The organism is Gilvibacter sediminis (genome assembly GCF_028561565.1).
Classification (GTDB): domain Bacteria; phylum Bacteroidota; class Bacteroidia; order Flavobacteriales; family Flavobacteriaceae; genus Gilvibacter; species Gilvibacter sediminis.
In genome coordinates, this window is the sequence record NZ_JAQQTE010000001.1 from 1,192,244 (window position 1) to 1,249,914 (window position 57,671).

Sequence of the window (57,671 nt, forward strand, 5' to 3'; positions counted from 1 at the left end):
TAGAAATGGGGAGGTCAACGCAGTCAATGGCGCAGAGACCGAACGTTATAACGCCGCGCTTAATTTGAATTATACCCTCTTTGACGGTTTAGGCCGATGGTATGACTACAAGCGATTTAAAGAACAATACAATTTGAGCGAACTGCAGGTGAGACAAACCATTGAAACCACCTTATTGCAGTTGTTTACCGTTTATTTTGAGGTTGCTCGTTTGAGGGAGAATGTCACGGTGCTAGAGCAGACTTACAGCAACACTCAAGACCGACTCACTCGTGTACAGTATCAATTTGATTATGGCCAGGTCAATAAGTTAGAAGTGCTTAATGCTGAGGTAGATTTGGTGACCGACAGTATAAATTTGATCAATGGGCGTCAGCTTTTAAGAAATGCCAAACGCGATCTGACCGTGGTGCTCAACAGCGAGTTAGAACGCGAATTTACAGTGGATACCGCCGTGGCTTTTTTGAATCCAGTTCGGATGGAAGATTACTACGAACAAGCGCCTGAGAACAATGTAGATCTGCTCATTGCACAAAGCAATATCCAAGTAAGTGATTACAGTTATAAGGCAGCCAAAAGCGTGTACTTGCCAACCTTGAACCTCAACGGTTCTTACGGCTGGAATGAAGGCCAGTTCCCCGTCACGAGTTTTGCTACCAGCAGCACCAGTACCGGACTCTCCGTAGGTTTGAGTTTGAATTGGAACTTATTTGACGGCGGTACCGGAATTACCAATGTCAAGACCGCTCGTATTTTAAAGGAAAATCAAGAGATCTTTGAAAAACAGTTGATCGTCGAGCTTTCGAGAAATTTGGCCAATGCTCGCGGCAATTACCGAAACAGTTTGGAGATCTACAGACTGCAGCGCAAAAATGTGCTCACTGCTCAAGACAATTACGAGCGTTCAGCAGAACGGTACAAACTAGGTCAGATCTCTTCTGTAGAGCTTAGACTGGCTCAGATCAATCTACTCAACAGCCAAACCAACAGGAACTTGGCCAAATATCAGGCTAAGCTCGCTGAATTAGAGTTGTTGCAGCTTTCTGGTCAGTTATTAAATGTTGAATTCTAAAGGTCATGGAAGAACATCTTTTTCAATGTCCGTATTGCTGGGAAACCATCTCCATGTTGCTGGATCCGTCCGTTTCTCAGACCTATATTGAAGATTGTGAAGTTTGTTGTAATCCGATTGAGATCAGCGTTCGCTTTGACGATCAGCAGCTTACCAGCTTTGAGGCCAACAGCATAGAACAGTAATAAAAAAAGGCCATACGGCACTTTGCCAGTTTATAAAAGCGTTGTATATTTGCCGTCCACACCGCGGGATAGAGCAGTAGGTAGCTCGTCGGGCTCATAACCCGAAGGTCGCAGGTTCGAGTCCTGCTCCCGCTACGAAGAAAACCAGAAGCATCGCTTCTGGTTTTTTTATGCCCTGAAGCGAACGCTCGCGTTTAAGCTTCAAAGGGCATAAAAAACCAAACACCGCTTTGCGGTATGGTTTTCTTCGTAAAGCTTCTCCCACTAAGGACCATTTTGCGCAGCAAAATGAATCCTGCTTTTGAATTGATGGGCATAAAAAACCAAACACCGCTTTGCGGTGTGGTTTTCTTCGTAAAGCTCCCCCCAAGGCCCTTTAAAAATTTTGGAACAAAATTTTTAAAGAATCCTGCTCCCGCCAAAATAAGCGCTGACCTTCGCCGAAGGCGAAAAGATCAATGCCGAATTTACTAGCAAACTTGTTTGCGAAAGTAAACGAGGCATTGATCCACAGTTGCTTTAGCAACAAAGGTCAGCGCTTTCAGCATTGGAGAGAAGGGAACATTCACGTCGTGAATGAATCCTGCGCGTGTTTGCTTGAGTTAATGAGGCATTGATCCACAGTTGCTTTAGCAACAAAGGTCAGCGCTTTCAGCATTGGAGAGAAGGGAACATTCACGTCGTGAATGAATCCTGCGCGTGTTTGCTTGAGTTAGTGATGCATTGATCCACAGTTGCTTTAGCAACAAAGGTCAGCGCTTTCAGCATTGGAGAGAAGGGAACATTCACGTCGTGAATGAATCCTGCACGTGTTTGCTTGAGTTAATGAGGCATTGATCCACAGTTGCTTTAGCAACTAAGGTTAGCGCTTTCAGCATTGGAGAGAAGGGAACATTCACGTCGTGAATGAATCCTGCACGAGTTTGCGAAAGTAAACGAGGTGTTGAGTTAAAGTTGCTCTAGCAACTAGGGTTGCGCTTTCAGCGTTGACGGTAAAGGATCATTTACGAAGTAAATGAATCCTGCTTTCAGCATCGGCGTGAAGGGAAGATTTGTGAAACAAATCAATCCCGCTTTTGATATTCGGTAGCTTATTTGCCCACGCGGTATGCCATACACCTCGCTAAAAATGTCCACTGGACATTTTCTTGATGCTCGGCTTCCCCGCGCCAGCGATCGCAGCGGCATACTCTGAGCAAAGCGAAGAGATATAGCGGAGAGCGCGTCCGTGAAGTGAACTTGGTTCTACTTTACGGGGCGCCCAAGAAAGTAAGACCATATCGGATTGACCCCATACTTGTCAAAAAAGCACTATTTTTCCATTAATTGTGCAGATTACCCATGAATCGAATTTTAACTACGCTCTTAATAGCAATAAGCAGCTTATCCTTATTGGCCCAAAATACCTATCAACGCGGTGTGATCATAGATTCCTTACCAACGGCAGGGAACCTTAATGAGACTTTCGCACTTTATCTCCCTAGTTCTTACAGCGAGCAACAACTTTCCCCTATAGTATTTGTCTTTGATCCGTCGGGACGAGCGGCGAATGGTCTGAGGCCATTCAGACTCGCTGCAGAGCAGTACGGATATATTTTGGTGAGTTCCAATAGCAACAAAAATGGGCCTCAAAATGTAAATTTTGATGTAGCGAATCGTTTATTCAATCATGTTTTTTCCAATTTTAATATTGACAATAGCAGAATTTATACTGCTGGATTCTCTGGAGGTTCGCGTTTGGCGATGGCCATTGCTGTACTTACCAAACGCATGCAAGGAGTGATTGCTTGTGGTTCAGGTTTTCCCGGCAATGTTGCCCCTGTTGGAAATGAGACTTTCTCATATGCGGGTATCGTTGGAAATTTAGATATGAATTATTTGGAAATGCACAACAATAGCCGGCTTTTAGATGCGCTACAAGTTTCCAATGCGCTGTTTACTTATAATATGGGTCATCAATGGCCAACAGAGCAACAACTACTTTCTGTCTTTGACTGGTTGCAGATGGAGGCGCATAGAAAGGGTATTATCAAGGTAGAGCCAGCTGTTATTAATTCTATTTATACCAAACAACTCAGTGAATTAAACGACCCCGAACATAAAGACAATTTACTTGGGAAACATAGAGCTTACCGACGTTTGCTCAAAAGTTTTGGTCCGTATTTAAATCTAGATAGTCTTCAAGTTGCTGCCAATACTCTCAGAGCCAGTCCGGAGTTTTTGGATCAGCAGCGGGAATTTGCAAAGGTCAAGGAAACTGAACAGGAGTTGTTTGCTAACTACACCCAACAATTCTTTGTCGACCTTCAGCGTAAAAAGCCCAAAACGCAGGCTTGGAAAAAGCGTATCGATAAGGTTTTTCGAGACATGGAAAACTCCAAAAATCACTTTGAGCGACAAATGCTGCAACGCCTACTGGCTCAGATAGGGGTTACGGCTTATGAAGCGGCTTTTAGCCAGGCTGCAAGTTTAAATTTGGAGCAGCTCATGTTCTGTTATGATCTTTGGATCTTTGTAAATCCAAAGAATGTTTACGGCTATCTCATTCAGATGGGCAATGCCCTAAAAAAATCAGATCAAGACTTGGCTTTAGATTATTTGTCACAACTCTTGGCAACAGGTTTTGATAATTATGAGGCCTTGATGAATTATCAGCCCATAAAACCCTTGCATTCAAATGAGGAGTTTATAAAATTGGTCGAACCACTTAAGCAGTAAGCACTATTTACAACACATTATCCATAATATCCTGAACCACTTCTGGGTTGAGTAGTGTACTGGTGTCACCCAGGTTGGAAGTGTCGTTAGAGGCGATCTTTCTCAGAATGCGACGCATGATCTTTCCAGAACGTGTTTTAGGCAAGCCTGCCGTAAACTGAATCTTATCCAGTTTTGCAATGGGCCCGATCTGCTCGGTGATCATTTGGTTGATCTCTTTTCGCAAATTGTCGTGATTTCTGGATTCTCCGGTTTCTTTGAGGGTGACATAACCGTAAAGCGCATTCCCCTTAACCTCATGTGGGAAACCTACAATAGCTGATTCTGCAACAGCAGGATGTTCATTGATGGCATCCTCAATCGGGGCCGTACCCATATTATGTCCAGAAACAATGATCACATCATCTACGCGACCGGTGATGCGGTAGTAACCCACTTCATCACGCAAGGCGCCATCTCCCGTAAAATATTTGTTCTCAAAGGCCGAGAAATAGGTGTCTTTATAGCGTTGATGATTGCCCCAGATGGTGCGTGCCATGGAAGGCCAAGGGAATTTGATACACAGCCGTCCTTCGGCTTGATTGCCCTTAATCTCTTGCCCGTTCTCATCCATGAGTGCGGGTTGGATCCCCAAAAAGGGTAGGGTTGCGTAGGTGGGTTTTGTAGGAGTACAGAACGGTATTGGAGTAATCAGTATTCCGCCTGTTTCTGTCTGCCACCAAGTGTCCACAATGGGTGCCTTTTTCTTCCCCACATTGTCATCATACCAATGCCAAGCCTCTTCGTTAATCGGTTCTCCTACCGTTCCCAGAACCTTTATGGAAGATAAATCGTGTTGCTCTACATGTTGAACGCCTTCTTTCGCCAAGGCTCTAATAGCCGTTGGAGCCGTATAGAATTGGTTGATCTTGTGTTTTTCCACGATCTCCCAAAAACGGCCAAAATCTGGGTAGCTCGGCACGCCTTCAAACATTACAGTTGTAGCGCCGTTGGCCAGCGGGCCGTAGACAATATAACTGTGGCCGGTGATCCAGCCAATGTCTGCCGTACACCAGTACACATCACTGTCACGGTATTGGAATACATTTTTAAAGGTGTAGGCTGTATAGACCATATAACCCGCGGTGCTGTGTACCATGCCTTTTGGTTTTCCGGTAGATCCTGAGGTGTAAAGAATAAAGAGCGGATCTTCTGCATCCATAATCTCAGGTTCACAGTCCGTGGAGGCCCCAGCTAAGAGTGGTTCCAGCCAAAAGTCGCGACCGTCTTTCATGTTGATTTCAGATTGAATCCGCTTTACCACTAATACAGATTCTACGGTAGAACAGCTTTCCAGCGCCTCGTCTACGATGCCTTTAAGATCAATGGTCTTGACTCCGCGGTACGAACCGTCTGAGGTCAGTACCATTTTGCAATCGCTGTCGTTGATTCGCGTAGCCAAGGCGTTTGCGGAAAATCCTGCAAATACTACCGAATGTATGGCGCCAATTCTAGCGCAAGCCAATAATGAGACAGCCAGTTCTGGGATCATGGGTAAATAAATACACACCCGATCTCCTTTTTTAATGCCTTTGCTCTTAAGCACATTGGCCATCTGATTCACGCGAGCGTGTAATTCTTTATAGCTGATGTGAGTTGCAGGCTCCTTGGGATCATTAGGTTCAAAGAGGATGGCGGTTTTATCGCCTTTGGTGAAAAGATGCCGATCAATACAATTTTCTGTGATGTTAAGTTTTGAACCTTCGAACCACTTTACCTCAGGCTTAGCAAAATCCCAAGAGAGTACGTTGTCCCATTTTTTTCGCCACAAAAAGTGCTCTTCCGCAATTTCTTCCCAGAAGAGTTCTGGGTTTCGGACGGACTTTCGGTATTCGTGGAAGTATTCTGGGAAGTTCTTGATGTGATAATTACTCATGAATTGGAATTTATATAAAGCCGCTAAAGGCTTTACAATTTAGCAAAAAAGGCCTTTTGAAAATCGCACAAATCGATCAAAAGATGATCTTATTCTATCAGTGTTGAGCAGCTTCACCCGCTCCAGATGGGATGCGAATATTTTCTACCATATCGGTGACGTCTTTTGGCGGTTTAGGAGTCATTCTAGACACCACCAAAGAAACCACAACGTTTACGCACATGGCAATAGTGCCAAATCCTTCAGGAGAAGTGCCAAACCACCAATCACTTGGTGGCAGCGGATCCATGATCCCGATGAGCCCCGTCTTGTATACGATCATATATCCAAGCATCAGGGTGATGCCCACAACCATGCCAGCAACAGCGCCTTGTTTGTTCATGCGTTTGTCAAAGATGCCCAGAATAATCGCTGGAAAGAAAGAGGCGGCCGCGAGCCCAAAGGCTAAGGCGACCACAGCAGCAACAAAGCCTGGCGGATAGATGCCAAACAATCCTGCTATGACAATAGCTACCAAAATTGAAGCGCGTGCCCAACGCAGTTCTCCCTTATCTGAGATGTTGGGTTTTAGTTGTTTTTTGATCAGATCATGAGAGATGGAGGTAGAGATCACCAAGAGTAAACCTGCTGCTGTTGAAAGCGCTGCAGCCAAACCACCTGCGGCCACTAAGGCAATCACCCAATTGGGTAAGCCTGCGATCTCCGGGTTGGCTAAAACCATGATGTCTCGGTCTACATAAAGTTCGTTGGTTGCGTCACTGGCGTTGCTGATCAGGCGCTCGCCATATACCCCGCGACCTTCTAAGAATTCAGGCTTTTTGCCTACCAAAGCTGAGCCTTGAACGTATTGGATTTTACCGTCTCCGTTTTTATCGCTCCACGCAATAAGCCCAGTGTCTTCCCAATTTTTAAACCACTCTGGAATATCCGTATAAGATTGATCGCGAACCGTCTCTATCAAATTAGTCCGTGAGAATACCGCAACTGCAGGAGCGGTGATATAAAGTATGGCAATAAAAAGCAAGGCCAAGCCTGCAGACTTACGTGCATCCTTTACTTTGGGAACCGTAAAGAATCGTACAATAACGTGAGGCAATCCGGCCGTTCCAACCATTAAGGCAAAGGTGATGGCAAAAACGTCCCAGGTAGATTTAGAACCTTGGGTATATTCTTTAAAGCCGAGTTCGGTGTGTAGCGTATCGAGTTTATCGAGCAAATAAGTTCCGTCTTCTAGAGTGCCTCCCATCCCCACTTGAGGGATGATATTGCCAGTCATCTGAATAGAAATAAAGATGGCTGGAACCATAAAGGCAAAGATCAAAACGCAGTATTGTGCTACTTGCGTATAGGTGATCCCCTTCATTCCACCTAAAAAGGCAAAGACCAAAACAACAGCCATCCCAATGATGACGCCTAGCGTAATGTCTACTTGTAAAAACTGAGAGAACACAATGCCTACGCCCCGCATTTGCCCCGCCACATATGTAAAAGACACGATCAAAGCACAGATCACGGCTACGGTTCGGGCGCTATTGGAATAGTACCGATCCCCTATAAAATCAGGGACCGTGAATTTGCCGAACTTCCTCAGGTAAGGCGCGAGCAATAGGGCTAGCAGTACATAACCTCCTGTCCAACCCATCAAATAGACCGAGCCGTCGTATCCGGCAAAGGAGATGATCCCCGCCATGGAAATGAAGGAAGCGGCACTCATCCAATCGGCTGCCGTTGCCATACCGTTGGCTAAAGGAGAGACGCCTCCGCCTGCTACATAAAAATCTTTAGTAGAGCCCGCTCGTGCCCAAATAGCAATACCGAAATACAAGGCAAAGGTCACACCGACCAGGATCCAAGTCCAGGTTTGAACACTCATAAGGCGGGTATTGAGATTATGGAATTAGTCTTCGTGATAGCCGTATTTTTTATCGAGCTTGTTCATCAGTCTTACATACACAAAGATCAACACCACAAAGACGTAGATAGAACCTTGCTGGGCAAACCAGAAGCCCAATTTGAATCCGCCAAGATTGATGGTATTCAAGGCGTCTCTAAAGAGAATTCCGCAGCCATAAGAAACAACAAACCATATGCTTAGCAAAATTGCCAAGTATTTTATGTTCTCTTTCCAGTAAGCGCGTGCCTTGTTTGTTGAAGACATGATTGGTTAGTTGTAATGCTTTATCACTAGAGGCGATTCTGCATTTTTAGATTCCTAAAACTAATTGATTCGTCAACCACAACCAAAAAAAACCGCGCTTTCTAAAAGGAAGAAAGCGCGGTTGCTATATTAATTCTATGTGTTTAGAACAACAGATTCATAAGGATTAACAAGGTGCAAATTCCTAGGCTACCCAATAAAGTATTGAGCACAACCTTTGGCTTCTGAACCGTTAGGATCGATGCCAAAACACCGGTGCACATTACAACGGCTGCAAATACTTGGATCATGGACCAAAGTGAGCTGCCGTTTAAAAAGATGGTGTATACCGCAATTCCACCCAAACAGGTAGATACAATGATTGAAGTTGATGCGTATAGCATAAAATTCTCGGTCCAGTCTTTATTTAGTTTTGCATAAAGTGCGCTCATGATGTTGATTTTAATTGTTTACTCAACAAAACTACGTGGAGGCGCTCAGCTAAAATATGACAATGGTCATGCAAGCCTTGTTTGGTTCGATCGACTTATCTTTAAACTGCTGACCACAAAACCATGGAGGAACTTTTAAGCAAAATACGCGCGTGCAACTTGTGTAATGATCTGTTGCCTTTGGGCCCAAGACCCATAGTTGCGGCAAGTCCAAAGAGTCGCATTGCTATCATTGGGCAGGCTCCGGGTTCTGTGGTGCATGAGAGCGGTGTCCCTTGGGATGATAAAAGCGGGGAGAATTTACGCGCTTGGATGCAGATCAGCAGTGAAGATTTTTACAATCCAGATAAGCTGGCTTTAATTCCCATGGGCTTTTGCTACCCGGGGCGTGGAAAATCTGGAGACAATCCACCTACCGCGATTTGTGCTCCAACCTGGCACGATCAACTTTTAAATGAACTTCAAGAATTGCGTTTGATCCTTTTGGTGGGTAAATATGCACAGGACCATTATTTAGGTGCTAAGGCTCAAAGAACCTTGACCCAGACCGTGCAGCAGTTTGAAGACTATTTGCCTAAATTCTTCGCCTTGCCGCATCCGTCTCCTAGGAATAATATTTGGCAAGCCAAGAATCCTTGGTTCAAGTCTGCAGTTTTGCCCAGATTGGCTCAAGAAGTTGCGTTTGCATTAAGGCATTAAAAAGCCTCAGTAGGGTTTTTGGCACGAGAGTTGTTATATAATTGGTGACAGTCATTGTTTTGACTGTTAAGGAATTGAAACATAAAGTAAATGCATTAAGCATCCCTAAAAAGAAACAATTCTCCGCCTTGAAATCTGTCTTTACCTACGGTATGCTTACAGATTAGAAATATGATCAAAAAGCGCGAACTGTTATAACAGCCCGCGCTTTTTTTATGTTTGAATTTTACTGAATCAAAGGGATCTGATATCCCAGAACAAAGTTGAAGCTGGGTACATCAGAACTGTACTGGAAAGTTGTAGCCGCGAAAGGATCTTTGCCAATATCTACGTTGGCTCGACCAAAGAATTGCTTGTATTTGGCGCCAGCACCTATGGACAGGTAGCCATAACTCCCATTGGTAGTATTGAAGTCGTTTGCCGTTACCGCTCGCTCAATGCTGATCTCGCTCACAATATCTACATGGTATCCCGCTTCTAAAGATATTTTCACATCTGGATTTACTGGAATATAGTAACGAGCACCGATGGGCATATTCACGGTGTTCACCGTTAAAGTCACTTCTTGCTCAGGAGTATTTACAGAAGACAGCTCTTGAGTTATGGTGCTTTCAAAGTTTCCATTTTTAGCAAAACCGAGGTAAAGCGCGAATCCATTGTTATTAAAGGGAAGCACCACTTCAAGTTCAGCTCCGAATCTCAAATTGGTTTGTCCTCCAAAATCACCTCCAAGTCTAGCGCTGGCAGCGTTTTTAACGTTATAGGAGCTTGAATTGAATCCTGCGAACACATTCACGTTAAGAAGGGTAGTTGTTTTTGTCTTTCGTTCAACTACATAATTGGGGTCCATACAGACATTGTAGTTTTCAAAAAGCTTTCTCAAGGAGTTTCTCGAATAGCTCAAGTTTTCAAAATCTGAAAAGCTTAAGGTACTACATTCCTTCATGGCATTGGCCAATTGTTGCTTGTATTGATTGTTGCTGGCAACCTTTTTATCCTTCAAATAGCGCACGTAAACCAAGGCTTCCACAGACTCATCGTCTTGACTTAAGAAGTATTCGCGCAATCCTCCGTTTTCATAAAAATACAAGCTAGTTGGTCCTGCGACTATAACTTCTAAAAAGCCCGTGCGAGTTTCAAATTCTGGGTCTTTGGAAAAGTTGAGGTTGTTCAAATTGTCTGAGGTCACATCGAGCTCAAAGGTCTTTTTCACATAGTCTACCTGTCCGTCAATTCCAAAGCCTTGAATTTGATTCAGTCTCAAGGTTTCTGTGTCACCTTCTGGAGTGATTCTAAAGTCAATGCTGTTGGGACTATTCTTCCAGTCTACATTTTTTACGTAACCGTTTATTTGTTGCCCGGCATTGTCTAAATAGTAACCCGCTTTGAACTTGTTTTGAGCTGTTAAAGTGGCAGCGCTTAAACTGATGAGGATAGTAGCGAGCACTAATTGAAGTAATTTTTTGTTCATAGGTTAGTGTATATATTTCCCCCAAGTTACAAAGCAACATGCGTAATGGTGCTCGTCTTAAGAAGGTTTTAATACTTGACCGAGCTCAATGACACTCCATTTTTGCTTCTATTTTCTGCGGATTCAGTTTGGGTGACACATAGGGAATTCCCAAGCCGAGTCCTCTTAGAATAAACAAACACGCAATAAGCGCTACCATAACTGGGATCGCTTTGCGAATTTTGAGCTGCATAGTCTTATTAAGAAAATTCCCTGCATAAATGGCTCCGGTCATCAGCGGCAGCGTTCCTGCACCAAAGAGGACCATGTACAGACTTCCCTGCCAAGGATTGGCTAAAGCCAAGGAACCAAACACCGCCATATACACCAATCCACAGGGTAAAAAACCGTTGAGCAAGCCCAAGGTTAAAAAGGTGTCTGGACGTTTTGATTTCAATGCTTTACCCATTGCTGACTTCAACTTCCCGATGGCCAAAGCCAAGGGTTTGGACAGGCTGTATTTGAATAAGACGCGCTGCGGAATGGCTACCGTTAGCAGTAATAAGACTCCTGCCAGAATACTCAGGTATTGTTGAGCTCCGAAGAGCGATAAACTTCGGCCTAGAAATCCAAAGATCAAACCCAATAGACCATAAGCTGTGAATCTGCCCAAATGATAGCTGGCAATTTGTAAGAGTTGTAATTTCTTGTTGTCTCTACTAACTGGCAATAAAAAAGCAATCGGGCCGCACATGCCAACGCAGTGCAAACTACCCAAAAGACCCAATATGAAGCCAGAGACTAACATTTAATAATTGATTGAGGTTTCGTATAAGAAGGGTTTGCCTTCATGCTGCCAGGTGACGCTTATGTTCCAGCGACCGTCCAACAAACGGGTTTCAGGTATGAGCAAATTGGATTCCGATAGAACAAATGGAAAGTCGGAATCGAGGTGCTTGTCGGACGGTCTGTATAGGAACACATTGCCTTTAATTTTGTTTTGAAGCTCTTTTGGGAACTCCAATACCCAGCCTTCTGCAGTTTTTTTACCGCGGATGGGTTCGGAGAGGATGGCCAGATTCTGTCGAGCTTCCAATTGCTCGTTGAGAATCAACTCTTGTTTGTAATAGTCTTCCACGACCAGTTCGTGATCGAACTTAGAATCGGTCATCATGGTGATGACAAAATACAGAATGAATCCAATGAACAGCAACATGCCGATCACCAATCCTGTTCCCCAATTTAATTTTACAGTGCTCATACCGTTTGAATTTTATTGATAACTAATAGGGCCTAAAAAGGTTGTCTTAGCCGTTTCGATGAGCTCTTCACCGCTATAGACCCCGATTTTTAATTTGATATTGTCTGAATCGACCTCGCTTCTTGGGATGTCGATGTATAAGGTGCCTTCTTCCAATCCTTGCCGCGCCACATCAAAAGCATCCATACTTACTATGGTGACCGTTCCTTCATGTGAAAGCAGTTTAAAGGTGACATCAGCTACCTCCTCACTGGTCTTATTAACTAGTTTATAGGTATACACATTGCTGATGATGTTGTTCTCCTTCTTTTGATATAACTGCCCGGGCAGCCTCAAGATGGTTGCCTCTAGATCGTTTCTCAAAAACAGCATTCCTGCAAAGATCCCGGTTAAGATCAGCAAGACTGCTGAGTAGCCTTTAAGACGCGCATTAAAAGTGAATTTGGCTTTCTTTTCAATATTGTCTTCACTGGCATAACGGATCAATCCTTTGGGTAAGTTCACCGCTTCCATCATGGAATCACAAGCGTCAATACAAGCGGTGCAATTCACACATTCTAACTGCGTTCCGTTTCTAATATCGATTCCCGTTGGACAAACATGTACACATTGAAAACAATCAATACAGTCGCCTTTTCCGCTGGCAACGCGATCTTCATTCTTCTTGAATTTAGCGCGACCGGCTTCCTTTTCCCCACGTTTATGATCATAAGCCACAACAATGGATTTATTATCCAAAAGGACCCCTTGCAGACGGCCGTAGGGGCAAGCGATTACACAAACCTGTTCTCTAAACCAAGCGAACACAAAGTAGAATACCGCCGTAAAGATGAGCAGGGAAATAAAGGTGCTCATATTCTCTAAAGGCCCTTCTGTGACGTATTCCAAAAGTTTGTCGCTGCTGATCAGATAAGCCAGGAACACATTAGCGATCAAAAAGGAAATGATAAAGAACACCGTCCATTTGGTGGCGCGTTTTCTGATCTTTTCTGCATTCCACGGCTGTTTGTCCAAGCGGATCTGCTTCCCGCGGTCACCTTCTATCCAATACTCAATGCGTCTAAAGACCATTTCCATAAAGATGGTTTGCGGACAGATCCATCCGCAGAAAATTCGGCCAAAGGCAACGGTAAAGAAGATCACAAAGACCACCCCAATGATCATCATGATCACAAAGAGGTGAAAGTCCTGAGGCCAAAATGGAAAACCAAAAATATTAAAGCGGCGTTCCAGCACGTTGAGCAACAGAAACTGATTTCCGTTGACCTTGATAAATGGAGCAGAGAACAAAAAAGCCAGTAGCACATAGCTAACTATTTTGCGGTACTCGTAAAAGCGGCCGCTGGGCTTTTTAGGATAGATCCAAGCGCGCTTACCCTTCTCATCGATGGTGGCAATGCTGTCTCTAAATACTTCGTTCTCGGGGGTTTCCATTATTTGGTGCTTAGTTCATTGAAATTCCAGCAGTCGCTGTGGAATCGTTGATCACTTCTGAGGATTCCAGTTCTGACTCGGTTGTTTCGGGAGCCGGATTCGGATCGATCCACAATTCACCATCAGCAGGGAGCGCATCCAGAGGATTACTCCCTTGCATGCTGAGTACATAACTGGCCAATTGTGCGATCTCATTCGGGGTAAAGGTTCTGTTCCAGTTTACCATCCCTTTTCCAGGGCGACCTCCTTTGGAGATAGTGGTAAATACATTGGAGATCCCTCCGCCTAAGATCCAATACTCATCAGTAAGGTTAGGTCCTGTTGAACCACCACCATCGGCTTTATGGCAAACAGCACAGTTGCGCTCAAATCGATTTTTGCCAGCGCTGAGGTCTGCAGCATCAGTAAGCATAACCACGGTGGATGCATCCACCATATCCTTGGCCTGAGACTTATAGGCTTCAATAGCCAAGCGGGCTTCTTCCATCTCGATCTCAAACTCAGTCGCTTGATCTTCTCCTTCAAAAATGTGATACTTCGCCATATAGATCACTCCAAAAACTATGGTCACATAGAATCCATAGAGCCACCAGGGCGGGAGCTTGTTGTCCAGTTCTTTGATCCCGTCATAGTTGTGATCTAAAATGATCTCTCCCTCTTCTTCTAATGGACGACTGCCCAAGAGCTTTTGATAAATGCGCTTGAGTCCTGCAAACTGATTGGCTTTAGCTTCTGCGGTTGCGGCGTCGTAGCGGGCGCGTTTTTCTTCATCCATGGCGCGGTAAAGGATGCTGTTCAAGGCCTCCACGCTGTACTCAATAGCCATGGCAAAAATGAAGACAAACACAATTACTCCCCAAAGAATAGGGTATTTGGCAAAGGTGTATTCGGAGCCCGAGTCTACCACCCAATCTAACACAAAGTAAGACAGCACGGTGACCAGGGCTACTCGTAAATAAGCGTTCGTATTTTTCATGATGTTGTGTTTAGTGAGTTATCGTCTTCCTCTAAAGGAAGGTTGCTGACTTTTCTAATGTGCTCTTTCTTGGCGGTCAATACCCACCAAAAAAGTAGGGTGAAGAACACAAAAAAGATGAGCAGTGAGATGATGGGGTAGATCTGAACCCCGTCGATTTGTTCTAAGGAACCTTTTACAAATTTTAGCATGACTAGGGTGTGTTTTTAGCAGTTACTTCCTCATTGGTCTCAATCATAATGTCGGTGCCTAAGCGCTGCAGATAGGCAATAAGTGCAACTACTTCTCGGTCCTTCATTTCAATAAAATCTGGATTGCCATCATTTTTGGCTTCCGTATAACTCTCTTTAAAGTCTGGATCGTTCATCAAGTTGCTCTCAATTTGAGCGCCTTGTTCATCCATCCAACTTTGAGCGCGGGTAATGTCCTCATCCGTATAAGGGACACCCAGACTCACCATGGCGCGCATTTTTACTTCGGTCTTAGACTTGTCCAGCTCGTTTCTAATGAGCCAAGTGTATTTAGGCATGATGGAGCCTTCTGATACGGACTGCGGATTGTTGAAGTGACGCAGGTGCCAACTGTCGTTGTATTTACCACCTATACGCATCAAATCAGGTCCTGTGCGTTTGGATCCCCAAAGGAATGGGTGATCGTATACATATTCTCCAGAGCGCGAATACAGATTCTTGTCGGTCCAGTCATAGCGTTTCACCTCCGATCGGAACGGACGGATCAATTGCGAGTGACAGGCGTTACAACTCTCGCGGATATAAATGTCTCGACCTTCTAACTCCAAAGGTGTATAAGGCTTCACCGTGGTGATTCGCGGAACATAATCGTCCACCAAAAGGGAAGGAACAATTTGAACCATACCTCCAATAAGAATGGCAATGGTAGCATAAATGGTCAAACGAACCGGGCGGCGCTCCAACCAAGTGTGGTAGCCCTCTTTTCCGGTGCGTTTTGCTGTTACGCGTTGCAGCGGAGCAGCTTCTGCCAACTCGTCGGTTACTTTACTGCCTTGTTTTACGGTCTGTACAATGTTGTAGATCATTACTATTGCTCCAACGATATACAAACTACCTCCAATGGCGCGCATCCAATACATCGGCATGATCTGGTCTACAGTTTCTAAGAAGTTACCGTAGGTCAATGAACCGTCTGGGTTGAACTGCTTCCACATAGAAGCCTGAACAAATCCAGCGACGTACATCGGCAAAGCGTAAATGATGATCCCTAAGGTCCCGATCCAGAAGTGTGCATTAGCCAATCGAATTGAATACAAAGAGGTCTTAAACAGTTTTGGGAACAACCAATAGATCATACCAAAGGTTAAGAAACCGTTCCAAGCCAAGGCTCCAATATGCACGTGAGCAATGATCCAGTCACTAAAGTGAGCAACGGCGTTGATGTTCTTTAGCGAAAGCATTGGGCCTTCAAAGGTTGCCATCCCATAACCGGTGATCGCAACAACCATAAATTTCAAAACTGGGCTCGTGCGGACTTTATCCCAAGCACCGCGAAGCGTCAAGAGTCCGTTGATCATACCACCCCAAGAGGGAGCGATAAGCATCACTGAGAAAGCAACCCCTAAATTCTGAGCCCAATCCGGTAGAGCAGAATACAACAAGTGGTGCGGTCCTGCCCAGATATAAATAAAGATCAACGACCAAAAATGAACAATGGAAAGACGGTATGAATAGACTGGTCTGTTCGCAGCTTTTGGTACAAAATAGTACATTAGACCTAAGAAAGGCGTGGTCAAAAAGAAGGCCACCGCATTGTGCCCATACCACCATTGCACCAAGGCGTCTTGAACTCCAGCATAGGCAGAATAACTCTTTAAAGCACCCACAGGCATTTCAATACTATTCACAATGTGCAGTACCGCAACGGTAACGAATGTGGCTAAGTAGAACCAGATCGCTACATAAAGGTGACGCTGTCTTCTGCGCAGTATGGTCCCGATCAGGTTAATTCCAAAGACTACCCAGATCAAGGCAATGGCAATGTCAATGGGCCATTCCAATTCGGCGTATTCCTTAGAAGTAGTATACCCTAATGGGAGCGTGATCGCTGCAGATACGATGATCAGCTGCCATCCCCAGAAATTGATCTTACTCAAAAGATCACTGAACATTCTGGTCTTAAGCAGGCGTTGGGTAGAGTAGTAGACCCCCGCAAAGATCGCGTTGCCCACAAAGGCAAAGATCACCGCGTTGGTGTGTAGTGGTCTCAATCTACCAAAGCTCAGCCAAGAAATTCCATCAGTCAAGTTGGGGAACATAAACATAAAGGCCAGCAGGAGCCCTACGGACATCCCTATGATGCCCCAGAAAATACAGGCTATCAGGAAATTTTTGACAATTTTGTTGTCGTAATAAAACTGTTGTGTTTCCATAGATTTACGGTTACTCGTTGGTTGAATTTTTTATAGTTGTAGCTGATGTTTCTGATGCTTCTTGCACCAGTTCATCTTCAAATAGCATGCGTACGGCAGGAGTGTAAGTGTCATCGTATTGGCCTCGTTTTACCGAGACTATAAAGGCGACAAAAAAGACGATCGCCACGCAGATGCTCACACTTAACAAGAGAAAAATAATACTCATACCTGATTAGAATATTGGCGTAAAAGTAGGTGCGGGTCGTTACGGAAAATATGACAATGGTCAGTTTCGATTTTTTATCGCGGATTTAAGCAATCGACTTCCAAAAAAGCGGGTGCTGATGGTGGTAAAAATCACAATGCTGATGGAACTCAACGGCATGAGAATAGCCGCAACTACAGGTTCTAAATGTCCCGTAACGGCAAACCCCAAACCGATGAGGTTGTATAGCACCGAGATTCCAAAACACGCATAGATGATGCGTTTTCCCAGGCCAGCCAGTGCAAAGAACACCGGTAGCTTTTCAAAGGAGTTGGCTTGAAGAATCGCATCAGAAGCGGGGGTGAATACATTAGTATCCTCGGCTATGGCGATCCCAATATCGCTTTGAGCCATGGCTCCGGAATCGTTGAGGCCGTCCCCGATCATCATGACCTTTTCTCCTTGCTCTTGCAGCGTTTTCACATAGTCTAATTTGTCTTGAGGCTTTTGATTGTAGCGTACTTCTGTATGCTCTGGTAAAAAACTATTCAAACGTTCTGCTTGACTGTCATTATCTCCAGTGAGCACTGCTATCTTTTTATTTCGACCTAATACGGCCAATAAGTGTTTTAAGCCCGGTCTGTATTCACTCTGAAAAACATAATGCCCTTTGTAGTTGCTTCCGCTACTGATATGAACCACTGCTCCTTCATGATTGGAATTGGCTTGAGCGTGGACAAATTTGGGAGCGCCAATTTTAAGGTGCTGATTGTCTTTTGCTGCGGATATCCCTTGGCCCAAGGTTTCTGAAAAATCATCCAAAGTGACAATTTCCTGTTCTTCTAAGGTGTTGTATAAGCTTCTGCTCAAAGGGTGGTTGGAAGCTCTTAGCGAGCTGTAGAGCAAACGCTGTTCTTCAATGCTCAATGGGATTCCATGATAGGAAAAAGCACTCTGGGCAGGCGTACTCAAGGTTCCGGTTTTGTCAAAAACAACCGTATCGATCTCGCTCCAGTTTTCAATGACGGCGGCGTTTTTTACATAGCATTTATGCCGCCCAAAGAGTCGAACTAAATTCCCCAAAGTAAAAGGAGCACTCAAGGCAATAGCACAAGGACAAGCCACAATTAAAACTGCCGTGATCACATTGAACATCATACTCGGAGCTATGAACCACCACGCAATACCACTGATGATCGCAATGCTCACAATGGCAAGTGTAAAACGCTTGCTGATCTGGTCCGTCAAACTCTGGAAGCGCAATTCGGATTGTTTTTCAAAGGCTTTATTGCCCCACAATTGGGTGAGGTAACTTTGGCTTACGGTTTTGCTCACCTCCAATTCAATGGAAGCTCCACATTGTTTGCCGCCCGCAAAGATGGCAGATCCAGCCTCCTTGTGAATGGGTAAGGCTTCTCCCGTGACAAAGCTGTAATCAATAAGGGCCTCTCCGCGGATCAAAACACCATCAACGGGAATGATCTCGTTGGAGCGGATCAGTAGGGTATCTCCCTTTTGAATTTCTTTTAAAGCGATCTGCTCCTCAATAAGTTTACTGCCTTTACGGTCAATTCGCGTAACTCCTAAGGGGAAATAGGATTTGTAATCACGCTCAAAGGACAAATAGGAATAGGTCTTTTGTTGAAAGAATCGCCCTAAAAGCAAAAAGAAAACCAAGCCACTCAGGCTGTCAAAAAAGCCAGGGCCCCAATCCATCATTACATCGATCACGGAGCGAATAAATAGAACACTAACCCCCAAAGCTATTGGAAGATCAATATTGAGCATGCGGGATCGTAAGCCCTTGATTGCTGCTTTAAAATAATCCGAAGCTGCGTAGAAAACCACAGGTAGTGAGAAGAGCAACATAATGGTTCTGAACATCGGCTTGTAATGTTCCAACCAGATCTCATCCACATCAAAATACTCTGGGAAGGATAGAAACATAATGTTCCCAAAAGCAAAACCGGCAATTCCGAATTTGTAGATCAGGCTACGGTCCTTAGATTTCTTTTTTACTTCTGCAGAGGCCAAACTGATCTTTGGGGTATACCCTATGCGATCCAAAAGCAATACCAGTGCCTTTAGGGGTAGTTCTTCTTGATTGAATTGAATCTGTGCCTTTTTAGCGGGAAAGTTGACGGTACTGTTATACACGCCTGGATGCAGTTTGGAAAGGTTTTCCAGAACCCAAATACAAGAACTGCAGTGAATGGCGGGGATCTCAAAACTGATGATCTGTCTTTTGCCTTCACTGAATTGCAATAGTTCCTCGGTAATGGCCTCGTTGTCTAAGTAGTCAAAATGTTCACTGACCTTATTTTGCGAGGTTCCTGGGGTGCGTTCCAGTTCATAATAGTAATCCATCCCGTTTTGGTGCAAAATGTCAAAGACGGTTTTACAGCCGTTACAACAGAACGATTTTGCTTCGTGAATAATGGGCGATTTGCCACAAGGGTCGCCACAATGATAACAGGCTTCCATATAAATTTGCTCTAATACCTCAGGCAAAGGTGGGCCTCAACACTCGGAAGAACTATGACCGTTGTCATAACTTATGTGGATGGGTTGGGAGTATCTTTCATTAACAATAAAGCCGTATGATGAATAAGATCCTTCTTTTAACCGATTTTAGCGATAATGCTACTCAGGCGATTCAATATGCCTTTAAATTGTGGCAAGGAAAGCCTTGTGAATTCTATGTGTTGAACATTCAGAAATCGTCAGACTTCACCACAGACGACCTGCTAACAGCTAAACCACATGAGAGCATTTTTACCAGTATCATTGCCGATAATAAATCGGCCTTAGATGCTTATATAGAAACATTGCGTCCGCTTATTGAAAACGAAGATTTCACCTTGATCCCGAAGGTGGATTATGACGTATTTACGGATTCGGTCAATCAAGTGATCAGCAATTACGTTATTGATTACGTGGTTTTGGGCACCAACGGTGTTAGTGATGCTCGGGAATCGCTCTTTGGGAGTAACGCGCTCCAGGTAATGCGCAAAGTGCATTGTCCGACATTGATTGTTCCCGAAGGTTTTGAGTTTAGACCTTTAAAAGAAGTTTTATTCACGCAAACTCAGCAGATCAAACCAAGTCCACAGCAACTTGAACCCGTAGTACGCTTGTTGGCAGGTCGCTGCAGTAACGTACACCTGTTGGGAATTCAGCCCGAATCGGAACCGAATTTGGGACAATTGGAACAGGGCTTAACCCAGTTGGCTGAGGACCCTTTTGGCGTTTTAGAAACAAAAGCTGTAGTTGAGTCACTTCAAGGATTGTCCGTGCCTCAGGCTGTAAATGCTTATGAGCAACTCAATGAGGTTGACTTGCACGTTTTTATGGTACAGCAGGAGTCTTTGCTGAGTCGATTCTTAAAAGGATCAGATAATGGAAAGATCAGCCACAAAACTCCAGTACCTCTATTAGTAATACACGCCGAGTCTTAGGCGTGTAGCGTGAGTACTGGAACCTTTGAATGGTAATTCAGCGCTCGTGACAAGGGCCTGCGGAACCACAGTGAAAAGATTCCGTGTTTTGGATTAATGAAAGCCACCATATCACTGTCTCTGCTTTGAACAAAGCAATTCAGACCCGTGGCAACATCGACATTCTCTAAGACGTGAAAGGTGTAGTCTATGCCGTTCAAATAGCCTTCTAATTCTTCTTTTTTAGCTTCTTGCTGCTCGTTAAAGGAACCTTCACAGATGTGTAATACACGCAATTTAGCCTTGCAAAGTCTTGTCATAGTGCAAAGGTTGTGCAGCTGATTTGTCTTGTAATTCTCTTTGTAGCTGGTTGGAAAAACGATCTCATTCATCGCGGTGAAATTCGCGGAGTTTGGTATGGCCAGTACAGGACAACAACGCACTTTTTCCATAACGGCGAGGGTGTTTCCTCCCAACAGCACATCTATGGCGTCTGTAGTTCCTTTAGTCCCCATCACAATAAGATCAATATCGTATTCTTTACAGGCATCCTCAATGGCGTCTGTTAAAAAGTTGTGTCGAGATAAATAGTGAAATTTGTGGTCTAGAGATTCATCTCTAAAGGCGAGTTGCCTAGATAATTTTTTTAGTCCCTTTTCTGAGGCTTTCTTGAGTTCTTGTAATTGGGGGATTCCCAGTTGAGAAGCCATAAGATTCTCTGAGACGGGGGTGTTGGGTGTATAACAATGTAAAAGGTAAAATTCGCAGCTTTCGCGATCCATGAGTTCAATGGCGTAGGTTATGGCGTTCCAGGAGTTTTTGGAGAAGTCGGTGGGCAATAGGATTCTATGTGTCATCGGTTTGTCTTTGGGTCCAAACTAGCCGATGTAGTCCAGTATAAAAATGATAAATATCAGTTCTAGAGGGCTTTACTCATGAAGTAACAGTACAGGAAGTTGGTTTTCAAACACAGAGGCATGGCCATTACTTGTTGGTTTGAAAAGGAGTTGTTCGCAAAAACTGCGATTCTTGGCCAGTAGTCCTAAAATTCCAATAGGGTTTTGCTGTTGATACTCATCCAGTGCCGCGTATAAGGCACCTCCCTTGATTTCTGCGAATGCTTGCGGGTCTTCAATAAATTCATTCAAGAACTCCCGATTGGCATTTTGAATGGCGCTCAGGTCTGGCTTGCTTTTGCTAAAGTGAAGTATCTTTAGCTTTAGATCATTAGTTGTGGTGAAATCCGTCAGTGTATTCAACACACTACTTTGGTAGTTGTTCTTGAAATTGGTTGCGAAAGCCAGACTGCGGTTCGATCCCATTTGAGCATTGGGAGGCACGATCAAAAATGGACATTGCACGCGGATGATCACATCTTGTGCAAAACGACCCAATTGCGGTTTTTTATCCGGTCCGCAGCAACCAATGACTATGAGATCAATTTGATGTTCAATGACCTGTTTACGCAATGCTTCTACGGGAGGTAAATCCACAAAAAAGACATCACTGCGATGCAATTTTGGATTTAAGCTTTTTTGAAAGTTTTGATGAAACTGTAGGAGTTTTATGCGCGCCGCGCCGCATTTTTTGCCTTTGCAAGGCAATTTTGGTTGTTTTGTTTTGGGCTTTGAATGGCAGTCAGAGACGTATAGTAAGTGGTAGTGTACCGGCTCATTGGCAAAGCAATTCGCGGCAAATGCTGCAGCCTTTGCTACGCTTTCTGAAAAGTCTGTGGCGATTAAAATCTTTCGCATGCTACCCATAATAAGTTCAAATGTAAATGGGTAGCGCGAACTAAAGAATGACAAAAATCAGTTTTGCTATTCCATGAGTTCTAAAGCTTGCAGATCGAGGATTTTGATGTTGCGTCCTTCTATGGCGATCCAGCCGTTCTTTTTGAATTGAGAAAGGGTTCTGATGAGACTTTCTGTGGCGATACCGGCTACACTGGCCAGATCATGGCGTGAGATTCTGATCTGGTCTTGGGTGCTGTCATTGAGAATTTCAGCAAACTGTAAAATAGTTTGGGCGGTCTTTCTGCGGACAGAACCGTAAGCCATTTGCAAAAGTTGTTCTTTGATGTGATTAATGTCATCAGCTAAAAGATTGATCAGCTCTAAGGTTAACTGCTGATTGTCTTGCAAAATATCTACAAACTCTTGCTTAGACACTACTAAAAGTTCTGCTGCTTCTAAGGCGGCGGTGGATTCATGATGTGCTCCGTTCTCCAGGAGTTGTTCCAAACCTAAAAAACTCCGTTCCTTACGAAGCGAAGTGATGAGTTCCTTGCCGTTCTCATCCATAGTAAAACATTTGACCACTCCGCTATTGATCAAATAAATTTGGTGAATACGATCGCCTTGTTCGTAGATGAGTTCTCCTTTGTCAAAGGATTGGAGTTCTCCTTTGTCGTTCAAAAAAGCAATGAGTTCCGGTAGGTTTTTTAAGTTCCCGGTTGTTGCTTCTTGTTCCAATTGCTGGGGATGTTCTCCTGCAGCTTGTAAGAGTGTAGATTTAGCCAGTCTACTTCTAATTGCGCTGAGCAGATCCTCCTCTTCACAGGGTTTGGTCAAATAGTCATCAGCACCCATGTCCATTCCCAAACGAACTTCTTTGTGTTCCGTCTTTGCGGAGAGAAAGATGAACGGAATGTGTTTGGTCTTATGGTGATCTGACAAGGCTTCCAATACCCCATAACCATCGATCTCTGGCATCATAATATCACAGATGATCAAATCGGGGATTTCACGCAAGGCCTCACTGATCCCTCTTTTTCCGTTAGGAGCGGTGATCATGTTATAGCCTTCCAGTTCCAGAAGTTCTGCGGTGTTCTCTCGCAGGATCGTATCGTCTTCTATTAACAGTATTTTTTTATGCTCCATGATTCGCTCTTGTTGGAATTTTAATAGTGAAAACAGAACCTTCGCCAGGTTTACTGACAAAAGAAATAGAACCGCCTAGGTTTTCAAGGTGGGTTTTTACAATGTTCAGACCTATACCTGTTCCTTGGGTAAGCAGCGCATTTTCTGCTCTGAAATAACGATTGAATATGTGTTTCTGATCTTCTAGAGGAATACCAATTCCTTGATCTTTTATGTCTAAAGTCAAGAATTCATCTTCTACTTGGCCCTCGATGGTCACGTGGGTGCCTTCTCCGGAATATTTTACCGCATTGCCCACCAAGTTAGACAAGACCAGTTCTAAGATCTTTTCATCAAAGATCAGTTCTACTTCTTCTAAATTTTCTGGATAATTGATTCGCTGTCCTTCTTTCAACAAGGTGTTAGCATCATAAACAACCTCGTTTAGCACTTTGCTCAAGGGAAATTGGCTGTGGTTGTAGCTGACCTTTCCCGTTTCTAAACGCTCAATGGAAAGGAAATCATTCAAAATATTATTGAGGTATTTAACCTTGCTTTTTATGGTGTTAAGATGCTTGTCGCGTTTGTCCTGTTGTTCTGAGGTCTTGTATTTGGAAATGAGCGTGGCCGAACTCAAAATACCGCTCAAGGGCGTTTTGAACTCATGAGATACTAAAGAGAGGAATTTGGTCTTTAACTCACCCAATTCACGCTCCTTAAGCAGCGCTTCTTTGGTCTTTGCTTCTGCTTCAATTCTTTTTTGAACCTCCTTGCGCAAGACTTTTACCGCCTCATCCAGCTCTTGGGTGCGCTCTTTGATCTTGTCCTCGAGTTGTTCATTGAGCTCTAAGATCTGCTGTTGTTGTTCGACCCGTTCGGAGATATCGATCACAATCGCCATTACGTAACGTTTGCCGTTGAGTTCAAACGGATTCAATCCTGCTTCTAAGGGAAACTGACTGCCGTCCTTGCGTTGGCCGTAAAGCTCTCGGCCTTTACCCATGCTGCGCTTGGCACTCTGATTCATAAACCCATCCACATAACCCACATGGGCCTTATGGTATTTCATAGGGATGAGAATGTTCAAAGGTTCTCCCATCAAATGCCCAGGCGGATATCCAAACATTTGATGCGCCGCTGTATTGGCAGAAGAAATGCGCTGGTCTGGAGCTACGACAATGATCCCTTCTGCAACGGCGTTGAAGATGGTTTCCACAATATTGATGTCTCCACTATTGGCTGGGTTCATTGCATTAAAAGTAATGATTTTTTAAAGCCTTTCCGCCCTGATAATTATCATTATTTTAGATCACCAGTTCCACTAGATTTATCTAAATTTAATCGTTATGAGTACACAAGAACCTTTAGCTCCTTTTTATCAACACCTTGGACATTTGTTTTATGCCGTAGCGGCAAGCGATAAGGTGGTCAGAAACGCGGAAATCGAAACCATGCAGGCCTTGGTTTTATCTAAGTGGGTGCCTTTGGGGGAAGCCTCGGATGAGTTCGATACCGATCTCGGTTATCACATTGAGATCGTTTTTGAGTGGTTAAAGCACAATGCCACTGACGCGGACGATTCCTTTCAGCGATTCGCCAATTATGCAGAAGAGCATCCTGACGAATTTACTCCCAAGCGAAGACAGATGATCTGGCAAACCGCCAATGATATTGCCGATGCCTTTAGCGGTACCAATAAATCTGAACTAATCATGCTCTCTAAGCTGCGACTGGTACTGAATAAAATTGCCTAAAACAATGAGCTCCTTCAAAGAATTAATAGCGAGTCACCCTTTGGTTTTGGTAGATTTTTTTGCCACTTGGTGCGGACCGTGTAAGGTCTTGGCGCCCGTCTTGTCTGAGGTCAAGCAAGAGGCTGGCGATCGGCTTAAGATTGTTAAGATCGATGTGGATAAGCATCCCAAGCTCGCTGCTGCGAAGCAAGTCCGCGGAGTACCCACATTGATCCTCTTTAAAGAGGGTCAACAGGTATGGCGACAATCTGGAGTACAATCTAAACAGGCCCTATTGCAGCTTTTAAATGAGCATAATTAATATGGAGATCAACCGATTAATTGATCATACTTTACTGCGTCCTACCGCTGCCAGCCAAGAGATCAAAGCGCTCTGTGAAGTCGCACTACAGTACAACTTCAAAGCAGTATGTGTGCCAGAAACCTATGTTGTAATCGCAAAGTCTATAGTAAAAGACAGCGCTGTAGAAGTATGCACTGTGGTTGGTTTCCCATTAGGGTATAGCTCCACAGAGGCAAAGAGAGATCAAGCGACCTTGGCCGTTAGTCAAGGGGCCACAGAAATTGATATGGTCATCAATCAAGGCTGGATGCAAGAAGGACTGTATTCCAAAATAGTGGATGAGATCGCAACTGTTAAAGAAGCTGTTGGAACCCATTGTTTAAAGGTCATCATAGAAACGGCAAACTTGTCTGACGTTCAAATTAGAAAGGCGGCGCAGTGTGTATTAAGCGGAGGGGCCGATTTCGTCAAGACTTCCACAGGTTTTGCAGCTCGAGGTGCGTCCATCCAAGACATTGAAATGCTATACCAAGAGTTAGGAGGGAAGCTCGGCATTAAGGCCTCTGGAGGAATCAAAACCCATGAGCAGGCGCTTGCTTTGATAAAAGCAGGCGCAACCCGTTTGGGAACCTCCAACGGACCTGCTTTATTAGCTCCATAAAAAAAGAGCGGATCTGCAGTAAGATCCGCCCTTGCGTTTGAAAAACATACTAAAACAATATTTCACTACATTTTCTGAGTGAGTACGGGTAGTACCGAATGGTTCACAACATCTTCACCTATACTGCCTGCAAAGAAATGCGCCAGTCCGCTTCTACCGTGGGTTGGGATCGCGATAGCGTCTGCCTTGTTGGAGAAGCTATAATTAAAGATCCCGTCTTCTACCGTGTAATCATTGTAATAATTCACGTCTTTTGGTCTTAGGTCTTCTATGCCCGCTTGTGCAAAGAACTTGTAGATTCTGTCTTCAATCTCAATGCTGGATCTAAAGCGTTCTCCCGGTAAGTTGATATAAAGCAACTCCATTTGTGCACCGAGTACTTTGATCAGTTTTCGGATCTGTTTAAAAGCTTCTATGTTCTCGCTTTTAAAGTCACAAGCAAAAACAACTTTTTCTAAATTGAAATCAGGCATATGATCTTTGATCACCAATACGGGAGTAGTCGCGGTTCGAACCACTTTTTCCGTGTTGGAGCCTACAAAGACCTCTTTAAGGCCTGTGCTGCCGTGAGATCCCATCACGATTAGATCAGCATCACAAGAAATAGCCACATCGTTGATCTCTGTAAAGTTGGTATAGTTCTTCACATTTTGGTGAACAGTAACACCTTCTAAATAGGGAACGTTCAAGAGCTCATCAAAGCGCTTTTCTGTCAGCTTCATATGATACATCGCCTCAAAGACCTCTTGAGATTCGTCTCGAGTCAATACGGCGTCGGTTAAGCCCATCATGTGAACTACATGAATGGAAGCCTGGTGTTTTTTAGCGATGGAAGCAGCGACTTCCATTGCGTATTTCGAATAGTCCGAAAAGTCTACGGGTACTAAGATATTTTTCATGGTTTATCAGTTTTATTTTGCTCAATCTTAGTTCAAAGATATCGAGCAGCTCTACGATAAAATATGACAATGGTCATACGGGCTCCTTCTTTTGGAACCAGTAACGCAGTATTGATAAACCTAAATGTATACGGGTTTAGGAAACGATTTCTAGACCTTCCTTTTTGATGGCAGCAAAGCCTCCAGCTACATCAATGACGTTGTGATAACCTCTGCGTTTCAGGATAGAAGCAGCGATCACAGAACGATAACCTCCAGCGCAGTGCACATAGAAATCACCTTCTTTTGGAAAGGCCTGGTAATGATCAGAAATAAAATCTAATGGAGTTAAGGCAACCTCTGGCAAATGGGCGGTTTCATACTCGCTTTCTTTACGAACGTCATAGACTTTGGCTCCGTTTTCTATAGCTGTCTTAAGATCAGCTGCGGAGACAGATCGCATATCGTCTGTTGCACGTCCTGAGGCTTCCCAAGCGACTACACCTCCATTTAGATATCCCAAAGTATTATCAAAGCCAACTCTGGAAAGGCGCGTTACGGCTTCTTCCTCTTTTCCAGGATCTACCACCAAAAGGATCGGCAGGGAAATATCAGCGATCAAAGCGCCCACCCATGGTGCGAAGCTCCCGTTAAGTCCTATGAAAATTGAACGGGGGATGTGCTTTTCAATAAAGTCAGCTTGATGTCTAACATCCAAAACAATGGCCTGATGTTGTTCTGCCAACTGTTCAAACTCTTCTGGTGAAAGCGCTCGTGTACCTTGAGCAACAACCGTATCAATGGATTGATACCCTTCTTTGTTAAGCTTGACGTTAAGCGGGAAGTATTTAGGCGGAGGTAAGAGTCCGTCCGTAACTTCTGAAATAAATTCTTCTTTGCTCATATCGGCTCTCAAGGCATAATTCATGCGCTTTTGATTCCCAAGGGTATCTACAGTGTCTGTGGACATATTCTTCCCGCAGGCAGAACCTGCTCCGTGAGCGGGATAAACAATGACCTCGTCTGGCAAGGTCATGATCTTAGCGCGCAGGCTATCGTAAAGCATGCCGGCAAGATCTTCTTGGGTCATGTCTGCAGCTTTTTGAGCCAGGTCAGGTCGGCCTACATCGCCTAAAAACAAAGTATCACCACTAAAAATAGCATGAGGACTTCCTGAAGCATCTTGCAGTAAATAGGTGGTGCTTTCCATAGTGTGTCCGGGAGTGTGCAGCACTTTAATAGTACAATCTCCAAGGGGGAATTCCTGACCATCTGTCGCGATCAAAGCGTCAAAGCTGGGGTTTGCCAAAGGGCCGTAAATGATAGGAGCACCGGTCTTTTCGGCTAGGGTAAGGTGACCGCTTACAAAGTCTGCGTGAAAGTGCGTTTCAAAAATATACTTGATGGTGCCGTCAATGGCGTTGGCCTTCTCTATATAAGGCGCAACTTCTCTAAGAGGATCAATAATTGCAACCTCTCCGTTGCATGAAATCATATAAGCCCCTTGAGCGAGACAACCTGTATATATCTGTTCGACTTTCATCGGCATAAGCAATTTAGGCAGCAAAAATACAAAATAAAAAAGGCCTCCCCTGAACTACCTATGAAAATCGGGGAGGCCGTTTGCTGTTGCTCGTCGCAACAACCCAACAATTACTAATCCTTATTGCACTACTATCTTGGTACTAGCAGTTTGTTGGGCACCCATTACGTTTACAATATATACTCCGTTTGGTAAGTTTAGCTCACCGATTGGAAGTTGGTTCATACCTACCGTGGCTTGAACTTCGATCTCTAAGATCAGTTGGCCTAGGGTGTTGTAGATATTTACTGTTTGGTCTTCTTTCGCATCAGCGTTCCAGTATAACTGACTCGCTCCTGTGATTGGGTTTGGACTTGCTTCGATTCCATTTACTTCTGGAAGGTCTGCAGGATCCTCAAGTTCTACAGTTTTGAAGTTCAACTTCCCAATTTCAACCTTGAGCTGTCGTAGGGATGCATCAGCCTCAAACGTGAATACTACTTGAGTGGTTAGTGAGAAATCACTCGCGATTCCGCTTGCACGACTGAACGACGACAAGCCCAAGGTATATGTTTTATACACTTCCTCCAGTGAGATCTGAGTTCTTGGCTGATCTGCCCAGTCTGTGATGTTAGACTGAACCAAAGTGATTTCCATAGTTCCTGTTCCCATAGCCTCGAATTCAAAGGCGTTGAAGTCTGCTAGAGAAACTGGTCTGAAGCGTGGATTGAATGATCTGTAGATCGCAGTGTAGTTCTCAAAACCAGCTTGTAGTTTCACACCACGCTCCAAGTAAATTCCATTGTCGTAGTCCATGTCTTCTTGGGCAGACACTTCATACTCACTGATAGCTAGGGTGCTGTCAGCTTCGTCAATTCCCCATACACCGTCTGAGAAGAACAAGTCGTCTGCAGTAGTACTCTCTGGAGATTCGATGCGGAATCCTAGGTCATAAAGAGCACCAGTGTTCAGGTTAAGTTCTTGAGCGTATTCTCCGCTAAGTGCAAGGTTTGCACTTACCGTTTGGATCTCTTCAGTCTCCGAGTAGCGAATACCTCCGTTGATAGTCACTTCTTCAGATCCTGTCTTGTTCACCATGGTTAAGATCAACTCTCCGTTGTTGTATTGTCCTTTGCGAACGTATACCTCTGGGGGGTTACTGGTAAAGATGTCACCAATCGGACGTTGTAGCTCTACAAGTCTTAGGAACTCTTCTCCTAATAGGTAGAGGTCATCAATTTTGTTCGCCCAGATCTGGAACGTGTAGTAGCTGTTTCCTTCACTGTAACGCTCAAGATTCCAGTGGCTCTCTATATCGAACTCAGCATCGTCAATTAGCGTGGCAGTAATGCTCACTACAAACTCTTGGCTTCCGTCAGGGTTTTTGATCTGAGATACGATATAAGGAGTCTCCTCAATCATGATCGTAGCTACATTCAATAGTTCTCCTCCTAGTAGACGGTCACAGATGTATTTAGTGTGCTCGTATACTTGGTTCTCTGTTTTCATTCCGAGTACAGCAGCGATAGGTTCTCCATTTCTCATGATGTCAATGGCCAGGATGTCTGTTGCATTCGTGATTCCAATTAAGTCTCCGGGGGTAGACTCAATGCTTTCTGTATCTGGTAGGACGTTGATCGGTAAGAAATCTGCAAGCTCGGGGGTAGTGCTAGCGCTCTTAGACTTTAAGGTCATTCTTGAGTCTAACACGGGCTGTGCAGTAGGATCAAATTTAAATCCGCTCTTAGATCGGTTATAGTTTCTTTTGCTGATCGCATCACCAAGGCGGTTGTTACTTTCCAATCCACCTTCGCTAGCTCCGGATGTGGCGTCCACAGTTGGGCAAGCAGCAACTCCGGAGCAGGAAGGATCATCACAATCAACCAAACCATCTCCATCATCATCAATTCCGTTGGTACAATCTTCTTGTGGAACTGGAGCTGTAGGGCAACGAGCACCATCATTACTTGAACTAGCAGGACCAAAAGCAAATAGATTTGAGTCTATAGTAGAACCTGGTTCAAGATCTTGTACACTTTGGATCACGTATAGTGTTCCTGTTTGATTAGCCGATACGTAGAAACGACCATCAGCGTCAAAGTATACAGCACCGTAGGTATAACGTAATCCTGAGAGGATTGGCACTTCACCAATAGCGATAACGTTTCCGTCTGCAGGGTCTACGCGGTATAAGATATTTGAGTTCTTTTCAACCGTATATAACATTCCGTCTACGGCGTTGAACGCCCAGTCGTGAATGCTTAGGTTGTCATTCATAGTTAGGTTAGGCAATCCAGTTAGGTAGTTTGGGGATTCTGGATTGATGTCTACGCGATAGATAGTAGTTCCACCTGGCTTTAGGTAGTAAACTCCATCTGCGCTAACGTCACCGATGTATCTTCCGTTTGTGGGTAGTGTTGGAATTACATATTCGGTTACGCTAAAGTTCTTTCCGATTCTTACGATCTTACGCTCTGTACTAGAAAGTGAACCCCAGATGAATCCGTCAGTTGGATTGTATCCGGCAGCGTTGATCTTATCTGTAGTAATGTCTTCGGCAACTAAAATTGAAGATCCTGAAGCCAAGTTCAATGCATAAACATCATTAAACTGGAACAGGTAGGCATTGTAGTCACAGTTAAAAGGCTCTTCTTGAGCGTTTAGGGCAGTAGCGCTAAGTAGGCTAATAAGTAGGGCAAATAATTGTAATTTTGTTTTCATGGGTGTTTGTTTATGGTGACAAATCTAGGTTAACCCCCCTGTTTATCAGGCTAAAAAGAGTTAAGTGGTCGATTACTGTAGACGAGTGGTATTTTTCGTACGTTGAATGGTTTTATCGTAACTTTGTCGCATGGCACATAAAGCAGGTTTTGTCAATATTATAGGGAACCCAAACGTGGGTAAAAGCACCCTAATGAACGCTTTTGTAGGTGAGCGCCTTTCCATTATCACTTCTAAGGCGCAGACTACACGTCACCGAATTCTAGGTATTGTTAATGGAGAGGACTTTCAAGTTATTTTGAGCGATACTCCGGGCATCATCAAACCCGCTTATGAACTGCAGGCGGCTATGATGGATTTTGTGAAATCTGCCTTTGAAGATGCTGATGTTTTGCTCTACTTGGTGGAGTTGGGTGAGAAGTCCTTAAAGGATGAAGCTTTCTTTAAAAAGATCAACAGCACAGAGATTCCAGTATTGCTCCTTATTAATAAGATCGACACGGGGGACGAAGAAAAACTCAAGGAAGCCGAAGCGCTTTGGTCAGAACAAGTTCCCAATGCCGAGGTGTTTGCTATTTCTGCTTTAGAGAACTTCGGAGTGGAACAAGTCTTTAAACGCGTCTTGCAGCTGTTGCCAGAATCTCCACCTTTCTATCCTAAGGATGCCTTGACCGATAAGCCCGAGCGTTTCTTTGTCAATGAATCCATTCGCGAGAAGATCTTGTTGCATTACAAAAAGGAGATTCCTTATTCGGTAGAGATCGAGACGGAAGAGTTCTTTGAAGAAGACGATATCATCCGCATGCGTTCTGTGATCATGGTGGAGCGCGATTCTCAAAAGGGAATCATTATTGGCCATAAAGGTGCCGCCATTAAACGCGTGGGTATGGAAGCCCGAAAGGACTTGGAGAAGTTCTTCGGTAAACAAGTCCATTTGGAGTTATATGTCAAGGTCAATAAGAACTGGCGTTCCAGCGAACGTCAATTACGCCGTTTTGGATACAATCAATCCTGATTGATCACCTCCCACATAAATTTATGAAGTTCCAGCATCTGGCCGCGGCCAGTGGCTTTTCCCATCCGGCCTATAAAATAGAGGCTAAACCACGCAAGCACCATCAAAAGCATTAGTGCAATGGGCAAGGCAATGGATTCGTCTAGGGCGTAGTTGGAATACGCCCAAACTCCACAACTCAAAAAAAGCACAGCCACAATAAAATGCAGAAACATAAATAAGGTCCAGACCGTACTTCTGGGGCCAAAGAGCCCGCGAATTTCTGAAGTATTATCATCCAATGGATTAATCACTAAGTCTAATTGAGGTGACCAATACTGCTGGCGGGCTTTGGGTATTTTAATAAAGACATGTGCGTCCACTTGGGTGGTGATAAAACCAGCAGGGTCACTTGCCGCTTTAAAAGCTGTGAGTAATTTTTCTGCGGATTGATCCAAGCTCAATTTGAACCGCGGTCGCAATACCATTTCTTGTTTGACTTTCACGTTCGCAAAATCAGCCAATTAGCTGAGAACAAATATGATATTGCTCAGCTGGGAAGAATCCTCAAAACCCAGTATCTTTAAACAAACTACAAACCATGACCGAACGCGAAAAGATGTTGGCGGGCTTAATGTATGACCCTTTAGATCCGCAGTTATTGGAAGAAAGAGAGGCCGCTCGCGTGCTTTTTAAAAAGATCAACGATATGCCCGAGCACCTCAAGCCAGAGCGCGATAAGCTGTTTTATGAGCTTTTTGGCTCTGCCGGGAAAGGCCTTTGGATAGAGCCACCTTTTTACTGTGATTACGGCAACAATATTCATGCGGGAGAGAATGTATTTATGAATTTCGACTGCGTTATTCTAGATGTTTGCGAGGTTCGTTTGGGAGATCGAGTCATGTTTGGTCCTAAGGTGCAACTCTATACCGCGACCCATCCGCTCAATGCTAAAGCTCGCTCCAGTGGTGAGGAATTGGGCAAACCCATAACCATAGGAAATGATGTGTGGTTAGGCGGAGGAGCTATTGTTTGCCCCGGTGTTACTATTGGAGATGGCGCGGTGATCGGTGCGGGTGCTGTGGTGACCAAAGACATTCCAGCAAACGTCTTTGCTGGAGGGAATCCGGCAAAAGTTATTTCGCCAATTGACAATAAATAGACTTGGGGCACCGTGAAGCCGAAATAAAGTCTATTTTTGCAGCCTAAATCCGTAGCGATGAGTATTGTAGCCATAGTTGGACGTCCAAACGTAGGAAAATCAACCTTCTTTAACCGCCTCATTCAGAGACGCGAAGCGATCGTTGATGCTGTTTCTGGGGTGACCCGTGACCGCCATTATGGTAAGAGTGACTGGAACGGCAAGGAGTTCTCTTTGATCGATACTGGAGGATACGTCAAAGGAAGTGATGATATTTTTGAAGCCGAGATTGACAAGCAAGTAGAACTTGCTATTGATGAGGCCGATGTGATCATCTTCATGGTAGACGTGGAAACCGGTGTGACTGGGATGGATGAAGAAGTGGCTCAATTACTTCGCAAAGCCAAGAAACCGGTCTTTTTAGCCGTAAACAAGGTAGATAACTCCAAGCGTGTTAATGATGCGGTGGAGTTTTATTCCCTCGGATTTGAAAAATACTACACCATTGCTGCTACTAACGGTAGTGGAACCGGAGAACTTCTAGACGATTTGGTTGAAGCGCTCCCAAATGAAGTAGCCAGTGAAGAAGACGAACTTCCGCGCTTTGCTGTGGTAGGACGCCCTAATGCAGGGAAATCTTCCTTCATCAATGCTTTGATTGGCGAGGATCGTTATATCGTGACAGACATTGCAGGAACCACACGTGATGCTATTGATACCAAATACAACCGTTTTGGGTTTGAGTTCAATTTGGTAGATACCGCAGGAATCCGCAGAAAATCTAAAGTAAAGGAGGATCTGGAATTCTACTCCGTAATGAGATCTGTTCGCGCTTTAGAATATTGTGATGTCGCCTTATTGGTGATCGATGCGACTCGTGGCTTTGAAGGTCAAGACCAAAACATCTTTTGGTTGGCCCACCGCAATAACAAAGGAGTAGTCATCTTAGTGAATAAGTGGGATTTGGTAGAAAAGGACCATATGACCACCAAAAAGTTTGAGCAGTACATCCGCAAACAATGTGAGCCATTCACTGATGTGCCGATTGTTTTTATGTCTGCCCTAACCAAGCAACGTATTTTTAAAGCAATTGAGACTGCTGTTCAAGTTTACAAGAACCGTTCTCAGCGTATCAAGACCAGTGAGCTCAATGATGTGATGCTACCCATCATCGCTGCAACGCCTCCACCAGCATACAAAGGAAAATACGTGAAGATCAAATTCTGTACGCAGCTGCCAACGCCGCATCCAACCTTTGCGTTCTTTGCCAACTTGCCCCAATACGTCAAGGATCCTTATAAGCGTTTTATTGAAAATAAGCTGAGAGAGGAGTTTGATTACAATGGAGTTCCGTTGACCATTTATATGCGTAAGAAGTAAGCCTACCAACTTCCGCTAGCGCCTCCACCTCCAAAAGAGCCCCCTCCAAAAGTTCCTCCACCAAAGCCACCGCCACTGGATCCGTAGCTACCGCTCGAGCGTCCTTCGCTGGTCAAGACTATGTATTCCAAGAAAGAAGTGGCTGCAGCCCCTCTATTGCTTCCTCCACGGCCGCCGCGATTTTTGTATTGAAAATACTTGAGCAGTATAAAGATGATAATGAACAGGAGCATGGGTAGGTATTTTGCCCATTCAATATTCAGTCCTTTCCCAGATTCCGTCCCTTCAAACTCGCCTTCAATGGCTTGGAAGATCGCAGAAACCCCTGCGTCTAATCCTTTGTAATAACTCCCTTTTTTAAACTCCGGGATAATAACCTGGTCAATAATTGTTTTGGTTTCTAAGTCGGTCATGCGGTATTCAATACCGTAACCCGTTGAAATATCAATTTCCCGATCTCCATCAGAAAGTAAAATAAAGATCCCGTTGTCTTCCCGGTCCTGACCAACACCCCAAGCTGTACCCCAACGCGCCCCTAATAAGGAAATGTCATCGCCTTTTAGGCTAGAAACAGTTGCGATTACAATTTGGGTTGAAGTGGTGTCCGCATAACCTATGAGCCTGCGACTGAGTTCGTTTTCTTGATACTCTGTGAGTACGTCTGCATAGTCGTAAACCCTTTGCGTTCGCATTTTGTCCTTGGACGGCGTATCTGGAATTTGAAACTGCGCAAAGAGTGGTGCGCTAAAAAGCAACACTAGGGCAAATGCTATGAGCTGCAATCTATTCACCTTTGGAAATTTCGTTGGAGAGTTCGTTGGTGTCGTTGTCTTGAATCGGGAAGTATTGGGCTAAGGCCTTTCCAGCCTCAGTCACTCCGGCAATAAGACCTTGAGCAAAATGACCTTCCTTAAAGTATTTTACGATCTCGTCTTTGGTGGAATCCCAAAAGCCTTGTCCGACACGCTCATTAATTCCGCGATCCCCTAGAATGGTGAAGTTGTGATCATGGACCGCCACATAAATGAGAACACCATTGGCCAGTGCGGTCTGATCCATTTTTAGATTAAAGAAAACCTCTTTGGCCCGTTCCATTGGGCTTAGGTCTGTATGGCCTTCTAAATGAACGCGAATTTCTCCAGAAGTGCGTTCTTCTGCAAGATGAATGGCGTCAATGATGGATTGCTCTTCGTCAGCCGTTAAGAAGGATTCAACCTGCCCCATTTAGTCAAAGTCTACTACAGGCGCGGTTTCTGTTCCTTCTGCGGCTTCAAAGTATTCTTTCTTTTCAAAGCCTAAAGCTCCAGCAATGAGCGAAGTTGGAAAAGATCTGATGGTGGAATTATAAGGATTCACCACCTCATTATAACGCACGCGTTCCACGTTGATACGGTTCTCAGTGCGCTCCAATTCATTAATGAGTTCCTTGAAGTTCTCGTTAGCTTTGAGGTCTGGATAACGCTCAAAAACTGCGAGCAAACGCGCAAGAGCAGAATTCAAACTTCCCTGTACCTTTTCAAATTGTTCCAATTGCTCCGGAGTGATATTACTCGGGTCAATGGTAACGGCAGTAGCTTTGCTACGCGCTTCAATAACCTTGGTCAAAGTCTCTTGTTCAAATTCAGCATAGCCTTTGGCTGTATTGACTATGTTAGGAATCAAGTCAGCCCGCCTTTGATAAGAGCTCTCAACATTAGCCCATTGGGCGTTGATGTCCTCTTCTGAGCTAACTAGGGAGTTATTGGTAGAAATTCCCCAAAAAGCAACGGCCGCTATAATGATAATTGCGGGTAACCATTTTTTCATAATTGCCAGTTTATAGTTGATCTTTTATTTTGAGCAGCTCTGCCTTAATACCTTCTAACTTTCTAATGATCTCAAAGGTGTCAAGCGTTTTCTTCTTGTTTTCCTTAAGATGGATTTTGGCTCCTTCTAGTGTAAAGCCTCGCTCTTTTACCAGATGATAGATAAGTTCTAGGTTCTTTATATCCTCCGGGGTGAATTTTCGGTTGCCTTTGGCATTTTTTTTAGGCTTGAGGATATCAAATTCCTTTTCCCAAAAGCGAATCAATGAAGTGTTTACACCAAAAGCCTCAGCCACTTCTCCTATACCGTAATAGCGTTTTTCGGGTAAACTGATCTGCATTAGTCGAGCGATTCGTTTTCTTGTTGTGAGGCTTTGAGCAGTTCGTTGAACTCTTCTGCAGTGAGGTTGCCGTAGTAGAAATGAATCGGGTTGATTTTGTCCCCGTCCTTAAAGATCTCATAGTGCAGGTGAGGGGCTTCAGATCGACCTGTACTTCCCACAAAGCCAATAAGATCTCCGCGTTTTACCTTTTGGCCTTTTTTTACATTGTACTTGTACAAATGCGCATAAAGACTTTCGTAGCCGTAGCCGTGCGATATTCTAATGTGTCTTCCGTAACCAGCAGCAGCGGCATCAGCACGGGTTACTACTCCATCTCCAGAGGCATATACAGGAGTTCCACGGGGGGCGGTGAAATCCATGCCGTAATGAAATTTACGTGCCTTGGTAAAAGGGTCGGTTCTATATCCAAAACCAGATGCCATTCTGGTCAGATCCTCATTGCGAACCGGTTGAATGGCTGGTATTGCCGCCAGAAGTTTTTCTTTTTCTTCTGCCAAGATCGCTATTTCATCTAAGGATTTAGATTGTACTACGATCTGCTTGGTGATCACATCCAAGCGTTTTGCTGTAGATATGAGCAGGTTAGAATTGTCAAATCCTTCCCATTCTTTGTATCGATTCACACCACCAAATCCAGCCAAGCGCTGTTCGTCTGGAATTGGGTTGGCTTCAAAATACACGCGATACAGGTTGTTATCGCGCTCCTGCAATTCGGTCAAGACGGCTTGGGCCTGATCCATCTTTTTGTTCAAAAGCTCCAAACGAAGTTCTGCATTGGCCAATTCTCTGGCTAGTGCTTTCTCTTTAGGAGTTTCTATATACGGTAAATTGAGGTAAAGCAGAAAGAAGAACAATCCACTGAGCAAAATGCCCAAAGCAGACAGGAGGATAAACCCAAAAGTTCTGCCCTTTTTGGGTTCTATTTTTCGATAGGATAAAGTCTCGCTATCGTAGTAATATTTTACCTTCGACATAAGTTAAAATGTGCTATTTTTGCCCTTGATTATTGGGGTATTACAAGGCGCTAACGCAGTACAAAGATAAAAATTGTTTGTGGCCTATCCTAATGCAACGGTTGGCTGAGGTAAGTCCGCCTAACTCATTTAAAATAAACCAGATGAAGTCCCAGGACATTCGCAAGACATTCTTAGAATTTTTCAACTCCAAAGCACACGCTATAGTGCATTCTGCGCCTATGGTGATCAAAGACGATCCAACGCTGATGTTTACCAACGCAGGGATGAATCAATTCAAGGAGTTCTTCTTGGGCAATAAGAAATCCAACGATCCGCGTATTGCAGATACTCAAAAGTGTTTGCGTGTAAGCGGAAAACACAACGACTTGGAAGAGGTAGGAAAGGATACCTATCACCACACCATGTTTGAGATGTTGGGGAACTGGAGTTTTGGAGATTATTTTAAAGAAGAAGCCATTGCTTGGGCCTGGGAACTTTTAACCGAGGTCTTTAAAATTGATAAAGACAGCCTTTATGTGACCATTTTTGAAGGTGACGCTTCAGAAGGACTCGACAGAGATACTGAGGCCTATAAATTCTGGTCGCAGCACATTGCAGAAGACCGTATTCTCAACGGAAACAAAGCCGATAATTTCTGGGAGATGGGTGATCAAGGACCTTGTGGGCCTTGTAGTGAGATTCACGTAGACATCCGCTCAGACGAAGAAAAACAAAAAGTATCTGGTGCAGATCTGGTAAACATGGACCATCCTTTGGTGGTTGAGATCTGGAACCTGGTATTCATGCAATACAATCGTAAGGCAGACGGTTCATTGGAAAAGCTTCCTGCACAGCACGTAGATACCGGAATGGGCTTTGAGCGTCTGTGTATGGTCTTGCAAGACAAAAAGAGTAATTACGATACGGACGTATTCACGCCGCTGATTCGTGAGATCGAGGCAATTACCAATTCCAAATACGCCCAATCAGAAGAGGTGGATATTGCCATCCGTGTGATTGCAGATCACTTGCGTGCCGTTGCATTTGCCATCGCAGACGGACAGTTGCCATCCAATACAGGAGCCGGTTATGTGATCCGCAGAATTTTGAGACGTGCTATTCGATACGGCTTTACATTCTTGGATCAAAAAGAACCCTTCATTTATGAATTGGTAGCCACTTTGACAGCTCAAATGGGAGCTGCTTTCCCAGAGTTGAAAAAACAAAAGAACTTGATCACCAACGTGATCAAAGAAGAGGAGCAATCCTTTTTACGCACCTTAGATCAAGGACTTCTACTTTTGGATCAAGTAATCACAAACGCCAAAGGTGAAACCATTTCTGGTGAGAAAGTCTTTGAACTTTACGATACTTATGGCTTCCCAAAAGACCTAACGGCACTTATCCTCAGTGAGCGTGGCTTGAGTATGGATGAGGCCGGTTTTGATAAAGAGCTGCAAAAACAAAAAGAACGTTCCCGCGCTGCAACAAAAGTAGAGACGGGAGATTGGGTTGAACTTCGTGAAGACGATGAAGAAGAGTTTGTGGGTTATGACACACTTTCTGCACCTGTAACCATCACGCGTTATCGTGAAGTAGCCACCAAGAAAGACGGAACCCTCTATCAATTGGTATTCAACGTCACGCCTTTTTATCCAGAAGGTGGAGGACAGGTAGGTGATAAGGGCTACCTAGAAGCTTCCAATGGAGAGGTCGTTTATATCATCGACACAAAAAAAGAAAACAACCTCATTGTTCACTTTGCTAAGAACTTGCCGCGTCATCCCGAGGCGAATTTTACCGCTGTGGTGGATGAGAAACAACGTGCGCGCTCAGCGAGCAATCACACTGCGACTCACCTATTGCATCAGGCGTTGCGCAACATTTTAGGCACCCATGTAGAGCAGAAAGGTTCTATGGTGCATTCGGGGAATCTGCGTTTTGACTTCTCACATTTCTCAAAGGTAACCACAGAACAATTGGAAGAGGTGGAATCCTTTGTCAATGCGCGTATCCGCGAAGGTTTGCCTTTAGAAGAGCAACGTGGAATTCCTTATGACACGGCCATTGAGCAAGGAGCTATTGCGCTGTTTGGTGAAAAGTATGGAGATGCCGTGCGTACCATTCGTTTTGGAAAATCCATGGAACTCTGTGGAGGAACTCACGTAGCCAATACCAGTGATATCTGGCATTTTATCATTACTTCCGAATCTGCTGTAGCCGCTGGAGTTCGCCGTATTGAGGCGATCACTAGTGATGCCGCTAAGGCTTATTTTGAAGATACTTCCAAGGAGCATCAGCAGCTAAAACAGCTGTTGAATAACGCAAAAGATCCTGTGGGGGTGTTAGAAGGCATTCAGCAAGAGAACGCTCAGCTTAAAAAACAAGTACAGCAACTACTTAAAGAAAAGGCCAAGCACCTCAAAACGCATTTGATAGACCAGTTGGAGCAGAAAGAAGGTGTAGCCTTCTTAGCGACAGAAGTTGATCTGGACGCCGGAGGCATGAAAGATCTCGCCTTTGAAATGGGACAGAACAGAACGGATCTGTTCTTACTTTTAGGATCGCGTCAAAACGGAAAGGCCTTGTTGAGCTGTTATATTTCTAAGGAGCTAGCTGCAGATAGAAAACTCAATGCGGGAACCATTGTTCGGGAATTGGGGAAACACATTCAAGGAGGAGGTGGAGGCCAGCCGTTCTTTGCAACCGCTGGAGGAAAGAATCCAGACGGAATTGAGGCAGCTCTCACAGCGGCAGCACAATATCTAAACTAAGTTGAAGCGGAGTACGACCATATCGTTTACTCCACAATCTCCTGCGATAGATCATCACAGCAGTAGTCTTTTTCTAGGCTCCTGTTTCGCTATTAATATGGCAGAGAAGTTTGATTTCTTCTCCCTGCCGTATACTTCCAATCCTTTTGGGGTTTTGTTTCAGCCATTAGCTATTGAGTCATTGGTTAAGCGGGCATTGGATCAGCAGGTATTTACAGAAGCTGATCTGGATCAACGCGATGATATCTGGTTTTCTTTTAATGCCCATACTTCGCTCAGTGGGGTTGATAAGCAAACAGTTTTAGACGGATCGAATTCAGCGCTGAGCGATCTAAGGTTTGCGCTACTAGACGCTAAACACATCATCATCACACTGGGTACTGCTTGGGCTTACAAACATTTGGAGCGCAATCAGTTTGTGGCCAATTGCCACAAACAACCCGGAGGAGTCTTTAATAAGGAGCTGTTGTCCATACAGAATATTGAGCGTAGTTTGAGCCATATCTATGAGCTAATTCACGATCAAAATCCTGAGGTAAACGTTCTATTTACTGTTTCTCCGGTACGTCATATCAAAGATGGTATTGTGGAGAACTCAAGATCCAAAGCGCATTTATTGGCAGCGGTCCATCAAGTAGTTGATGAAAATGAGCAAGCCCATTACTTCCCAGCTTATGAGCTTTTAATGGACGAGTTGCGGGACTATCGCTACTACGGATCTGATCTCATCCACCCCGATGCGCAGGCCATTTTTCATGTTTGGGAGTGCTTTAAAACCGCCTGGGTCGCCCGAGAATCCCAAGAACTTATGGAAACTATTGGTGGGCTAAAAGCTGCTATGAATCACCGCTCGCAAATTCCCGGGAGCAATGCAGATCGCGACTTCAAACGCAAGCTGCAAGAGCGTTTAGAAGCCTTTAGAGCTAAACATCCACACATCAGTATTTAATCAAATACGACAACTGCCCTATTGATTGACAGGGCAATAGTGTTCAATTTTGCCTCAAGAAATCATTAAATCGAGCATCATGAACACTCTTAAAGTATTAAGCCGATACGCTTTCATTTTTATAGCATTGTTGGCAACTGCCTGTGATAAAGACGACGATTCTTCCGATGGAGGAGACGATTCGGCAGCGAGCGGAGAAGAATTTGTAACTGCTAAAGTAGACGGCGCTGATTATGCCGCTGCACAAGATCCGGTGATCATTGTAGGAGCAGTAATTGACAGTGGGATCCTAAACGTACAAGGAGGAACCAATAGCGGAGAGACCATTCGCTTTACCATTGTAAATTATGACGGCCCTGGAACCTATGTCTCTGGCGACAATGTTTCCAATCAGAACCTTATGGGATATTTCACTGTAACTCCAGTTGCAGGATGGTTAAACAACGGTGTTACTTCTTTAGTGGATGGAGTAGGAACCGGAACGGTTGAAGTGACCTCTGACGCAGACGGCGTAGTAGAAGGTACTTTTTCATTCAAAGGCTATAACGCAGAAGACATGACTATGAAAACCATCACCGAAGGTCAATTCAAAGCTATTGTAGATTAAGCGAATCTCAATGTTGAGGTTTTTATGTGGAGAGTCGGGATATCCTAGGGTATCTCGGCTTTTACGCTTTTATACTAACTGCTTGAAATTCAGAATACGGCAATTGCCCTATTGAACGGCTACGTCATTTAAACCACTTTTGAACAACACTAAAAACGATTCAAATTATGAGACCAACAGCTTCACTTTTAACCCTACTTTTAGTTTGCTTGAGCATGACTTCGCTCTCGCTGGCTCAAAAGGCAGAGACCCCAGATTGGCAATACAATACAGGAGCTAAGATCAATGACATGACCATTACCCAAGGCGGAACTGTGGTCGTAGCAACAAACGATGGCTTGGTTGGTATTAAGCCTGGGTCTAATGACCTGTTATTCAACTTTACGGACTACGGCCGTGTTAAGCCTGAAGAATTGACTTTTATTCCTAATTCTCCTTATGTGATGGTGGGACAGACCGGTTTTGGTGCCATGACCACTAAAAAGGCGGTTATTGATTATATGTCGGGGAAAACACTTTTCAGCACGGAAAATAACGGTTGGAAGATGGTTTGGACCTGTCATGTGATGATGCCTCAAAACAAACTGGTTGTAAGCGGACAGCGCCGAGCCAGTGAAAAATATACAAATGCCGTGGCTATTTATGATCTAAACACTGGAGAGCAGGAGAGCTTCTTCAAGTTCAAGGGATCAGAAATGGTGAGCGGCCGCCCTTTGCTTTTAAAGAACGGATTGATTATTCCAACGAGCAAAGGACTTTCAAAAGTGGACATGAACAGCGGAACCATTGCCTGGAAGGCAGACCTAAAGAATGTGGGTTGGATGGTTGCTGATGAGTCCGAACAAGAAATCTATGGCTTTGTGGGTAAGCCCAACGGTGGATCCACCAAGGTGTACAAAATTAGCGCGACTGGCCAAATGCTGTGGGATGATGGGCATAAGGTCAAGGGAAGCGTAGTAAATTTTGAGATCTTACCCCAAGGCCTTGCTATTGTGAGTAACGTGGACAATTCTGGCAAGAAAGGAATTATGAGCGTTGCAGCCGGAAGATCGGAGAGCAAAATCGCTTTCCTTTCCGCACAAACCGGTGATGACCTTTGGGAGAAGGCTCCTAAGACCAAAGGTTATGTGCAACATTTTTACATCATGGATGACGGAATTCTCTTCGGGATCTATGAAGGCGGGATCAACAAGATTTCCTTTGATGGACAGACTTTGTTCAAAAAGCCTCTAAAAACAGGGGAGAATATTCTAACCATGGCCTCTACTCCGCAGGGATTGATCTACATCACCTCAGAAGATGCTAACATCGTAAATCTAGAAACGGGAGAGCAGGTTTGGAACAAGCCGCTAAAGTATCGCCGTGCAGATGCGGTAAGTTCAACTTTTGACAGTCAGAACAACCGTTATTTGATCGGAGCCGATGAGGTTGTGTTTGCAGTAGATGCGAACTCTGGTGAGGTTTCAGACTTTGCTGAGGTATCTTTTGAAGGCAAAGAAGATCCAACAGGTATTGAATGTAGAGACGGGGGAGTCTTATTGACCAGTAGTCAAAACTTGATGCTCTTGGATTTTGGAGGAACTACAGATTGGCATGAATATCACAGAGCTCCAGGAAAGAGTGCCTTTGGTGCTATCTTGGCTGGTGCTATGGCAGTGGCTACAGCAGCTACCGCGGCTGCCAGTTATGCGGAGGCCAACAACAACAGAAACCGCTTGGGCAATTACACTTCTCGCGGGCAGGCTTATGCTGACTTGGGTGCTGGAATGGCTATGGCGAGTGGTGCTTCCATCAATGAAATGCTCAAAAGATTTAAGGCAACTTCTGCTACAGAGAATGCGCAATTTGTTTTGACCAAACTGGACGACGGCGTGGGCTTGGTAAAGATCAATAAAGACACCGGTCTTGTGGAGAAAGAAATCATCCTCAAAGACAAAAAGCCAGAATATCAAGTAGATGACTTTGGTGGTATCCTTTATTACAAGGCAGATAACAGTACCATTTATGCCTACGATCTGAACAAATAAAAATCCCAAACTGCCTTTTAAGAAATACCCTCCATCTGCTGAGGGTATTTCTTTTATTGTTCCCGATAATTTTTAACTTAGTGAAATAGTAAGTTTTAACCATCGCAAAATGGCAGGTTTTCCATTTTGCAAACCATCTCCAAACCGTAGTCATATGAAAACCTTAGTTTCTTTTTTGGTACTTCTGTTCTTTGTATCCACAAGTTGGGCGCAAATTCCGGAGCCAACCAATCCAGTCCGTCAAGAAGCCAGTCAAAAACAGCCCTCTTATATCAAGTCGGCAACCTATAAAAAAACAGGTGACGATACCTACACACTTTATAGTGAAAGCGGTATTGCGCTCAACCAAATGCAAGACTTGACCAAGTTGAGTACAAGTTCTTTGGCCACCTTACACTTGCCTTCAAGAACGATCATTCTGTTGACGGATTTTGATGATGTTGCGGTTGGGTCCACCAATCCAACAAAGATTCTTTTAAGAGATACGGCCAAGGATTTTTATTTGACCAACCCGAACTCCTTTATCACTTATGTCGACGACAAGTCTTATACCGTAGAGGTAACTCGTGTAAAAGACAGTTACGTAGCCTATGTGGCCGAACTAGACAAGACCTATGTTGAAAAAAACATTCGGTTGTTCCCGGATTGGGGAGCAGCTAATTTGATAGATATGGGCTACGCTCCAGACAATACGTATTGGTATCGTGATGTAGACACCAAGGAGTACGCCATTATCATTAGAGGAGAGAGCATGGATTATACCGATGTGACCTCGGAACTTCGTGGTGATGATCGGATCATCTTAAAAAATGGTAAGCCTATTTATTTACTTAAAGACTACGTGAACACTTCAACCTATGTAGTACGCCCAGTAAGCACTAAAGTTGGGGCCTACGGCTCTGAAGGTGGTGGTAGTGTGAGCAGTGATTCCAACTGTGTTCGCGGAGATTGTGAAGATGGTTTTGGAAAGTATGAGTACAACAACGGCTACTATGATGGTTTTTGGCGCAATGGTAAAAAGTCGGGGTATGGACTCTACTCTTGGGATGATGGCGCTACCTATATTGGTAATTGGGAGAATGATAATATGGACGGTTACGGAGTCTTTACCGATAATAATGACGATATGTATAAAGGCATGTTCAAAAACGATGCCTTGCAAGGAAAAGCAGTTAAAAATATAGGCGATGATTGGGAGCGAGGAATTTACGATGAAGGCCGACTAACCCAAGAGTTTGACTTTTACGGAACAGATGAAACCGAAGGATGTACCGTAGGAGACTGTCAAGACAAATACGGAAAAATGGTCTTTGACAACGGAGACACCTTTGTAGGTTTCTTTAAAAACGGTAATCTGCAAATGGGAACCTATAGTTTTGCCTCGGGCGCGAGTTATAGCGGTCAATTTGATAGTTCAGGACGTTTTTCTGGTATGGGCCGATTTTGGTTTGCCAATGGCGATTATTACGGCGGTGCTTGGTCCAAGGGGAAATTTAACGGTCGGGGATATTATTCGGTCAAGGATTCCGGTGACATTAAGATCGGGTATTTTGAAGATGGCAATTTTGTCCGATCGGAATAGTCAAAGTATTTAAAATACGGCACTTGCCGTATTTTTTTTGTACCTTAAAGTGGGCATTTTTGATACACATAAAAACAAACAATGATGAGACTTTTACTAGCATTAGCCCTTGTGTTTGGAACTATGCAAGCCTGGGCTCAAGAAATCCCTCAAAAACCACAAAACCCAAATAAACCCAAGGAGATGCCGGCCAAAAAGAACACGGTGGTCTCTAGCGATTGTGACTGGGGAGATTGTGTTAACGGTTACGGTAAGAAGACCTATGACAATGGCGATTACATTGGTTTTTGGCGCAATGGCAAAAAAGAAGGTTACGGCAGTTACTATTGGTTTGAGACCAAAGGACAGTACATTGGTGAATGGACCGATGATAATATGCACGGCTATGGCGTATATATAGGCGAGAACAAAGACAACCTCAAGGGGCAATACAGAAACGGTTCCATGAATGGCATCGGGGTAACGGTGCGCAATAACGAATGGGAGCAAGGGATATTCACCAACGGTAGTCTTACCGAGCGCTATCCGTACTACAGCAATAACAAAAATAAGGGATGTTCCATTGGAGACTGTAACAACGGTTACGGACGTTGGGACTATGACAATGGGGATAATTATATCGGCTTCTTTGAGAACGGAAACTTAAAACAGGGTAGTTATAATTTCTCTAGCGGCGCGAAGTATTCTGGAGAATTCAACAGCAACAATCAAATGCACGGCATGGGCCGTTATTGGGCCAGTGACGGTTCCTATTACGGAGGATATTGGGCCAACGGAAAATTTAATGGACGGGGTTATTATGACAACAAGGCTACTGGAAAAAAGGAAGTCGGTGTTTGGAATAATGGCGTATTGTCCAAGTCCATGTATTAGTAAGCTTAGGCAAACCTAAGTGTCGGGAGCAATTTTTCAGTAGTGAGAATTATTGATAATTTGAGAAATTGCTCTTATTTTTAGGAAATAACCAACACCTTACTCTTATGGAATTTATATTCTTTACCCTGATGAGCTTGTTTACTTCTTCTGCGGATTTGCCTCAGGCTGATTTGACCATTCAAGCACAACAAATTGAATTACAACAGAAGACCGATAGCGGTTCTGGATCCTATGCCGGGGTGGCAAAAACCAACAACGGTTCGGGATCTTATGCAGGAGTTGCAAGAAATCTTTCTGACAAAGCTCCAAAAGGAAACCGAGGAGGGACTAGATCTCGCAGCGGTTCTGGATCTTATTAATTTAAAGAGGAATCCTTTTCCCCAACATTTTACTACCTACACTTTTTAAGGCAATTGCCCTATTGTAAACGCAGGCTGGCGTAGCTAATTTTACATCTACTATATCAGCATGATGGAAAGCAATAGCGTATTTATTGTCGGGTTCGTGCTGGTGCTCGCACTGCTCATTCTGTTGTTTTACAGGAGGAATATATCTGCCTTGAAAACAGCGCATTTAGAGCGTTGCGACACCTTGTCGAACTGTTATAATAAGCATAAAGATCAGATCCAAAAACGTCAAGGACTTTTGAGTGATTATGATTTTGAGCGCTTTAATTTAGAGCGAGTCTTGCAGCCGCAACCAAAGCTGCATTGCACTTAACGCCAAGACCATTATGAAGATTAAATACGGCTTTTTATTGCTATTGCTCTTATGGCAATCCTGGGGAACGGCTCAAGTTCTCCAAGAGAATATTGACAGTCTACTTATAGAATACCAACGCTTGGGGCCAGATACCAATAGGGTGAGATTGTTAGAAAAACTCGCGTCACACTACAACGTTGCTGCTTTAGACAGTGCGCGTGCCTTTGCCATTGAAGGTATAGCCTTAGCAGAAGACCTCAAGGATGTCAATGGGCGCTGGAGTACCCGTAATGTATTGGGGACTTACCACGAGCGCAAGGCGCAATATGACAGCGCGCTAGTTCAATATGATGATGCACTAAAAATCATTGACTCTCTTAAGAGTGTGCGCGGCTATGCCGTAGTGCTGAACAATAAGGCTACGGTGTACATCAGGCAAGCCAAATATGAAGAAGCTTTGTCTTTGCTGTTTCGCGCCTTAGAGGCAGAAGAGCAATTGGGCAATCAAGAAGGCGTTGCTCAGGCATATAACAATATCGGGGTGGTCTACTATTACTCCCAAAACTTTGACAAGACCACTGAGTACCTCACTAAAGCTTTAGAAATTCAAGAGGAGCTCGGCAAGTTAGACGGCCTTATTTTAGGTTATAACAACGTCGGTGCTATTCGAGATTATCAACAGAAATACAAAGAAGCCATTGGTTCGTATCAAAAGGCCTTGGACATCAGTAAACAACTAGGCGATGTAAAACAGGAAGCAATTGCTTGGTCTAATATTGCTTTGGCTCGTGCCAAAATGGGAGATCTTTCTGGAGCAGAAGCAGACATAACCACAGCCCTTGCCCTACGCGATAAAGCCAGTGATCCTCAAGGTAAGGCGCAGAGTCAGATCACCTTTGGGCAAGTGTTGCAGCGTCAAAAACGATTTGGGCTTGCAAAGACCTATTATGAAAAGGCGCTTGAAGTGGCCAAGAGCAATGATCTACTGTTGCTGCAAAGAGAAGCGCTTACCGGACTTTCCGACCTAGCAACGGAAAACAAGAATTATCAGGCTGCTACCACTTACCTCAATGAGATCCTTGTGATCAAAGACAGCATTACCAATAAGGAAAATGCCGAGGCCATGGCAGAAATGGAAACCAAGTATCAGACCCAGCAAAAGGAAAATCAGATCTTGGAACAGCGGGCAGAGTTGGCAGAAGCCAAACTTATCAATCGTCGCAGAACAGCCCTTTTGGTTGGGAGTTTGGGGCTGGCATTCTTGTTTGGTCTAATCGGCTTTTTGGTATACAAACAGCAGCGTCTAAAAAATCAGCAGCTCCAAAAGGAAGCGGAGCTCAGAACAGCTCTTGCCAAGATAGAGACCCAAAACAGTTTGCAAGAGCAGCGCTTGCGAATCTCTAGAGATCTGCATGACAACATTGGTGCTCAGCTCACTTTCATCATTTCTAGTTTAGATAATCTCAAGTATGGATTCAAGGACATGGAGGAAAAGCTCAAAGGCCGCTTGAGCGGAATCAGCAGTTTTACCAGTCAAACCATCTACGAGTTACGCGATACGATTTGGGCTATGAACAAGGACAACATCAGCTTGGAAGATCTCAAAACACGCATCACCAACTTTATGGATCAAGCCAAGGCTTCCACTCAAGGAATTGCCTTTGACGTAAAACTGGATCCAAACTTAGATCCAGACCACAGTTTTAAAGCTTTGACTGGGATGAACCTCTACCGAATCATCCAAGAGTCTGTCAACAACAGCCTGAAGTATGCCAATCCAACTAAGATAGAACTGCAAATTGATCAAACACCAGAAGGACTTAATCTCGTGGTTTCTGATAACGGGCAAGGCTTTGATGAAAATGAGATCGAGGCTGGTAATGGCTTAGGCAATATGCGTAAACGCGCCAGAGAGCTTCAAGCCACGCTTGATATTAAAAGTGCGCCGGGTGCAGGAACTCAAGTACATTTAGTTTTACCCACACAATAGGGCAATTGCCTTATTGCAAAATTGACTCTTACTGCTGATATTGATAACAGCTTAGAATTTCTATCTTTAAGAATATGAATCGCAAACTGGCCATAGTAGACGACAACTCTTTTTTGATCAATGCCGTTAAGGAAAAGCTTTCCTTTTTTGACAATATCTCGGTACGATTTTCGGCCTGTGATGGGAGCGATCTTCTTAAAAAACTAGAAGACAATCACAACATAGATCTTATCCTGATGGATATTGAGATGCCTGTTTTGGACGGAATAGAGACCACGGCCGTGGTCAAACAAAAGTATCCGCATATTAAGATCATTATGTTGACGGTTTTTGATAACGATGAAAACATATTCAACGCCATCAAAGCCGGTGCCGACGGGTATTTGCTCAAAGATGTCAATCCGGATGATCTCCATAACGGGATAGAAGAGACCCTCAATGGTGGGGCTGCGATGAATCCATCCATCGCGCTTAAGACCTTGAAATTACTCAGGAACCCATCCGCAGTAAAAAATCAAGAGGATAAAGAGCAGATCGCTTTGTCCAAGCGTGAGATAGAAGTATTGGAGCAACTCAGTACCGGCTTGAGCTATACTGCCATTGCCGATAATTTGATCCTTTCCCCAAGCACGGTGCGCAAGCACATTGAGAATATCTACAAAAAACTACAAGTACACAGCAAAATTGAGGCTGTTCAAAAGGCCAGAAACCACAATTTGATCTGATACTCAGGGGTTGAGGTGTTCCGGTCAATTTGCTCAAAAAGACGTACCTTAGAGCAAGACTAGGAACCATGCGTAATTTCTTATTCGGAGCTTGTTTTGCTTTACTGATCGTCTTTGTTTATCAGTATTGTGACTACCGTCGTCAAGGCTCGCAAGAACAATTGCAGAGCTCTGCGCTTTTACAGCAACAGCTGGAGAATGTAGGCAAGCTGATAGTGACCGAATCTAACTTTACGCAGATTCACAATTACGAAGATTCCAAAAAGTATTATTTCGACGCCTTGACCTTCAAAAAGAAGGCTTTGGTGGTTGTTGATGCCAAAGCACAGGTCAGTTATGATCTACGGCAGATGGAGGTCCGCATCGATACCAGTTCTAAAACTGTGGTCATTACCCACATCCCAGAACCGGAATTGAGTCTGTCTCCCAAGATCGAATACTTTGATGTTGAAGGAGGATTCTTAAACGATTTTGATGCCGAGTCGCTCAATGCGATCTCAGCAAAAGTAACGGATAGCCTTAGGATGCAGGCTTTGCAAAGTCCGTTGATGAGCAATGCTCAGAATCGATTGATCTCCGAACTTCAGCAGCTTTTTGTGTTGACCAACTCCATGGGTTGGTCTTTGATCTATCGGGATCGAACCATTAAGGAACCCGAAGATTGGGTCTTCCTAGATTAATCAAAACCTGCAATCATTTGAAAACTCCCACTAGAAAAGAAGAAATCATTAAAAGTGCCGCGAAACTATTTTTGGAACGCGGTTACAGCGCCGTCACTATGCGCGATCTGGCCAAGGAACTCGGTATCAAAGCTGCCAGTTTATACAATCACATATCTTCCAAACACGAGATCTTAGAATCGTTGATCATCAGTGTTGCAGAAGAGTTCACCGTTGGAATGAATCAGATATTCCTTTCGGAGATCAGCACTTTAGAGAAAGTAGAACAGGTCATTCACCTGCATATTGATGTCACGGTTAAAAATCAAGACGCCTTAGGATCGCTCAATAACGATTGGATGCATTTAGAGGGCAAGGCACTGCCGTATTTTGAACAAATGCGGAATCAATACGAGGAGAATTTTAGACAAATCATTAAAACGGGTATAGTAGAAGGCAGTATTGCTGCACGAGATCCAGAAATTCTCCTGTTTTCCGTGCTTTCTACTTTAAGGACCCTCTATTTGTGGTATCCAAAGAAGAATAGTATTGATATGCAGACTCTTAAGGCTGATATGACGGCTACTATGCTGGCCAGTATTCGGGCCTAAAGTATTGGCAAAAAATTATAATGAACGCATTTGTAGATTAAACTAACAAACGTTAGTTTTGTATAATAAATTCAGGTATGGCAAAGTTTTATGACATCCGCATTGCTGACATCTACAAGGAAACCTCAGACACTTCTGTAGTTACCTTTGAGATCCCGGATTCATTGAAAGAGGAATTCTCTTTTACGCAAGGACAACACTTGACCTTGCGCGCTGAGATCAACGGCAAAGATGAGCGTAGATCTTATAGTTTGTGTTCCAGTCCGCTGGATGGACTCTGGCGCGTTGCCGTGAAACAAATCCCTGGCGGTGTCTTTTCAACCTTTGTGAATGAGCAGCTCCAAAAAGGAGACACGCTTCAACTCATGCCGCCTAGTGGTCGTTTTTTTGTTCCTGTCAGCAAAACACCAAAGAATTATATTGCATTTGCCGCAGGAAGCGGTATCACACCGATACTCTCCATAATCAAAACCCATTTGGCCCAGGAGCCAGATAGTAGCTTCAAGTTGTTCTACTTGAACCGTACCGTCAAATCCATTATCTTTAAGGAAGAGATTGAAGCGCTTAAGAATCAATACTTTGATCGGTTTGAGATCTTTTATTTTCTCTCTAGAGAGCGCAGAGATATTCCCTTGTTCAACGGGCGTTTTGACGAGGAGAAAATGCAGGCATTGACCAAGACCTTTATTGACGTGCCTGATACGCATGGATGTTTTATTTGCGGGCCGCAAGAAATGATCTTTTTGATCCGTGATGCCTTGCAAGACCAAGGCATGGACCTAGAAAACATTCACTATGAATTGTTCTACACAGGAGACGCTCCGGCGCCTGCTGTTGAACTTAAAGAAGTACAGGAAGGAACAGAAGTCATCATCATAGATGGCGGGAAGGAGTTCCACTTTGTCATGGGAGAAGACTACGACAATATCCTGGATGCTGCATTAGCTGCAGGAGCTGATTTGCCCTATGCCTGTAAAGGTGGGGTGTGTAGTACCTGTAAATGTAAAGTACTCAATGGCGATGTAGCCATGAAGATAAATTACGCTTTGGAGCCCGATGAGGTGGCGCAAGATTTTGTGTTGAGCTGTCAAGCAGTTCCGCAGAGCGATAAAATCACCGTCGACTTCGACGTTTAAAAATTCGGAATTATGAGTGAAAAAGAAATCAAAAACCTGGAAGAGATCTTTGAACAGCGTATAGCGAATGATGAAAAGATCGAACCTAAAGATTGGATGCCGGAGAAATACCGAAAAACACACATCCGTCAGATCTCTCAGCACGCCCATTCAGAAATTGTTGGGATGCTGCCAGAAGGAAATTGGATCACCCGTGCTCCATCCTTGAGACGTAAAGCAGCCCTTTTGGCCAAAGTTCAGGATGAGGCTGGCCACGGCTTGTACCTCTACAGTGCTTGTGAAACCTTAGGGATCAGCAGAGAAGAACTCTATGAGCAGCTGCATACCGGGAAAGCTAAGTATTCCAGTATTTTCAATTATCCAACGGTGACCTGGGCGGATATTGGAGCCATTGGCTGGTTGGTTGATGGCGCTGCGATCATCAATCAAGTGCCTTTGTGTAATACATCATTCGGACCCTACGCACGTGCCATGGTTCGTGTGTGTAAGGAAGAGAGTTTCCACCAGCGTCAAGGTTACGAGATCATGTTGACCCTGTCGAAAGGAACTCCGGAGCAAAAAGCATTAGCACAAGACGCGCTCAACCGTTGGTGGTGGCCAAGTCTGATGATGTTCGGTCCAACCGATGCAGAATCTGTGCACACGGAGCAATCCATGAAGTGGAAGCTCAAGCGCAAGACCAATGATGAATTGCGTCAGCAGTTCATAGATCAAACAGTCCCACAAGCTGACCTGCTTGGTTTGACGGTTCCAGATCCAGACCTTAAATGGAATGAGGATCGTGGCTCTTATGATTTTGGAGCGATTGATTGGGATGAGTTCTGGCAAGTGGTGAAAGGACACGGTCCTTGTAACAAAGAGCGCATGAACGCACGTGTTTCTGCGTGGGAGAACGGAGCTTGGGTGCGCGATGCCGCTGTAGCCTATGCCGACAAACAAGCAAAAGCTAAGGAAGTGGCTCAGGCCAGCTAAAACGATCATTATGGAAAAAAAGAATTGGCCCTTATGGGAAGTTTTTGTCCGCTCTAAGAACGGATTGGAACACCGTCACTTTGGAAGCTTGCACGCTGCAGACGCCACCATGGCCTTAGAGAATGCACGCGATGTATATACCCGCCGCAATGAAGGCGTGAGCATTTGGGTGGTAGAGTCTAAACACATTACCGCTTCCAATCCAGAGAATCACGGAGAACTTTTTGAGCCGGCTCAAGATAAGGTGTATAGACACCCGACGTTCTACGATCTGCCGGATGAAGTAAAACACATGTAATTGATCCCTATGGAGCATCAATCATTATATCAATATCTGCTAAGTTTGGGCGATAATGCCCTGATTTTAGGGCAACGCCTGGGTGAGCTCTGTGGTCACGGTCCGAGCTTAGAGACCGATATTGCTTGTACTAATATCGCTTTGGATCTTTTGGGACAGACCCGCAGTTGTTTTCAATATGCTTCTAAGCAATTAGACGGTAAAACAGAAGACGACGTGGCCTTCTTGAGAAAAGAGAACGAGTATACCAATGTACTTTTGGTAGAGCAACCCAATAACGACTTCGCTTTTGTCATTACGCGTCAGTACTTTTTTGATGTGTATCAGTTAATGCTGATGGAGTGGTTGTCTGCTAATTCTGCGGATGAAACCATAAAGGCTATTGCGAATAAAGCTGTGAAGGAGGCGCGTTATCACCGTCGATTCTCATCGGATTGGATGTTGCGTTTAGGCGATGGTACCGAGGAAAGTCACCAGCGTCTGTTGGATGCTGTTGAAGCCCTCTGGCCTTATACCCAAGAGTTCTTTGTCCCTTCTGAGGCAGAAGCATGGGCTGCATCTGCTGGAATAGGGCCTGACCTCACTTCTTTTAAAGCTGCTTACTACAACGATGTAGAAGCGCTTTTGGAGCAAGCGACCGTTCCCGTTCCCGAGAATCCGTATTTCCAAAAAGGTGGAAAACAAGGAAGACACACCGAGCATATGGGCTACCTTTTGGCAGACCTACAATACATGCAGCGTACCTATCCTAATATGACCTGGTAAGATGACCATCAAACTACATCCAAACATAGAAGCTGATCTACTCCCGATCCTGGAAACCGTTCCAGATCCAGAGATCCCTGTGCTTACCGTTTTGGATCTTGGCGTGATTCGAGAAGCCGTTCGCACGGCAGACGGCGTTCACATAAAATTAACCCCAACCTACACCGGCTGCCCAGCTATGGATGTTATTGGTGATGATCTTAAAAGCGCTTTTGCATCACAAGGCATCACTGCAACGATAGAATTGATCTTAGCTCCTGCTTGGAGTACCGATTGGATCAGTGAAGCCGGTCGCGAGAAAATGCGCGAATACGGCATTGCACCTCCATTAAGCGAATCTGCAGACAAGGCAGCGCTATTGGGGGATCAACGTTTGGTGCCTTGCACCATCTGTAAATCAACGAATACTAAAATGATCAGTCAGTTTGGGTCTACGGCTTGCAAAGCTCTGTTTCAATGTATGGATTGCCAAGAGCCCTTTGACTATTTTAAATGTCTTAAATGAGCGATTTCATTCAAACCCGCAAGGGTGGAGATGTGCACTACATCTACCTGAACAGGCCTGAGGTCTTTAACAGTTTCAATAGAGAAATGGCCTTTGCCATGCAAACCGCCCTTGATGAAGCGGCATCAGACAGTGGTGTTCGAGCCGTGGTCATTACCGGAATAGGTAAGGCATTTTGCGCAGGGCAGGATCTAAAAGAAGTGACCATCCCAGAGTTGAATCCGGGCTTTAAAAAGATCCTTGAAGAGCATTACAATCCCATCATTCAACGCATCCGCAATTTAGAAAAGCCAGTAATTGCTGCTGTCAATGGTGTTGCAGCCGGAGCAGGAGCAAACATTGCTTTGGCTTGTGATCTTGTGGTGGCTGCAGAAGAGGCTAGTTTCATTCAGGCTTTTAGTAAGATCGGCTTAGTGCCAGACAGCGGTGGAACCTTTTTCCTACCGCGTCTCATAGGAATGCAGCGCGCGACTGCGCTCATGTTTATGGGCGACAAGGTCAGCGCTACTGAGGCAGAAAAAATGGGAATGATCTATCAGGCAGTTCCTGGAGATACTCTTCAGGACAGTGTCGCTCTACTTGCAGAAAAATTGGCGGCCATGCCAACACAGGCCTTGGCACGCACCAAGATGTTGCTCAACGCTTCTTATAACAGTTCCTTAGAAGGTCAGCTTCACCTAGAATCCGAACAACAAATTGCCGCAGCCCAAAGTGTGGATTATGCAGAAGGCGTTGCTGCGTTCATAGGAAAGAGAAAACCAAAATTTATAGGGCGCTAATATGATACATCAAGTAGGTATAATTGGTGCGGGAACCATGGGTAGCGGCATTGCTCAAGTAGCAGCCACTGCAGGATGTGAAGTTATTCTGTGTGATCTCAATCAAACGGTATTAGATGCTTCTAAAGAAAAATTAGAGCAGGTGTTAAGCCGCCTAGTGGTAAAGGGCCGTATTGATGCTGATGAGAAAGCGCGTATTCAAGGCTTGATCAAGTATTCAACAGATATTAAAGACCTTTCCGATGCCAATTTGGTGATTGAGGCCATCGTGGAATCTCTGGAGGTAAAGACCAAAGTATTTCAGCAATTGGAGCCTTTAGTGGGTCCAGATTGTATCATTGCCACAAATACTTCATCCTTATCTGTAGCGGCTATTGCAGCTTCTTTGGTTCATCCGGAACGCTGTTTGGGAATTCACTTTTTCAACCCAGCGCCACTCATGAAATTGGTGGAAGTGATTCCAGCCGTTCAAACCGATCAAAAAAATACAGACCTCATAGTTCAAACCATAAAGGACTGGGGTAAAGTTGTGGCTTTAGCTAAGGACACGCCCGGTTTTATTGTAAATCGTGTGGCGCGACCTTTTTACGGAGAAGCACTCCGCATTTTAGAAGAAGGAATTGCAGATGTGCCTACCATTGATTGGGCTTTAAAGACCAAAGGGGGCTTTAGAATGGGACCTTTTGAGTTGATGGATTTCATTGGTAACGACGTGAATTATACGGTTACAGAAACTGTTTTCAGGGCCTTTTATTACGATCCGCGTTACAAGCCTTCCTTCACCCAAAAGCGTTTGAGTGAAGCTGGTTATTTAGGTAGAAAGTCTGGCAGAGGATATTATAATTATACAGAAGGGGCTCAAAACCCAGAAGCAACCGCAGATGATGCTCTCGGGACTTTGATCTTTAATCGAGTTTTGGTGATGCTCATCAATGAGGCGGCGGATGCCCTATACCTCAATATTGCCAAGGCAGAAGACATTGACCTGGCCATGACCAAAGGAGTTAATTACCCTAAAGGACTATTGGCTTGGGCAGACGAGTTCGGTATTGCAAACTGTGTTGCTGCGCTGGATGCACTTTACGATACTTACAGAGAAGATCGATACAGAACCTCACCGATTTTAAGAAAAATGGCCGAGGCCAATCAAACCTTCTTTTAATGCAGGGCGAGAAGATTCCACATAAAATGCTCTCTTTGGATCCCTTTAGTCAATGGCTGGGGATTGAGATCTTGCATTCCGAAGTTGGGCGTGTGCGTCTCGGGCTCAAGGTACGCCCAGAAATGCTAAACAGTATGGGCTTTGCTCATGGTGGAATTACCTATTCCTTAGCTGATACTGCCTTTGGATTTACCAGTAATACCCACGGTAAATACGCCGTCTCTATAGAAACCTCGATCAATCACATTGAGGCTTTGAACGAAGGCGATTATTTGGTGGCCGAATGCACCTTGGATCACACCAAGAACAAAGTCGGCTTTAATATCGTAGAGATACACCGCGGAGAAGAATTAGTAGCGCTGTTCAAAGGCGTGGTTTACAGAACATCAAAAGATTGGGAAGAATAATATGAAAGAAGCCTATATCATAGACGGAGTTAGAACTCCAATAGGAAATTATAAAGGAACCCTAAGTGCCGTTAGAACGGACGACTTGGGCGCTCATGTTATTCGTGAGTTGACCTCGCGGCATCCAGAGATTCCGCTAGACGCTTATGACGATGTGATCATGGGCTGTGCCAATCAGGCTGGAGAAGACAACCGAAACGTAGCGCGCATGTCCCTACTTTTGGCAGGCTTACCTTTTACGGTGCCTGGAGAAACGATCAATAGATTGTGTAGCAGCGGACTTTCTGCCATTGTGCAGGCCAATCGCGCGATCAAAGCTGGTGACGGAGATCTATTCATCTCTGGAGGTGTTGAAAACATGACTCGCGGGCCTTATGTGATCGCCAAGCCATCTTCTGCGTTCGGTAATGATTCCAAAATGTATGACTCTAGCTTCGGATGGCGATTTGTGAATCACAAGATGCACGAGCTCTACGGAACCGACGGTATGGGAACCACAGCAGAGAATCTCGTGGCTA

General features: G+C 44.4%; 57 protein-coding genes and 1 tRNA gene (2 of these 58 running past the window's edge). 32 read left to right on the forward strand and 26 right to left on the reverse strand.

Annotated features, from left to right (window positions below):
• From POW22_RS05390 to POW22_RS05405, 4 genes are all read left to right on the forward strand, one after another.
• Window positions 1-1,072 carry the 3' portion of a TolC family protein gene (locus POW22_RS05390; protein WP_272831602.1) on the forward strand. It extends 248 nt beyond the left edge of the window, so 1,072 of the gene's 1,320 nt are visible here — the last part of the coding sequence; the start codon falls outside the window, past its left edge; the stop codon is at window positions 1,070-1,072.
• A 5-nt stretch (window positions 1,073-1,077) separates the two neighbouring features.
• A complete protein-coding gene (locus POW22_RS05395; RefSeq protein WP_272831603.1) occupies window positions 1,078-1,257 on the forward strand; it encodes a CPXCG motif-containing cysteine-rich protein in 180 nt (59 codons plus the stop codon).
• A gap of 62 nt (window positions 1,258-1,319) precedes the next feature.
• Window positions 1,320-1,392: transfer RNA gene (locus POW22_RS05400), tRNA-Met, on the forward strand.
• A gap of 1,206 nt (window positions 1,393-2,598) precedes the next feature.
• Window positions 2,599-3,975 carry an alpha/beta hydrolase family protein gene (locus POW22_RS05405; protein ID WP_272831604.1) on the forward strand — a complete coding sequence of 459 codons (1,377 nt, stop codon included), beginning with the start codon at window positions 2,599-2,601 and terminating at the stop codon, window positions 3,973-3,975.
• A 7-nt stretch (window positions 3,976-3,982) separates the two neighbouring features.
• Here the strand turns inward: POW22_RS05405 and acs are convergent, their stop codons facing one another.
• From acs to POW22_RS05425, 4 genes are all read right to left on the reverse strand, one after another.
• Window positions 3,983-5,890 (reverse strand): acetate--CoA ligase, encoded by a 1,908-nt coding sequence (gene acs, locus POW22_RS05410; protein ID WP_272831605.1) that lies wholly within the window; start codon window positions 5,888-5,890, stop codon window positions 3,983-3,985.
• A 97-nt stretch (window positions 5,891-5,987) separates the two neighbouring features.
• A complete protein-coding gene (locus POW22_RS05415; RefSeq protein WP_272831606.1) occupies window positions 5,988-7,763 on the reverse strand; it encodes a sodium:solute symporter family protein in 1,776 nt (591 codons plus the stop codon).
• 24 nt (window positions 7,764-7,787) lie between these two features.
• Entirely contained in the window at window positions 7,788-8,048 is a 261-nt protein-coding gene (locus tag POW22_RS05420; protein ID WP_272831607.1) for a DUF4212 domain-containing protein, read from the reverse strand.
• Window positions 8,049-8,191: 143 nt separating this feature from the next.
• Complete coding sequence (locus POW22_RS05425; RefSeq protein ID WP_272831608.1) at window positions 8,192-8,479, reverse strand: hypothetical protein; 288 nt, start codon at window positions 8,477-8,479, stop codon at window positions 8,192-8,194.
• Between the two features lie 123 nt (window positions 8,480-8,602).
• Between POW22_RS05425 and POW22_RS05430 the strand changes: the two genes are divergently transcribed.
• Window positions 8,603-9,178: a uracil-DNA glycosylase family protein gene (locus tag POW22_RS05430; protein WP_272831609.1), complete on the forward strand. Its 576-nt coding sequence runs from the start codon at window positions 8,603-8,605 to the stop codon at window positions 9,176-9,178.
• A 226-nt stretch (window positions 9,179-9,404) separates the two neighbouring features.
• Here POW22_RS05430 and POW22_RS05435 read toward each other — a convergent pair whose 3' ends face one another.
• From POW22_RS05435 to POW22_RS05475, 9 genes are all read right to left on the reverse strand, one after another.
• Window positions 9,405-10,649, reverse strand: a complete 1,245-nt coding sequence (locus tag POW22_RS05435) for a porin family protein (protein ID WP_272831610.1) — start codon at window positions 10,647-10,649, stop codon at window positions 9,405-9,407.
• A gap of 85 nt (window positions 10,650-10,734) precedes the next feature.
• Complete coding sequence (locus POW22_RS05440; protein ID WP_272831611.1) at window positions 10,735-11,436, reverse strand: sulfite exporter TauE/SafE family protein; 702 nt, start codon at window positions 11,434-11,436, stop codon at window positions 10,735-10,737.
• Entirely contained in the window at window positions 11,437-11,889 is a 453-nt protein-coding gene (locus POW22_RS05445) for a FixH family protein (protein WP_272831612.1), read from the reverse strand.
• Window positions 11,890-11,901: 12 nt separating this feature from the next.
• A complete protein-coding gene (ccoG, locus tag POW22_RS05450) occupies window positions 11,902-13,323 on the reverse strand; it encodes a cytochrome c oxidase accessory protein CcoG (RefSeq protein ID WP_272831613.1) in 1,422 nt (473 codons plus the stop codon).
• 10 nt (window positions 13,324-13,333) lie between these two features.
• Window positions 13,334-14,299, reverse strand: a complete 966-nt coding sequence (locus POW22_RS05455; protein ID WP_272831614.1) for a cbb3-type cytochrome c oxidase N-terminal domain-containing protein — start codon at window positions 14,297-14,299, stop codon at window positions 13,334-13,336.
• Window positions 14,296-14,490, reverse strand: a complete 195-nt coding sequence (locus POW22_RS05460) for a CcoQ/FixQ family Cbb3-type cytochrome c oxidase assembly chaperone (RefSeq protein ID WP_272831615.1) — start codon at window positions 14,488-14,490, stop codon at window positions 14,296-14,298. Before POW22_RS05460 ends, POW22_RS05455 begins: the two co-directional genes overlap by 4 nt.
• Before the next feature lie 2 nt (window positions 14,491-14,492).
• Window positions 14,493-16,703, reverse strand: a complete 2,211-nt coding sequence (ccoN, locus tag POW22_RS05465; RefSeq protein WP_272831616.1) for a cytochrome-c oxidase, cbb3-type subunit I — start codon at window positions 16,701-16,703, stop codon at window positions 14,493-14,495.
• Window positions 16,704-16,713: 10 nt separating this feature from the next.
• On the reverse strand, window positions 16,714-16,911 hold the full coding sequence (ccoS, locus tag POW22_RS05470; protein WP_272831617.1) for a cbb3-type cytochrome oxidase assembly protein CcoS: 198 nt from the start codon (window positions 16,909-16,911) through the stop codon (window positions 16,714-16,716).
• Between the two features lie 60 nt (window positions 16,912-16,971).
• On the reverse strand, window positions 16,972-19,374 hold the full coding sequence (locus POW22_RS05475; protein WP_272831618.1) for a heavy metal translocating P-type ATPase: 2,403 nt from the start codon (window positions 19,372-19,374) through the stop codon (window positions 16,972-16,974).
• Between the two features lie 116 nt (window positions 19,375-19,490).
• On the opposite strand from POW22_RS05475, the gene POW22_RS05480 reads away from it, so the two are divergent.
• On the forward strand, window positions 19,491-20,348 hold the full coding sequence (locus POW22_RS05480; RefSeq protein WP_272831619.1) for a universal stress protein: 858 nt from the start codon (window positions 19,491-19,493) through the stop codon (window positions 20,346-20,348).
• Here the strand turns inward: POW22_RS05480 and POW22_RS05485 are convergent.
• The 4 genes from POW22_RS05485 to POW22_RS05500 all read right to left on the reverse strand — a co-directional run bounded on the left by POW22_RS05485 (window position 20,345) and on the right by POW22_RS05500 (window position 24,437).
• Entirely contained in the window at window positions 20,345-21,184 is an 840-nt protein-coding gene (locus POW22_RS05485; RefSeq protein ID WP_272831620.1) for a universal stress protein, read from the reverse strand. The genes POW22_RS05480 and POW22_RS05485 overlap by 4 nt on opposite strands.
• Before the next feature lie 72 nt (window positions 21,185-21,256).
• Window positions 21,257-22,081, reverse strand: a complete 825-nt coding sequence (locus POW22_RS05490; protein ID WP_272831621.1) for a universal stress protein — start codon at window positions 22,079-22,081, stop codon at window positions 21,257-21,259.
• A 66-nt stretch (window positions 22,082-22,147) separates the two neighbouring features.
• Window positions 22,148-23,209: a response regulator gene (locus POW22_RS05495; protein WP_272831622.1), complete on the reverse strand. Its 1,062-nt coding sequence runs from the start codon at window positions 23,207-23,209 to the stop codon at window positions 22,148-22,150.
• Window positions 23,199-24,437: a PAS domain-containing sensor histidine kinase gene (locus POW22_RS05500; protein WP_272831623.1), complete on the reverse strand. Its 1,239-nt coding sequence runs from the start codon at window positions 24,435-24,437 to the stop codon at window positions 23,199-23,201. Before POW22_RS05500 ends, POW22_RS05495 begins: the two co-directional genes overlap by 11 nt.
• 97 nt (window positions 24,438-24,534) lie before the next feature.
• Here POW22_RS05500 and POW22_RS05505 point away from each other — a divergent pair, with 97 nt between their 5' ends.
• From POW22_RS05505 to deoC, 3 genes are read left to right on the forward strand one after another with little or no spacing between them, the layout of a single operon-like run.
• Window positions 24,535-24,942 carry a hypothetical protein gene (locus tag POW22_RS05505; RefSeq protein ID WP_272831624.1) on the forward strand — a complete coding sequence of 136 codons (408 nt, stop codon included), beginning with the start codon at window positions 24,535-24,537 and terminating at the stop codon, window positions 24,940-24,942.
• A gap of 4 nt (window positions 24,943-24,946) precedes the next feature.
• Window positions 24,947-25,243, forward strand: coding sequence for a thioredoxin (trxA, locus tag POW22_RS05510; RefSeq protein WP_272831625.1), 297 nt, complete (start codon window positions 24,947-24,949; stop codon window positions 25,241-25,243).
• The gene (deoC, locus tag POW22_RS05515) at window positions 25,230-25,886 is read left to right on the forward strand and encodes a deoxyribose-phosphate aldolase (RefSeq protein ID WP_272831626.1); all 657 of its coding nucleotides are present in this window, start codon (window positions 25,230-25,232) and stop codon (window positions 25,884-25,886) included. Before trxA ends, deoC begins: the two co-directional genes overlap by 14 nt.
• Window positions 25,887-25,951: 65 nt before the next feature.
• Here the strand turns inward: deoC and POW22_RS05520 are convergent, their stop codons facing one another.
• The 3 genes from POW22_RS05520 to POW22_RS05530 form a co-directional block, all read right to left on the reverse strand.
• Window positions 25,952-26,785 carry a universal stress protein gene (locus POW22_RS05520; RefSeq protein WP_272831627.1) on the reverse strand — a complete coding sequence of 278 codons (834 nt, stop codon included), beginning with the start codon at window positions 26,783-26,785 and terminating at the stop codon, window positions 25,952-25,954.
• A gap of 136 nt (window positions 26,786-26,921) precedes the next feature.
• The gene (locus POW22_RS05525) at window positions 26,922-28,307 is read right to left on the reverse strand and encodes an MBL fold metallo-hydrolase (protein WP_272831628.1); all 1,386 of its coding nucleotides are present in this window, start codon (window positions 28,305-28,307) and stop codon (window positions 26,922-26,924) included.
• Window positions 28,308-28,427: 120 nt separating this feature from the next.
• Window positions 28,428-31,007: a DUF6923 family protein gene (locus POW22_RS05530; protein WP_272831629.1), complete on the reverse strand. Its 2,580-nt coding sequence runs from the start codon at window positions 31,005-31,007 to the stop codon at window positions 28,428-28,430.
• Window positions 31,008-31,137: 130 nt separating this feature from the next.
• Between POW22_RS05530 and era the strand changes: the two genes are divergently transcribed.
• Entirely contained in the window at window positions 31,138-32,022 is an 885-nt protein-coding gene (gene era, locus POW22_RS05535) for a GTPase Era (RefSeq protein ID WP_272831630.1), read from the forward strand.
• Here era and POW22_RS05540 read toward each other — a convergent pair.
• Window positions 32,013-32,507 (reverse strand): GTP-binding protein, encoded by a 495-nt coding sequence (locus POW22_RS05540; RefSeq protein ID WP_272831631.1) that lies wholly within the window; start codon window positions 32,505-32,507, stop codon window positions 32,013-32,015. The two genes, era and POW22_RS05540, sit on opposite strands and share 10 nt — an antisense overlap.
• Before the next feature lie 95 nt (window positions 32,508-32,602).
• On the opposite strand from POW22_RS05540, the gene POW22_RS05545 reads away from it, so the two are divergent.
• Both POW22_RS05545 and der read left to right on the forward strand, forming a co-directional pair.
• Window positions 32,603-33,163: a sugar O-acetyltransferase gene (locus tag POW22_RS05545; RefSeq protein WP_272831632.1), complete on the forward strand. Its 561-nt coding sequence runs from the start codon at window positions 32,603-32,605 to the stop codon at window positions 33,161-33,163.
• Window positions 33,164-33,220: 57 nt separating this feature from the next.
• On the forward strand, window positions 33,221-34,522 hold the full coding sequence (der, locus tag POW22_RS05550; RefSeq protein WP_272831633.1) for a ribosome biogenesis GTPase Der: 1,302 nt from the start codon (window positions 33,221-33,223) through the stop codon (window positions 34,520-34,522).
• Between the two features lie 2 nt (window positions 34,523-34,524).
• On the opposite strand, the gene POW22_RS05555 is transcribed toward der, so the two are convergent.
• The 5 genes from POW22_RS05555 to POW22_RS05575 are packed head-to-tail and all read right to left on the reverse strand — an operon-like array spanning window position 34,525 to window position 37,645.
• Window positions 34,525-35,313, reverse strand: coding sequence for a TPM domain-containing protein (locus tag POW22_RS05555; RefSeq protein ID WP_272831634.1), 789 nt, complete (start codon window positions 35,311-35,313; stop codon window positions 34,525-34,527).
• Complete coding sequence (locus tag POW22_RS05560) at window positions 35,306-35,746, reverse strand: TPM domain-containing protein (protein WP_272831635.1); 441 nt, start codon at window positions 35,744-35,746, stop codon at window positions 35,306-35,308. The genes POW22_RS05555 and POW22_RS05560 overlap by 8 nt, the downstream gene beginning before the upstream one ends.
• Entirely contained in the window at window positions 35,747-36,328 is a 582-nt protein-coding gene (locus POW22_RS05565; RefSeq protein WP_272831636.1) for a LemA family protein, read from the reverse strand. It lies immediately after the preceding gene.
• 10 nt (window positions 36,329-36,338) lie between these two features.
• Window positions 36,339-36,668: a MerR family transcriptional regulator gene (locus tag POW22_RS05570; RefSeq protein ID WP_272831637.1), complete on the reverse strand. Its 330-nt coding sequence runs from the start codon at window positions 36,666-36,668 to the stop codon at window positions 36,339-36,341.
• A complete protein-coding gene (locus tag POW22_RS05575; RefSeq protein WP_272831638.1) occupies window positions 36,668-37,645 on the reverse strand; it encodes a M23 family metallopeptidase in 978 nt (325 codons plus the stop codon). The genes POW22_RS05570 and POW22_RS05575 overlap by 1 nt, the downstream gene beginning before the upstream one ends.
• Window positions 37,646-37,788: 143 nt before the next feature.
• On the opposite strand from POW22_RS05575, the gene alaS reads away from it, so the two are divergent.
• The 20 genes from alaS to POW22_RS05675 form a co-directional block, all read left to right on the forward strand.
• Window positions 37,789-40,401 (forward strand): alanine--tRNA ligase, encoded by a 2,613-nt coding sequence (gene alaS / locus POW22_RS05580; RefSeq protein WP_272831639.1) that lies wholly within the window; start codon window positions 37,789-37,791, stop codon window positions 40,399-40,401.
• A 1-nt stretch (window position 40,402) separates the two neighbouring features.
• A complete protein-coding gene (locus POW22_RS05585) occupies window positions 40,403-41,350 on the forward strand; it encodes a GSCFA domain-containing protein (protein WP_272831640.1) in 948 nt (315 codons plus the stop codon).
• A gap of 79 nt (window positions 41,351-41,429) precedes the next feature.
• Window positions 41,430-41,957 (forward strand): DUF6252 domain-containing protein, encoded by a 528-nt coding sequence (locus POW22_RS05590; protein WP_272831641.1) that lies wholly within the window; start codon window positions 41,430-41,432, stop codon window positions 41,955-41,957.
• A 167-nt stretch (window positions 41,958-42,124) separates the two neighbouring features.
• Window positions 42,125-43,984, forward strand: a complete 1,860-nt coding sequence (locus POW22_RS05595) for an outer membrane protein assembly factor BamB family protein (RefSeq protein ID WP_272831642.1) — start codon at window positions 42,125-42,127, stop codon at window positions 43,982-43,984.
• 154 nt (window positions 43,985-44,138) lie between these two features.
• The gene (locus POW22_RS05600; protein ID WP_272831643.1) at window positions 44,139-45,566 is read left to right on the forward strand and encodes an MORN repeat-containing protein; all 1,428 of its coding nucleotides are present in this window, start codon (window positions 44,139-44,141) and stop codon (window positions 45,564-45,566) included.
• 84 nt (window positions 45,567-45,650) lie between these two features.
• Window positions 45,651-46,439 carry an MORN repeat-containing protein gene (locus tag POW22_RS05605; protein ID WP_272831644.1) on the forward strand — a complete coding sequence of 263 codons (789 nt, stop codon included), beginning with the start codon at window positions 45,651-45,653 and terminating at the stop codon, window positions 46,437-46,439.
• A 107-nt stretch (window positions 46,440-46,546) separates the two neighbouring features.
• Complete coding sequence (locus POW22_RS05610; protein ID WP_272831645.1) at window positions 46,547-46,801, forward strand: hypothetical protein; 255 nt, start codon at window positions 46,547-46,549, stop codon at window positions 46,799-46,801.
• Window positions 46,802-47,175: 374 nt separating this feature from the next.
• Complete coding sequence (locus tag POW22_RS05615) at window positions 47,176-49,134, forward strand: ATP-binding protein (RefSeq protein WP_272831646.1); 1,959 nt, start codon at window positions 47,176-47,178, stop codon at window positions 49,132-49,134.
• Window positions 49,135-49,208: 74 nt separating this feature from the next.
• Window positions 49,209-49,859 (forward strand): response regulator, encoded by a 651-nt coding sequence (locus POW22_RS05620; RefSeq protein ID WP_272831647.1) that lies wholly within the window; start codon window positions 49,209-49,211, stop codon window positions 49,857-49,859.
• A gap of 68 nt (window positions 49,860-49,927) precedes the next feature.
• Entirely contained in the window at window positions 49,928-50,539 is a 612-nt protein-coding gene (locus tag POW22_RS05625) for a DUF4230 domain-containing protein (protein WP_272831648.1), read from the forward strand.
• A 17-nt stretch (window positions 50,540-50,556) separates the two neighbouring features.
• Window positions 50,557-51,129, forward strand: coding sequence for a TetR/AcrR family transcriptional regulator (locus POW22_RS05630; RefSeq protein ID WP_272831649.1), 573 nt, complete (start codon window positions 50,557-50,559; stop codon window positions 51,127-51,129).
• 77 nt (window positions 51,130-51,206) lie between these two features.
• On the forward strand, window positions 51,207-52,265 hold the full coding sequence (gene paaE / locus POW22_RS05635) for a 1,2-phenylacetyl-CoA epoxidase subunit PaaE (protein WP_272831650.1): 1,059 nt from the start codon (window positions 51,207-51,209) through the stop codon (window positions 52,263-52,265).
• Between the two features lie 12 nt (window positions 52,266-52,277).
• The gene (gene paaA / locus POW22_RS05640; RefSeq protein ID WP_272831651.1) at window positions 52,278-53,237 is read left to right on the forward strand and encodes a 1,2-phenylacetyl-CoA epoxidase subunit PaaA; all 960 of its coding nucleotides are present in this window, start codon (window positions 52,278-52,280) and stop codon (window positions 53,235-53,237) included.
• 10 nt (window positions 53,238-53,247) lie between these two features.
• The gene (gene paaB / locus POW22_RS05645) at window positions 53,248-53,535 is read left to right on the forward strand and encodes a 1,2-phenylacetyl-CoA epoxidase subunit PaaB (RefSeq protein WP_272831652.1); all 288 of its coding nucleotides are present in this window, start codon (window positions 53,248-53,250) and stop codon (window positions 53,533-53,535) included.
• A gap of 9 nt (window positions 53,536-53,544) precedes the next feature.
• The gene (gene paaC / locus POW22_RS05650; protein ID WP_272831653.1) at window positions 53,545-54,300 is read left to right on the forward strand and encodes a 1,2-phenylacetyl-CoA epoxidase subunit PaaC; all 756 of its coding nucleotides are present in this window, start codon (window positions 53,545-53,547) and stop codon (window positions 54,298-54,300) included.
• 1 nt (window position 54,301) lies between these two features.
• Window positions 54,302-54,805, forward strand: a complete 504-nt coding sequence (gene paaD, locus POW22_RS05655) for a 1,2-phenylacetyl-CoA epoxidase subunit PaaD (RefSeq protein ID WP_272831654.1) — start codon at window positions 54,302-54,304, stop codon at window positions 54,803-54,805.
• Window positions 54,802-55,584 carry an enoyl-CoA hydratase-related protein gene (locus POW22_RS05660; RefSeq protein WP_272831655.1) on the forward strand — a complete coding sequence of 261 codons (783 nt, stop codon included), beginning with the start codon at window positions 54,802-54,804 and terminating at the stop codon, window positions 55,582-55,584. Before paaD ends, POW22_RS05660 begins: the two co-directional genes overlap by 4 nt.
• 1 nt (window position 55,585) lies before the next feature.
• A complete protein-coding gene (locus POW22_RS05665) occupies window positions 55,586-56,746 on the forward strand; it encodes a 3-hydroxyacyl-CoA dehydrogenase NAD-binding domain-containing protein (protein WP_272831656.1) in 1,161 nt (386 codons plus the stop codon).
• Entirely contained in the window at window positions 56,746-57,153 is a 408-nt protein-coding gene (locus POW22_RS05670; RefSeq protein WP_272831657.1) for a PaaI family thioesterase, read from the forward strand. Before POW22_RS05665 ends, POW22_RS05670 begins: the two co-directional genes overlap by 1 nt.
• Before the next feature lies 1 nt (window position 57,154).
• Window positions 57,155-57,671: the 5' end (the start) of a 3-oxoadipyl-CoA thiolase gene (locus POW22_RS05675; protein WP_272831658.1), read on the forward strand. It continues 695 nt past the right edge of the window; the window shows 517 of its 1,212 coding nt (coding positions 1-517); it begins with the start codon at window positions 57,155-57,157; the stop codon falls past the right edge of the window.

Coding starts and splice junctions, on each gene's coding strand:
- POW22_RS05395 (WP_272831603.1), top strand. CDS start 1,078: ATGGAAGAACATCTTTTTCAATGTCCGTATTGCTGGGAAACCATCTCC.
- POW22_RS05405 (WP_272831604.1), top strand. CDS start 2,599: ATGAATCGAATTTTAACTACGCTCTTAATAGCAATAAGCAGCTTATCC.
- acs (WP_272831605.1), bottom strand. CDS start 5,890: ATGAGTAATTATCACATCAAGAACTTCCCAGAATACTTCCACGAATAC.
- POW22_RS05415 (WP_272831606.1), bottom strand. CDS start 7,763: ATGAGTGTTCAAACCTGGACTTGGATCCTGGTCGGTGTGACCTTTGCC.
- POW22_RS05420 (WP_272831607.1), bottom strand. CDS start 8,048: ATGTCTTCAACAAACAAGGCACGCGCTTACTGGAAAGAGAACATAAAA.
- POW22_RS05425 (WP_272831608.1), bottom strand. CDS start 8,479: ATGAGCGCACTTTATGCAAAACTAAATAAAGACTGGACCGAGAATTTT.
- POW22_RS05430 (WP_272831609.1), top strand. CDS start 8,603: ATGGAGGAACTTTTAAGCAAAATACGCGCGTGCAACTTGTGTAATGAT.
- POW22_RS05435 (WP_272831610.1), bottom strand. CDS start 10,649: ATGAACAAAAAATTACTTCAATTAGTGCTCGCTACTATCCTCATCAGT.
- POW22_RS05440 (WP_272831611.1), bottom strand. CDS start 11,436: ATGTTAGTCTCTGGCTTCATATTGGGTCTTTTGGGTAGTTTGCACTGC.
- POW22_RS05445 (WP_272831612.1), bottom strand. CDS start 11,889: ATGAGCACTGTAAAATTAAATTGGGGAACAGGATTGGTGATCGGCATG.
- ccoG (WP_272831613.1), bottom strand. CDS start 13,323: ATGGAAACCCCCGAGAACGAAGTATTTAGAGACAGCATTGCCACCATC.
- POW22_RS05455 (WP_272831614.1), bottom strand. CDS start 14,299: ATGAAAAATACGAACGCTTATTTACGAGTAGCCCTGGTCACCGTGCTG.
- POW22_RS05460 (WP_272831615.1), bottom strand. CDS start 14,490: ATGCTAAAATTTGTAAAAGGTTCCTTAGAACAAATCGACGGGGTTCAG.
- ccoN (WP_272831616.1), bottom strand. CDS start 16,703: ATGGAAACACAACAGTTTTATTACGACAACAAAATTGTCAAAAATTTC.
- ccoS (WP_272831617.1), bottom strand. CDS start 16,911: ATGAGTATTATTTTTCTCTTGTTAAGTGTGAGCATCTGCGTGGCGATC.
- POW22_RS05475 (WP_272831618.1), bottom strand. CDS start 19,374: ATGGAAGCCTGTTATCATTGTGGCGACCCTTGTGGCAAATCGCCCATT.
- POW22_RS05480 (WP_272831619.1), top strand. CDS start 19,491: ATGATGAATAAGATCCTTCTTTTAACCGATTTTAGCGATAATGCTACT.
- POW22_RS05485 (WP_272831620.1), bottom strand. CDS start 21,184: ATGACACATAGAATCCTATTGCCCACCGACTTCTCCAAAAACTCCTGG.
- POW22_RS05490 (WP_272831621.1), bottom strand. CDS start 22,081: ATGCGAAAGATTTTAATCGCCACAGACTTTTCAGAAAGCGTAGCAAAG.
- POW22_RS05495 (WP_272831622.1), bottom strand. CDS start 23,209: ATGGAGCATAAAAAAATACTGTTAATAGAAGACGATACGATCCTGCGA.
- POW22_RS05500 (WP_272831623.1), bottom strand. CDS start 24,437: ATGAACCCAGCCAATAGTGGAGACATCAATATTGTGGAAACCATCTTC.
- POW22_RS05505 (WP_272831624.1), top strand. CDS start 24,535: ATGAGTACACAAGAACCTTTAGCTCCTTTTTATCAACACCTTGGACAT.
- trxA (WP_272831625.1), top strand. CDS start 24,947: ATGAGCTCCTTCAAAGAATTAATAGCGAGTCACCCTTTGGTTTTGGTA.
- deoC (WP_272831626.1), top strand. CDS start 25,230: ATGAGCATAATTAATATGGAGATCAACCGATTAATTGATCATACTTTA.
- POW22_RS05520 (WP_272831627.1), bottom strand. CDS start 26,785: ATGAAAAATATCTTAGTACCCGTAGACTTTTCGGACTATTCGAAATAC.
- POW22_RS05525 (WP_272831628.1), bottom strand. CDS start 28,307: ATGAAAGTCGAACAGATATATACAGGTTGTCTCGCTCAAGGGGCTTAT.
- POW22_RS05530 (WP_272831629.1), bottom strand. CDS start 31,007: ATGAAAACAAAATTACAATTATTTGCCCTACTTATTAGCCTACTTAGC.
- era (WP_272831630.1), top strand. CDS start 31,138: ATGGCACATAAAGCAGGTTTTGTCAATATTATAGGGAACCCAAACGTG.
- POW22_RS05545 (WP_272831632.1), top strand. CDS start 32,603: ATGACCGAACGCGAAAAGATGTTGGCGGGCTTAATGTATGACCCTTTA.
- der (WP_272831633.1), top strand. CDS start 33,221: ATGAGTATTGTAGCCATAGTTGGACGTCCAAACGTAGGAAAATCAACC.
- POW22_RS05560 (WP_272831635.1), bottom strand. CDS start 35,746: ATGGGGCAGGTTGAATCCTTCTTAACGGCTGACGAAGAGCAATCCATC.
- POW22_RS05565 (WP_272831636.1), bottom strand. CDS start 36,328: ATGAAAAAATGGTTACCCGCAATTATCATTATAGCGGCCGTTGCTTTT.
- POW22_RS05570 (WP_272831637.1), bottom strand. CDS start 36,668: ATGCAGATCAGTTTACCCGAAAAACGCTATTACGGTATAGGAGAAGTG.
- POW22_RS05575 (WP_272831638.1), bottom strand. CDS start 37,645: ATGTCGAAGGTAAAATATTACTACGATAGCGAGACTTTATCCTATCGA.
- alaS (WP_272831639.1), top strand. CDS start 37,789: ATGAAGTCCCAGGACATTCGCAAGACATTCTTAGAATTTTTCAACTCC.
- POW22_RS05590 (WP_272831641.1), top strand. CDS start 41,430: ATGAACACTCTTAAAGTATTAAGCCGATACGCTTTCATTTTTATAGCA.
- POW22_RS05595 (WP_272831642.1), top strand. CDS start 42,125: ATGAGACCAACAGCTTCACTTTTAACCCTACTTTTAGTTTGCTTGAGC.
- POW22_RS05600 (WP_272831643.1), top strand. CDS start 44,139: ATGAAAACCTTAGTTTCTTTTTTGGTACTTCTGTTCTTTGTATCCACA.
- POW22_RS05605 (WP_272831644.1), top strand. CDS start 45,651: ATGAGACTTTTACTAGCATTAGCCCTTGTGTTTGGAACTATGCAAGCC.
- POW22_RS05610 (WP_272831645.1), top strand. CDS start 46,547: ATGGAATTTATATTCTTTACCCTGATGAGCTTGTTTACTTCTTCTGCG.
- POW22_RS05615 (WP_272831646.1), top strand. CDS start 47,176: ATGAAGATTAAATACGGCTTTTTATTGCTATTGCTCTTATGGCAATCC.
- POW22_RS05620 (WP_272831647.1), top strand. CDS start 49,209: ATGAATCGCAAACTGGCCATAGTAGACGACAACTCTTTTTTGATCAAT.
- POW22_RS05625 (WP_272831648.1), top strand. CDS start 49,928: ATGCGTAATTTCTTATTCGGAGCTTGTTTTGCTTTACTGATCGTCTTT.
- paaE (WP_272831650.1), top strand. CDS start 51,207: ATGGCAAAGTTTTATGACATCCGCATTGCTGACATCTACAAGGAAACC.
- paaA (WP_272831651.1), top strand. CDS start 52,278: ATGAGTGAAAAAGAAATCAAAAACCTGGAAGAGATCTTTGAACAGCGT.
- paaB (WP_272831652.1), top strand. CDS start 53,248: ATGGAAAAAAAGAATTGGCCCTTATGGGAAGTTTTTGTCCGCTCTAAG.
- paaC (WP_272831653.1), top strand. CDS start 53,545: ATGGAGCATCAATCATTATATCAATATCTGCTAAGTTTGGGCGATAAT.
- paaD (WP_272831654.1), top strand. CDS start 54,302: ATGACCATCAAACTACATCCAAACATAGAAGCTGATCTACTCCCGATC.
- POW22_RS05660 (WP_272831655.1), top strand. CDS start 54,802: ATGAGCGATTTCATTCAAACCCGCAAGGGTGGAGATGTGCACTACATC.
- POW22_RS05665 (WP_272831656.1), top strand. CDS start 55,586: ATGATACATCAAGTAGGTATAATTGGTGCGGGAACCATGGGTAGCGGC.
- POW22_RS05670 (WP_272831657.1), top strand. CDS start 56,746: ATGCAGGGCGAGAAGATTCCACATAAAATGCTCTCTTTGGATCCCTTT.